This is a genomic window from Secundilactobacillus paracollinoides DSM 15502 = JCM 11969 (assembly GCF_001311135.1).
Classification (GTDB): Bacteria; Bacillota; Bacilli; order Lactobacillales; family Lactobacillaceae; genus Secundilactobacillus; species Secundilactobacillus paracollinoides.
The window spans coordinates 1-56470 of the sequence record NZ_BBAG01000016.1 but is presented as its reverse complement, the minus strand read 5'-3'; the positions used below and the strand labels follow the sequence as shown (position 1 = coordinate 56470).

The following is a 56470-nucleotide window of genomic DNA, read 5'->3' as shown; positions in this document are numbered from 1 at the left end:
CGTTGTTTGAGGAGTGGGGGCCTTAGCGCACTTAAAGCTACTGTATCGGCTTGGGGGACTTGACGCATCGCCGGATGAAAAAGTGATGTTGTGTGACGTCTTCAGGTGGGGGGCAATGTTGGGAGACCTAGGAGATCCTTGAATTTCTGCCAAGACATTCAATAGCTCCCCAGAGCGACCCACTTCAGCCTGCAGGGCCAAACGATGGAACGTAGCGGCATGTCAGCGCTATTTAACCCACCCAACCCAAACAGTCACCAAGCGACCGGTTGGGTTATGCGGGGAGGCAATGTTAGCAGATTTTATGGTGGCGTTAAGTTTGCATTGGTACCGTTGATCTCGATAGATAGCGCGGGATAAAAGGCCACAAAAAAGCCCCGAACCGAAGTCCGAGGCTAATGTTTCGTTCAAATAAATGCGATTTTAGAACAAGTGCATCATTGATGCAAATGGTGGAACCACGATATCAACAACGATTGAAATAACAACAACCGCGATAGAAGCCATGGCACCTTGGACAGAACCTAATTGAACGGCTTTGGCAGAACCAACGGTATGGCCGGCAGTCCCTAAACCTAAACCTGCTCCAACGGGGTCGCTGTTCAAACGGAAGATCTTGATCAAGAAGTCAGCTAAGGCGTAGATCAAGACGGCGTTTAAGATACATGCCATTGCGGTAACGGCTGAGTTCCCACCAACAGCGGCGGAAATCGGCATTGCGACGGCAGTGGTAGCAGCTTGTGGCAACATTGATGAGATCATCGTGTTGTTCAGGCCAGCAGCTTGGCAACGAAGTAGATGACGATCAATGAAATAACCATCCCGACGATTAATGATAGCACAATTTCAAGCCAGAACTTTTTGAAGACATCGTTCCGACGATATAGCGGAATGGCAAACGCGATAGTGGCAGGGTTCAAGAACCAGAATAAGATGTCACCACCGGGCTTGTATGCGGCCATGTAGAATGTTGGCAGTGAAACACCGAACCATTTTGACAACAGCCAGAGAACAAAAATACCAAGAACCATACCAACGAATAAAGGCTGGAATAAGAAGAAACCATTACTAATTTTGAACAACCATTGCCCAATTAAGAAGACAACGAGCGATAGGAAGATACCGAAGAAGGCAATCCCACCGACTTTCGGGTCTAAGGCATTACCGAAAAAGTTAACCCAAGTCATTTAACTCAATCCTTTCTATATTGAGAGCTATCGAAACCTACTGAACGTCAGTACTCTTGTGGAAGACCTTACGGCTGATCCACATGAAGCATGCAGTAGTGTAAGCGATAACGACTAACAAGATGATGGTTGCTAAAATAATAACAACGATCAACATAACCCCAGTCAAAGCACCGTCGTCGGTGAAGACGTTAAGGGAATTAGCCATTTGCACCCCAGATGGGACGAATAAGAAGGCGATTAAACTAATTAAGAAATCAGCCATCTTTTCAACTTGGTAAAGCTTAATCGCGTGTGATGCCAATAAAACGTACATGAGAATCAAACCAATAACCGGTGTTGGCACTGGAAATGACTTTGGGAATAATGGTGAAATTAATGATGACACAAACAGAACGCAGGAAAAAATTGCCATTTGTTGTAAGATCGGTGCTGGTTCATGCTCAGCCTCCGTTGTATTGGCACTTTGTTGATTGCTTGCCATGGAAAAACACTCCTTTCAAAAATATATAAAACACTTTTCACAAACTTGCAAAGCACTTTCACTTCACAAGCCAATTATAATAAGTTTTCGTTAAAAAGTCAAGGAGATAGTCATAAACAGTTGTTGAAGATAGCGATTTCAATTGTGAAAAAGGTTATCACGTCAACATCTTTGCTCAAAAATTAATTAATATTATTTAGTTTTATCTCTCGGAAGATTGTCTTTACTGAAAGCGATTTGTATAATAGGAGACAGTATTTCACAGAAAGGAAGACGCTATGAAGTTCGAAATTATTGTCAGTTTAATTGCAACGATGATCTTTGCGGCAATTTTGACGCCGTTCATCCGCAAGCTGGCATTTCGGGTCGGGGCGGTGGATAATCCCAACGCTCGCCGAGTCAATAAAGTACCCATGCCAACTATGGGGGGCTTAGCCATCTTCCTGGCGTACACGTTTGCAACGGTGTTCTTATTACGCCAACAGATTCCCACCAAACAACTTTGGGGCGTCTTTGGTGGAGAATGTATCATCATCCTGACGGGCATTATTGATGACATTTTTGAATTGAAGCCTCGCCAAAAAGTATTGGGAATTTCGCTTGCAGCTTTGGAAGTTTACTTTGTTGCTGGGGTAAAAATGATTCATATCACGCTGCCATTTATCGGGAGCATTTCCCTTGGATGGCTGAGCTTACCTGTGACGTGGATCTGGATCTTAGCGATTACCAATGCGGTTAACTTGATCGACGGCCTGGATGGGCTGGCTGATGGTGTGGGCATCATCGCACTGTCAACGATGGGGATCACGGGGTTCTTTTTCTTAAATGTCGCTAATACGTTCGTCAGCATCAGTATTTTTGCGCTAGTTTTTGCGATGGTTGGCTTTCTCCCGTACAACTTTTTCCCGGCGCGAATTTATTTAGGAGATACAGGCTCCCTGTTTATCGGGTTTATGATCTCAGTCTTTTCACTGTATGGTCTGAAAAACGTGACGTTTATTTCGGTCATCATCCCAGTGATCATTTTGGGTGTGCCAATTACGGATACCGTGTACGCGATTCTGCGCCGGATGTTGAATCGCCAGCCGATCTCACACGCGGATAAGCACCATTTGCATCATCGACTGATGCAGCTGGGATTGACCCATCGGCAAACGGTGATGGTCATCTACGGCATCGCTTTGATTTTTGCCTTCATCTCATTACTATATCCAATTTCCCCGTTGTGGGGCGCTATCTTCCTAACGATTGCAAGTTTAGTTGGTCTGGAACTCTTCGTTGAAGCAATCGGTCTGGTGGGAAAGAATCGCCAGCCGTTGTTGAATTGGATCAATAAGATGGTTAAGAATACGACGTCGAAGAACTCGCATTAGAGAGTGGAGCAAGGCGGGTTAGGGGCGGTGTGTAACGGACTCTGGCAGAAAATCCCGGGTCTGGATTTTTTTGCCAGAGTCCGTTACACGTTAGCCCCGTGCGGAACTCGTTTCGGCACAGTGGCCGAGAACGACAGCATAAAAAAATAGTCTGGGTCGAGGGGCAGAAAATCCCTGACCTGAATTGTTTGCCAAAGTCCGTTAAACGTCCACCCCGTGCCCTGCAAACCGGTTTTGACAAGGTGGCCAAGAAAGATAAGACGTCTGAGTCTTTTAGGATCATATAAGAAAAACCAAAAAAAGGATGCCAAATCAAAATCCAACCGGATAATGATTTGGCATCCTTTTCTATCCTCTAATTGAGCCGTTATTTAACCGAAACTGAAGCGCGCTTGCCCACAAGTCGCTGCAAAAAACGGCCAACCAACTGGTCAAACACCCAGCCAAGGAACAACGTGCTCACTAAAACAAAGCAGAAGTAGCGTACCGGTTGATGAGCAAGGACGGTGTGACGGCCGAGAATCATTGGCAACCGCTGCAACATGTAAATCGAGAACATTGCTGTGCCGCCAACGTAGCGATAGAACGGCGCTCGAATGGTTGTTTTCATTGCAAGGAAAACGAATAATAGCGGAAAACAGATGGCTGCAAATTGATAACTAATAAAAAATAGCCAACGATAGGGCGTTATTGCACATAAGATATAGAACCCGCAAAAGAGACTAAACGTCCATAAAAACAGGAGCCAGTAATGCCCCCAAGAGGATGTTAATCGTTTTTCAATGGGCTCATGGTATCGTGCAAACAACACGCCGCCTAAATAGCTAAAAATCGTTTCAGCATACCAGGGCGGCAGCTGTTTAACCGCAATGACTAAGTAGCAGCTTGTGCCGATGAACAGCAGTATGATCGCCCGATTTGGCTGACCAGGTGCAAGTTTAAATGCCACGTAGGTCAGCGCATACATGAGCAGAATTGCAAAGATGTACCAGCTACTGTTGCCAATCGTTGCCAACCCCAGATAGGCGAGGACGATTCTGCCAGGCGGAAAGGGAATCGCCATCGCAACCGACAAGACAAGATAAATTGTGACTGCCACAGCAAATTTTAGCCAGGTAAATAAAATCCGTTTAACAGGAAATGTCTCAAGATAGGCAGGACCACGTTTTTGAAGTTGAACCATCACGCCGTATCCTGAAAAGAATAGGAACGTGGTGACAATCAGCTCACCCTTAGTGGGCCATCCAAAGATTCGTGAGTGTTGACCAATGCTGCATCGGCGGCATGTAGGTGACAAGATGGCTGAATAAGACAAGCATCAAAAAGAGACCATTAATACTCGCGGTGGTTGTTCGGTTGAGATAGTCAGGTGAGGGGCCGCGCAGGTTTGGGCGGAGGCTGACGATAAAGACCAGGACAATAAGGAGTAGGATCGCATCCACGGATAAGACTTCCAATCTAGTATCAGTTTAGATTTAATTCTACATAAGTTTGTAAGCTCGTGAAACCTAAAAAACGAAAAAGGTCATTCGGTTCATTAATACTAACGGTCGCTATTGCTCATAAGTCGCACGTCAACCTCGTTATAATGCTCGTCCCCTGCGATAATACGCACGTTGCCAGCAAGGCGATTCGTGATTTCAGTCTGAACGGCATCAATAGCGTCAAGATCCACCGCAATCTTAACGGTGACATCTGTCGCATAAGACGTATCCACAACGGGAATTGATTGCTGGGTGAGAAAATAACTGAGCTTATCAAAATCGGCGTATGACACGGTCATCGTCAGATCTTTTTGCAGCACCTTTTTAACGAGGCCGACTTGTTCGATGGCCCTTGAAGTTGCGTTACTGTAAGCCCGGATGAGGCCACCAGCACCGAGTTTGATACCGCCGAAGTAACGGGTCACAACGGCACAAACATCGTGAAGGTGCATCGTTTTTAACACTTCAAGGATGGGGATGCCAGCTGTTCCAGAGGGTTCGCCGTCGTCACTTTCTCGCTGGAGGTCATCATTTTGACCAGTCATGTAAGCAAAACAATTGTGCGTCGCCTTAGGATTAGCCTCACGCACATCTTGGATGAAGGCGTCTGCCTCTTCTTTAGAAGTCACGCGGCCAACCGTACAAACAAACCGAGACTTTTTGATTTCAATCTCGTTTTGTCCGGAGTGCTTAATTGTTAAATAATCTGAATTCATTCAATCAAATCCTTCTTTTCTATCGTAGTTAAGGGTAATAAGGGAGGTCGTCATGCTTATTCAAGAACTCAATCAACTCTATGGTCGGCAGATGCCTGAATCTGACTTACCAGAATCACTAGCTCAGTTGCCAACGCTGGAACGGCGGCCAGCAATTTTACTGACCGACAAGCACGCCCAATGTCAGCGCTGTGGGCAGCCCATTGATCGTCGTGAAACGCAATTGCCGGACGGCAGCTGTTACTGTGGTAACTGTATCCAGCTAGGACGGATGCGGTCGACTGACAACCTGTGTTCTTTGCCCGAGCCGAATCGTTTCCAGAAATGACCGCACCGTTGACTTGGACCGGTCAGTTAACGCCATTACAAGCTGGGTGCAGCAGCCAGATCCGCCAGTATTTTAAGTCCAGAGAAGATCACCTGATGTGGTCGGTTACTGGTGCTGGCAAGACTGAAATGCTCTTTGAAGGGATCGCCTGGGCGATTGCTAACGGTCTGCGAGTGGCCATTGCGTCACCGCGTGTCGATGTTTGTTTGGAACTCGCACCGCGACTAAAACAGGCCTTTTCAACCACGGACCAAGTGGTGCTTTATGGAGATATGCCAGACGATTATCGCTACTGCCAACTGACGATTTGTACCACCCACCAACTGCTTCGATTCTACCATGCTTTTGATGTTTTAGTGATCGACGAGGTGGACGCCTTTCCGTATGCGGCAGACCCGGGATTGCATTTTGCTGTTCAGCAGGCCAAAAAAACGGCCGGCGCGGCGCTTTATCTCACCGCAACACCAATCGACAACTGCTGCGGCAGGTGAAACGACATGAGCTGCAAGTGAGCTATCTGCCGGTAGGCCAATGGCGTAAGAAATTAGCGCAGCATCAATTGCCAACCGTTGTTGTGCGCCAACTAAAGGCGGCGTTTGTTGCGCACAGGCGCTTTCTATTCTTCGTGCCGCACATTGCTGATCTTGCCCCGATTGCGGCAGCCATTGAAGCCCAATTTGCAAATGAAAAGGCGGTCACAGTCTATTCGGCAGACCCTGAACGACACGTAAAGGTGCAGCAAATGCGCGATGGTCAGATTGACTTTTTATTGACTACGACAATTTTGGAGCGTGGGGTTACTTTTCCCGACATTGACGTGTTTGTTCTGGGGGCGGATGATCGGGTGTTTTCAACAGCGGCCCTTGTTCAAATTGCGGGTCGGGTGGGGCGAAGTGCCCAGGCACCAGAAGGCCTAGTTCAATTTTTTGTCACGGCCAAAACGGGCACGATTCGTCGTGCGCAGCAGCAGATCGAATTCGTGAATCGAAAGGCGAAACGACTGACGACACAGGAGGGGACTTAAATGAGCGCTTGTTTACTATGCGGGACGCCGCTGACTGCACCAATCAGTTTGACAACGCTGCTGTCGTTTCGTCCGCTAAAGGTCCCGGCAACTTGTCAGCGGTGTTGGCGCCGATTTTCGGTCATTGATCTAGTGAACCGGTGTCCTAAGTGCGGCCGCCAACAGGGAGACACCGATGTTTGTGGCGATTGTTTGCGGTGGCCAGCCAGTTCACCCTTTGTCAATCAAGCCTTATTTACTTACAATGATGCGCTGCAGGATTTTATGCTGCAATATAAATTTCGCGGCGATTACAGGCTCAGGCATGTTTTTCAAGAGGCGTTTAAAACGGCCATTAGACGCGCAACTCCTGATCTGGTTGTGCCCATTCCGATTCACCCGACCACGTTAGCGTCGCGCGGGTTTAATCAGGTGGCTGGGTTTCTTGAGGACGTGCAGGTTGCCGAACTGCTCACCACGGCGACTAGTTAAAAGCAACAACCGCAATCGAGTAAGTCCCGCCAAGAGCGATTACGGACACCACAACCGTTTAAATTAAATATTGAGCAAAAAAACAAGTGCGTCAATCAGCGTATTTTACTGGTGGATGACATCTACACAACTGGCACTACGATAAGGTTTGCAGCACATTTGTTAGCCGAAGCAGGGGCGGCTGAAGTGCATGGGTTGACACTTGCTCACGGATAAATTTTTATGCAATTCATTGTTAATTGTAGCGTTTTCATTTATAATAAATATAACAAAACAACATTAAGCTGAGTTAACATACTTGCTTAAATTAGCTTTTGTTTGTGTGGAAGGGAGAGAAGTTCTATGCTCACATTCAATATTCGTGGAGAAAACATCGAGGTTACCCAATCCATTCGCGACTACGTTCAAAAACGGATCAGTAAGCTTGAAAAGTACTTTGAGCAAAGCGTTGATTCGACTGCTCACGTTAATTTAAAGGTTTATCAAAATAAGGATTCAAAGGTGGAAGTTACGATTCCGCTACCTTATTTAACGTTGAGAGCCGAAGAAACTTCACCAGATCTGTATGCTAGTATCGGTTTGGTCACCGACAAACTTGAGCGTCAGATTCGCAAGTACAAGACCAAGGTGAACCGCAAATCTCGTGAAAAAGGCTTTAAGAACTTTGAATTTACACCGAGTGAAGCAGCCGCTGCTGAAACAACGGATGAAGAATCCAAGTTAGAGGTTGTTCGGACAAAGCGGGTCTCTTTGAAACCAATGGATAACGAGGAAGCTATCCTTCAAATGGACATGCTGGGGCACGACTTCTTTATCTATGAAGACGCTGAAACCGATGGCGTCAACATTGTGTACCGTCGTAATGATGGGCGCTACGGCTTGATTGAAGCCGACAATGAATAACAGTGAACGAAAGGCACTCAGGACTGATGTTCTGGGTGTTTTTTTGCGTAGTACGATATACCTGAATCACGCATGGCTGGTATTTCTCTTCTTTATGGGGAGCTAAGCGCTTTCTTCCATCTATTGTGATTAAAATTATCTTACAAACTAATCCAGATGAGTTTTCAATTGTCATTATAAATGTTAAACTTATTGCTAGTATGCAATAAAACTCAAAAACTAGCACAACATAAGTTAAAAACGAGATTAATTTTGGAAGGAACTTAATATGCCAAACGTTTTAAGAAAATGGGTCGAAAGTGATAAGCGCGAACTCCGGCGAATCAGCAAGTGGGCTGATCAAGTGAACAGTCATGCCGAAGAATACGCGGCACTTTCTGACGAAGATCTACAAGCAAAAACCCCTGAATTCCAACAACGCTACCAAGATGGCGAAACGTTGGATGAGTTACTACCAGAAGCTTTCGCCGTTGCCCGTGAAGGGGCTAAGCGGGTCTTAGGCCTCTATCCATTCCACGTTCAGGTCATGGGTGGGATCGTGCTTCATGAAGGTAACATTGCCGAAATGAAGACTGGTGAAGGAAAAACCTTGACCGCTACCATGCCCGTGTACCTGAATGCCATTTCCGGCAAAGGGGTTCACGTTGTTACGGTTAACGAATATCTGTCTTCACGTGATGCCACTGAAATGGGCGAACTCTATTCATGCTTGGTCTGACCGTTGGGTTGAACCTGGCCGAAATGTCACCAGAAGAAAAGCGGGAAGCCTACAACGCCGATATTACGTATTCAACAAACTCAGAAATTGGGTTTGACTACCTGCGTGATAACATGGTCGTTTACAAGGACGACATGGTGCAACGGCCACTGAACTTTGCCATTGTCGATGAAGTTGACTCCATCCTCATTGACGAAGCGCGGACACCGTTGATCATTTCTGGCCAATCTGAAGGCACTTCACAGCTCTATATTCGGACTGACCGGTTTGCAAAGACGCTGCACGAAGACGATGATTTCAAGATCGACTTGGAATCTAAGAGTGTGTCGTTAACTGAACAGGGTATTGCTAAAGCTGAAAAATATTTCAACTTAAACAACCTTTATGATACTGACAACACAGCCCTGACTCACCATATGGACCAAGCGCTGCGGGCCAACTTTATCATGCTGCGCGATAAGGATTACGTGGTTGACGATGGTGAAGTTAAGATCGTTGATTTATTTACCGGTCGTGTTATGGAAGGTCGGCGTTATTCTGATGGCTTGCACCAAGCCATTGAAGCAAGGAAGGCGTGGACATTCAAGAAGAGTCCAAGACCATGGCCAACATCACGTACCAAAACATGTTCCGGATGTATCAAAAACTTGCCGGCATGACTGGTACTGCTCGGACTGAAATTGAAGAATTCCGGGAAATCTACAACATGGAAGTTATTTCGGTGCCAACCAACAAACCGGTTGTTCGGATCGATGAACCAGATGTGTTGTACCCAACCCTGAAGTCGAAGTTCGATGCCGTTGTCGATCGGATTCGTGAGCTAAATGAAAAGGGTCAACCGATCTTAATTGGGACGGTTGCCGTTGAAACGTCCGAATACCTTTCTGATCAACTGGATCAGGCAGGCATTGACCACGTTGTTTTGAACGCGAAGAACCATGCAAAGGAAGCCGACATCATCATGAATGCCGGCCAACGCGGCGCCGTTACCATTGCTACCAACATGGCTGGTCGTGGGACTGATATTAAGCTTGGACCGGGCGTTCGTGAATTGGGCGGACTCGTTGTCCTTGGGACTGAACGACACGAATCACGGCGGATCGATAACCAACTTCGTGGCCGTTCTGGTCGTCAAGGGGATCCTGGTTTGACCCAGTTCTACCTGTCGCTTGAAGATGATCTGATGCGGCGGTTCGGAACTGACCGGGTCAAATCCTTCTTGGAACACATGAACGTTGAAGGTGAAGATGCCGTCATCAAGAGCCGGATGATCAGTCGTCAAGTTGAATCAGCGCAGAAGCGGTTGAAGGGAACAACTATGATTCCCGGAAGAACGTGCTGCAATACGATGACGTGATGCGGGCACAACGTGAAGTCATTTACGGCCAACGGCAACAAGTCATTGACGAGACTGACTCTTTGAAGTGGGTCATCATGCCAATGTTTGAACGGACTATCGACCGGGTCGTTAACCTGCACACACAGGGGGAAGACAAGGATTGGGACTTGAGTACGATCCTCGACTTTGCTATTTCCGCTTTGGTGAGTCCAGATAAGATCAAACTGGATGACCTGAAGGATAAGACTGCTGACGAAATTAAGAAGTTCTTGATGGGGTTGGCAGAAGGTGTCTATGATGAAAAGAAGGAACAACTTTACGACCCAGCCCAAATGCTGGAATTCGAAAAAGTGGTGATCTTACGAGTGGTCGATGCCCATTGGACGGACCACATTGACATCATGGATCAACTGCGGACTTCAATTGGGCTTCGTGGTTATGGTCAATTGAACCCCTTAGTTGAATACCAACAAGATGGGTACCGGATGTTTGAGGAAATGATTGCCGACATCGATTACGATGCCACACGGCTGTTCATGAAGTCAGAAATTCGACAAAACATTACGCGTGAGTAATTTAAAATTAAACCAAGAAGGGGTTGGACAGGTTGTAATGGCCGCCAACCTCTTTTATTGATAACTGGAGTGATTTACATGGAAATCAGCGATATTAAACGCGACTTAAAAGCCATGGCAGACGAGATTGCCGGCTTTGGGAGGTCGCTTTGACTTAGATGCCCTCAACGAGAGTATCTCGATCAATGAATCAAAAATGGCAGAACCTGGATTTTGGGACAACCAGGCGGCTGCCCAAAAGCTGATTGATGAAAATAATCAGCTTAAGGGTAAGGTAGATGCTTATCACGATTTGACAGATCAATTGGAAAACATTCAGGTTGCCATTGAATTATTGGAAGATGAACCCACACCGGATCCTGATATGAAGGCAGAACTGGATGAGAGTTTTAAAAAACTCCAACACGACCAGCAACAGTATCGGCTTGGCCTCCTGTTGAATGGTTCCTATGACCATAACAACGCCATTTTGGAAATTCATCCAGGCGCAGGCGGCACTGAATCGCAGGACTGGGGATCCATGCTTTTGCGGATGTATACACGATGGGCTGAACAGCATGGGTTTAAGGTTGAAACGTTGGACTACCAGGCCGGCGACGTTGCCGGAATTAACAGTGTGACACTCCTGATCTCAGGGCACAATGCCTATGGGTATTTACGGTCGGAGAAGGGCGTTCATCGATTAGTCCGGATCTCACCATTTGATTCAGTTGGTCGGCGTCACACCTCGTTTGCGTCAGTCGATGTCTTGCCGGAACTTGATGATTCGGTCAACATTGACATTAATCCAGCAGACCTGAAAGTTGACGTTTACCGGGCAAGTGGTGCCGGTGGCCAACACGTTAACAAAACGTCATCAGCTGTTCGAATCACACATATCCCAACCGGTATCGTTGTCGCCAGTCAGGCCCAGCGGTCACAGTTGCAAAACCGGCAAACCGCGTTGGGCATGTTGCGGGCTAAGTTGTACGAACGTGAAGAGGAAAAGAAAGCTAAGGAAAAGGCGGCGCTGGAAGGCGACCAAATGGACATTGGCTGGGGCTCACAGATTCGTTCCTATGTCTTCCACCCGTATACGATGGTCAAGGATCACCGAACCAACTACGAAACAGGCAATGGGCAGGCAGTGATGGATGGGGATTTGGATCCATTTATTAATGCTTACTTGCAGTATCGGTTGGAGGGGGAGAATCCGAGATAGAGCGTGAAGCAAGGCGTTTTGAGGGCGGAGCATAAGCCAACTCTGGCAGAAAATCCCGGTCCTGGATTTTTGCCAGAGTTGGCTTATGCTCCGCCCTCAGCCTTGCTGAACGCGTTTCCACTAGATAAAAGCAAAGCACGTCGCAAGTAGCACTCTTATAACAAGAACCACGACCCTGGATTTTTTGCCAGAGTTGGCCTACGCAGTAGCCCCTTGCCCTGCTGAACGCGTTTCCACTAGATAGAAGCAAAGCACGTCGCAAGTAGCACGCTGATAACAAGAACCACAAACTAGGCATTTTAGCCAGAGTCGCTTACCCGATAGCTGACAGCCATGCTGAACAAACCATCACAAAAAGAACTATCCGTAAGTTTCCAACACACGGATAGTTCTTTTTGTGTCAACAACCGTTTCTTCAAATTCAATAAAGTTCCTAAAGCGCTCCCTCTATCATCAACCCGCATTAACTGGTATCATAATAAGGTATGGTATAGGCAGTGATATAAATTATATAAATTGTAGGTGGCAGTGATGAGGATAATTTTGCTAGTCTTGACGTTGGTTGCGCAACCAGTTTGGTGGCTTGGGTTGATTCGGGAGTGGTTTACGGCTGATCGGCGGTTAACTGCTGAGCGTCGGTTCTTTGGGAGCGCTGTGTATCAGGATAAATTTGAAGTGCGTCACTTTGTGTTACTAAGTCTGAGCTACGGTGTTTTAGCGTCGGTCATTTCAGTGCTGTTGGGGATTACGATTCCAATCGGCTGGGCTATTGGGTACATGATTTTGAGTCTGCTGGCCGTTATCATCGGTCCAGCAACGGGGATTCCAATCACAGTACTCACAATTTCGGTGCTGTGTTATCAGGTAGTGGACCCGGTTAAACAAGTGACCGGTGTTGACACTTGGTTGCAAACTACCGGCATTCATCCAAGTGAAACGACCATGATCGGGCTATTAGCGGTCATGGTGGTGACGCTCTTCATTGGCGGTCTGTGGGTGCACCGAATCGGCGGTCGCTTTGAAGCACCGCGAATCTATTCGCAACGGCGAGGTAAGTTGATTGCGGGATACCGTTTCAATGAATTATTAGTGGTGCCGATGCTCGTCATGGTGCCAGGCGATTGGTTTACCAGTCATCTTGCGTTCTGGCCGGTTTTAAACATCAACCACCAATCGGTGACGTTTATCTTCTTACCACTATTGATCGGGCTTCGAATGACGATCTTTAAACAGATGCAACGTGCCGCACTGAAACTGTTTGCAAAGTGGGAACTGATCATTAGCGCGCTCGGGGGACTGCTATTGATTGGGTCATTCTTTTATTCGGCCGTCTTTTTGCCAGCTGTCGTTGGGTTGTATCTGTTTTACTTAATTTTGCTTGTGTGGACACGCTGGCATGACCGTCACCAGTCCTTCTGGTTTTCAAAGGTCGACCGCGGTGTGCGAGTGCTAGGTATCAAGCCTGAAACACCAGCTGCCAAGATGGCAATCAATACCGGCGACATCATTGTGGAATGTAACCACGAACCGGTCAACTCTGAAACTGAATTTTACGAAGCACTGTTACTGAATTCAACATACTGTCACCTGCGGCTGCAAACGCCTCAGGGAGATTTGAAGGTCACGGAAACGGCCATCTTTGCGGGATCACCCCATGAAATCGGAATCGTTGTTTTTCGTGACGCGACCCATTAAAATACAACTGCACCATTAACGTTGCCGCTCTGTTGTTAGGATTTTCGCCTAGGAGGGCCCTATGCAAAAGATTTTAGTTGTTGATGATGAACCAGCAATCGTAACGTTACTGAGTTATAACCTGACCCAGGCGAACTACGATGTCGAGACCGCGATGAACGGCAACGATGCGCTGGCACTTGCGACGAGTCAAACGTTCGATGCCATCTTGCTCGATCTCATGTTACCGGGCATGGATGGCGTGGAAGTGACGCGCAAATTACGCCAGGAACGAATTGCGACCCCAATTATTATGATTACGGCTAAAACGGATGAATTTGATAAAGTATTTGGATTAGAGATCGGCGCGGATGATTACATTACAAAGCCTTTAGTCCCAGAGAAGTCATTGCCAGACTTAAGGCAGCGTTACGGCGCTACCAGAACGTCCCAGAAGACTTCGCCACAAGTTTGACCTCTCAAATGATTCAGATTGGCGACATTGTGATCGATACGGCCAAAGTAACGGTGAGACGCCGCGGCGAGCGGTACAGTTGACACCCAAGGAGTACGAGTTGCTCTTGTACTTAGCGAAACGCCCGCATCAAGTTTTAAAACGCGACCAGTTGCTGGAGGGCGTTTGGGGGTTTGACTATGCCGGTCAAACGCGAATGGTGGACGTGCATATGTCTCATCTGCGCGATAAGTTGGAACCGGACCCTAAGCACCCAATTTACTTAAAGACGGTTCGGGGCTTCGGTTATCGGCTTGAGGCCCCGCTTCATGATTAGACGGGGACTTTCAGCCTATGCGATTTTTCTCGCGAGCGACCTTGTCATTAGCTGGCTGATCATTGGCATGGTGTTGCACGAGACGTTGTCACTGACGCAGTGGGGTCAAATTTTGACCGTTAATTTGGTGATTGCAATTGTGGAGATGCTGGCTGCCGTCAGAGTGTTACGGGTGCGCGAACAAAAAATTGCGGCCATGACGCGTAAAGTCCAGGGGATGTTGCAAAATGAAGAACCAGCGCACATTCTATTGAAGAAGACGGATCCTTATTATGACTTGACGATGACGATTAACCAGCTGCAGACACATCAACAACAATTGTTGCGGGAAAAGGCCCAACAGGGAGAAGAGTTGAAACTGTTGCTGTCCTACCTGCATTGGGGTGATGGTGATCGACAACTACCGAAAAGTTGAATTAGCGAACGCGGCGATGGCTGAGTTGTTGCAGGTGCCGATCAGTCCGCACCGGCACCCGTTTGCCCAAGATATTCAGCAGTACGAACTGGTGGCACTGATCAACAAAGTCTTTGAGGATAAGGAGACTCGGCGGCAAGTGATTACGCTACCGGGGATGCCCACCGAAAAAAAGGTTGAGGCGACGGTGGTGTATACATCCACGAGTGAGGACTTTTTCCAGATTCTGGTGCTGCTCTATGATATTACTGAGATTTTTACCGTTGAGCAGATGCAAATGGACTTCTTAACGAATGCCTCGCATGAATTAAAGACGCCGGTCACGGCGATTAACGGCTTTGCTGAAACTTTGCTGGACGGGGCAAAGGACGATCCAGCAATTCTTGATCAATTTTTGAAGATCATTCAACAAGAGAGTCAGCAGCTATCGGAACTGGTTCAGGATATTTTGTCGCTGTCACGCATTGAGTCTCAGTCGGTGACCCAACACGACCTCACGAGGGTGCACTTGGGCGCCATGATCGATGACCAGTTTAAAGTGTTGCAACAATTGGCAGAGATGAAGCACGTGACCCTGATCAATCAAGTTGCTGATGACGTTCAGGTCGTGACGGATCAGAGTAAGTGTATCGAAGTCCTAAAAAATCTGCTGTCAAATGCAATCAAGTACAATCGTGAAGGGGGCCAGGTCACCGTTCGTTTTGAGCAAACGGCAACAAGTTGGACTCTGCATGTGGCTGACACCGGAATCGGCATCAGCCAAGACGACCAATCCCGGATTTTTCAGCGCTTCTATCGTGCTGACAATTCACGAACCAAACAGGTTGTCAGCGGGACGGGACTCGGACTGGCCATTGTCGCGGAATTGGTTTCAGCGATGAAGGGGACAATTAATGTCCAGAGTCAACGCGGTGTTGGGAGCACGTTTGATGTGATCTTTCAACGACTGCAATTGGACGAGTAAACGTCTGGAATAAGTTTGAGTCACATGGTCAACCTAGAAAATGAGGTGGCATCTGTCATGAAGTCTTAACCGACTTCATGGCAGATGCTATTTGATGGTCCGAAAACTAACGAGAGTTGTTTTAAACGGATGAAGTGTTAACACTCAAAATAAAATTCAAAAATAGGGAAAATACTATTACATCAGCGTTTACAGCAATAGTTTGCTCACTCATTTTCAAAAATCTTTACACAACCTTTACATAGATATGTAGTAGACATTTACAATCGACCGATATACTTAAACCTGAATAAGAGAGGGTGACGGGAATCGGCCAGTTTTCCGAAACTCGTTTCAACATGGTCACTAAGAATTGCGTTTAAAAAGCGTGCTTGGCGAATTGCAGGGAAGCACGGGAGGTTGCGGAGATGAAAAAACGTTGGCTAGCAAGTTTACTGGTGGTCATTGTGATCGTACTTGGAATTGTTGGGTATCAGCATCGTCAAGTGAGTCAGGCGGACATGTCGATTACGGCAGTGGGGTCTACGGCGTTGCAGCCGCTCGTTGAAGCAGCCGGCGAAGACTATAGCGGCAGTCGACTTGGCAGCTTCATTAACGTGCAGGGTGGCGGTTCCGGGACGGGATTGAGTCAGGTCCAGGAAGGTGCAGTGGAAATCGGCAATTCGGATGTTTACGCCGAGGAGCAAAAGGGCATTCGGGCCGCTAATCTCGTTGATCATCGGGTCGCCGTTGTCGGCATTACGCCCATTGTGAATCGACAAAACGGCATCACCAACCTCACCACCAGGCAACTGATCGCGATTTTTACCGGAAAAGTGACGAACTGGCGTGAGGTTGGCGGCCGCAATCAAAAAATTGTGATCATTAATCGGGCGCAGGGGAGCGGTACCCGGGCAACATTTGAAAAATGGGCGCTCAATGGCCGACAAAGTAAACCAGCTCAGGAACAGGATTCATCTGGGATGGTCCGGCAAATTGTGGCAACCACACCGGGGGCCATTAGTTACGTTGGGTTCTCCTACGTGAATAATACGGTGCAAGCCGTCACGCTTAACCACGTCGCGCCAACGGATGCAAACGTTGAGACGAATAAATGGCCGATTTGGTCCTATGAACATATGTATACGCAAAAGCACCCCAATCAGTTAACACAGAGATTTATTGCCTACGTCCGATCCACACATGTGCAACACACGCTGGTACGGCAGTTAGGCTATATCAGTATGGATCAGATGCAGGTGACCCGGTCAGTCAATGGCCAGATTCAGAAAGTCGAGGGAAGTCATGAATAAACAGTTAGGCGAACAACTGCGAAAACGATCCAAGGCCGCCTGGTTAGAGCGAATCGGGAAGACCGTCAGCTTTTCCGCGTTAGCGCTGATCACGATCACCGTATTTGCCATCATCATTTTCGTGGCGTCAAAGGGGCTAGCGACGTTTTTTGATAACCACGTGAGTCTGTGGCAGTTTCTAACGGATAAAAATTGGAATCCAACGATCACCGATAGCAAGGGTCGTCCTGAAGTTGGCGCGTTGCCGATGATTACGGGGTCGTTTATCGTCACTTTCCTATCTGCATTGCTGGCAACCCCGTTTGCAATCGGCACCGCTATTTTCATGACGGAGATCTCGCCAAAACGCGGGGCACGCATTCTGCAGCCAGTTACTGAGCTGCTGGTTGGAATCCCATCCGTCGTTTACGGGTTTATCGGCTTAACTGTCGTGGTGCCAGTCATTCGGACAATCTTTGGCGGAAGCGGGTTTGGGATTCTCTCCGGGACCTTTGTGTTGTTCGTCATGATCCTCCCGACGGTCACATCCATGAGTGTTGACGCGCTGAAGGCGGTGCCGCGATACTACCGTGAAGCCGCGCTGGCATTAGGCGCCACGCGTTGGCAAACGATATATAAGGTCATTTTACGCGCCGCAACGCCTGGTCTTCTCACAGCAATCGTTTTTGGGATGGCGCGAGCGTTTGGCGAAGCGTTAGCTGTTCAAATGGTGATCGGGAACGCCGCTTTGATGCCAAGTAGTTTAGTGTCGCCGTCTTCAACGTTAACGTCGGTCTTAACGACGGGAATCGGCAACACCGTCATGGGATCGTTAGCGAACAACGCGTTGTGGTCGCTTGCGCTGGTCCTGCTGGTGATGTCGTTGATCTTTAACTTGATTGTTCGTTTGATTGGTCGGAAGGGAGCGCTGCGAAAATGAAGCCGAAAACAGCAAATAAGATTGCGACTGGTGTCCTCTACGGGATTGCCGGCACCATCGTTTTAATTTTGGCCGCGTTACTGGGGTACATCATCATTACCGGATTACCGCACATTTCCTGGCACTTTCTCACGACCCCGTCAAAAGGCGTTTACAGCTGGTGGTGGGATCGGGATTCAACTCTTTAACTCGTTTTATTTGTTGATTCTAACGTTACTAATTTCATTTCCCATCGCTCTGGGTGCCGGTATCTACTTAAATGAATACGCCCCAAAAAATGCGATGACAAGTTTAATTCGAACGGCGATCGAGATCTTAAGCTCACTTCCGTCAATTGTTGTCGGGTTGTTTGGTTTCTTGATCTTCGTTGTCCGGTTTGGTTTTGGATTCTCCATCCTATCTGGGGCCTTCGCGCTAACGTTCTTTAACTTACCCCTGCTGACGCGCAGTATTGAAGAGGCGCTGGCTGCTGTGCCAGAGACGCAGCGCGAGGGTGGCCTAGCATTAGGCTGTCACGCTGGGAAACTGTGCTTCATATTATTTTACCCGCGGCATTGCCAACGATTTTGACCGGTGTCATTCTCAGTGCTGGCCGGATTTTTGGTGAAGCAGATGCTCTGATTTTTACGGCGGGACAGAGCGCACCCGCGTTAGACTTTGCAAACTGGAATCCGTTTGATATCAGCAGTCCCTTGAATCCGATGCGCCCGGCAGAAACCTTGGCTGTCCACATTTGGAAAATTAATTCCGAGGGGATCATGCCAGATGCAAAGGCCGTTTCGTCAGGGGCTTCCGCAGTCTTAGTAATTGCGGTCCTACTCTTTAACCTTTCGGCACGCTACATTGGCCGGCGGCTCTTTAAAAAATTGACTGCGGCTGATTAGGGTGACAGTCACCCTTTATTCTTGAAATTGGGGCATTTAAATGTTTATTAATCCAACGAGTCAGCATCAACATAACGACAATACGGCCTGGCTTGATCGCAATATCGTCGCCCCTGAGGCAACGTCCGAGTCTCCAGTCGTGCTGGAAACGAAAAATATGCATGTGTTCTACGGTGAAAATGAGGCACTGTATGAAGGTGACCTGCAGTTTTTAGAACACAAGATCACCGCGCTAATTGGGCCAAGCGGCTCTGGAAAGTCGACCTATCTGCGCTCACTAAATCGGATGAACGATAACGTGGCGAAAGTAACGGGGCAGATCATGTACCGCGGTGTTGACGTGAATCAGCCGGACATTGACGTGTATGAAATGTGGCGGCGAATCGGGATGGTGTTTCAACGCCCGAACCCGTTTGCAAAATCGATCTATGACAACATTGTGTTTGCCCTGCGCCGGCGAGGTATCACCGATAAACACCAGCTGGATGAAATTGTTGAAACAAGCTTGAAACAAGCCGCCATTTGGGATGAAGTCAAGGATAAACTCAATCAAAGTGCGCTGGCACTTTCCGGTGGTCAGCAGCAGCGACTGTGCATTGCACGGGCCATTGCCATTAAACCTGATATCCTGCTGCTAGATGAACCCGCCAGCGCGCTAGATCCCGTTTCCACAAGTCAGTTGGAGAACACGCTGCTGCAGTTGAAAAAACAGTACACCATTATTATTGTGACCCATAACATGCAACAGGCAGCCCGCATCAGTGACTACACGGCTTTTTTTAATCTCGGTCGGGTCCTGGAGTACGATGAAACATCAACTATTTTTACCTCGCCGAAGGTACAGCTGACGAACAATTACGTTGCCGGTGATTTTGGATAGGAGGCGTTACGATGACGGCATTAATTTCAACGCAGGATCTGCACGTTTATTATGGTAATAACGAAGCACTAAAGGGCATCACATTAGATTTTCCAGCGAAGGGCATTACCGCATTGATCGGTCCCTCTGGTTCTAGTAAGTCAACTTACTTGCGCACGTTAAATCGGATGAACGACCTGATTCCTAACGTGACGATCACCGGTAAAGTCACTTTTAAAGGGCAGGACATCTATGCCCCACAAACGGATATGGTCAACCTTCGAAAAGAAATTGGCATGGTGTTTCAACAGCCCAACCCATTTCCCTTTTCAATTTATGATAATGTCGCGTTTGGCGTGAAAATCGCGGGTAAGGTGGCGAAAGAAAAACTGGACGAAATCGTTGAAACGAGTCTGCGTGAAGCCGCAGTTTGGGACGAAGTGAAAGACCACCTGCATGAGAGTGCGTTATCCTTATCGGGCGGTCAGCAGCAGCGGGTCTGCATCGCACGTGTTCTGGCGGTGTCGCCTGAAATTATTTTATTAGACGAGCCGACCAGTGCACTCGACCCAATTTCAAGTAGTCAAATTGAAGCGACTTTGCTAAAATTAAGAACCAACTATACGATCATCACGGTGACCCATAACCTTCAGCAGGCATCCCGGATTGCTGACCGGACCGTTTTCTTTATGGACGGGGAGGTTGTGGAAGCTGATGACACCAAGCGGATCTTTATGAACCCCGCGAAGAAAGCAACCGAAGACTACATTAGCGGCCGATTCGGCTAGCGGAGGAGGCACGTGATGCGACGACTTTTCGATGATGAATTAGATGAACTTGATAACGGGTTTACCGAAATGGGGGTCCTGGTCAGCCACACGGTTCAAAAGGCAGTGGCAGCGTTTATCAACCATGACCGGGAGGCGGCCCAGCAGATCATTGACGAAGACCACCAGATCAATGACCGTGAGATTGAATTGGAGGCCAAGTCCTTTGAAATGATTGCCCTGTACCAGCCAGTCACAACCGATTTACGCGAGGTGGTCACCATTTTAAAGGCGGTGTCTGATTTAGAACGGGCTGGCGACCATGCCCGCAACATCGCTCACGCAACGATTTATGTTAAGGGGCAGCACCGCGCACCAGAGGTTGAGAGTCTCCTGGCCTCGATGGGGGAGCAGACCACTGAAATCGTGAAGCAGGCCATTCAAGCGTATGTCAACAAGGACGACCAGGCGGCGCGCGACCTTGTGACTATCAATAACCACCTGGCAACGATCAACGACCATATTTTACATGAGGTATACACCCAAGCTCAGGCGGACAGCAACGTGATCCTTGCCGTCATGAAGTACAGTGCCGTTGCCGCCGATCTATTGCGCATTGCGGATTACATGATCAACGTTGGCGAGTTGATCGTTTACTTGAAGACTGGTCAGATCGTTGAACTAAAGCTGATGAATAATTCAGAGGATTAGCGTGGGTAGGAATACTTTTCGATAGTCAATTGAATGTTTATTGTATAGGTCTTCTCAACATTAGACGACCGGTTGCGTGCACGAGAAAATCTATCGACCGGCTAAGTGGCCCAATCACTTTAAACAGAGTATGTGCTGATTTCGCCAACAATCGCTGCTAAACTTTATGACAGTAATATTTCGACCGATTGCCAAGTTAGCCTGTAGCATTTATCTTGTGCGGTTCATAGCACTTTTCTAACTTTTCGTAAATAGTGACTATATTTTGCCTTGCAGCGTAGTGGAGCCGTTCGGCATTGCAGGCTCTGTGGTTGTCTGTGGTTGTTAGCGGCCGTCTTTTGGCCGATTACGAACACGGGAGATGTAGGAGATCCTTGAATTTCTGCCAAGACATTCACTAGCTCCCCGGAGCGACCCACTTCAGCCTGCAGGGCCGAACGGTGCAACGAAGCGGTATATGAGCACAACCTGTAACAAAAAATTAAACGATAGTTCAGGGCTGGGGGCTTGCTTTCAGCCCTTTATTTCTCTATTCTGGTAACAGAAAGTTCTCATAGAACTCGTTTAAGAAATGAGGTGGACAAATGAGTCAACATCGACGTTTAACACGGTCGTCCAATAAAATCATTAGCGGAGTCCTTGGCGGCATTGCCGAGTACTTTGGTTTTAGTGCGACTATCCTACGAGTCGTTTTCGTGATTTTGACGATTTACCCGGGACACATTTTATTTGGGCTGCTGGTTTATCTGCTTTTAATGACGGTGATCCCACGGGATACGAGTCATCATGATTCCAATCAACCCCACAATCCGTTCAGCGGATTTGGTGGGTTTGGCGGCGGTTCTGGGAAACAACCGCGTAAGACACTGCATGATGTTTCCGAAGATGATTCTGATGAAAGATGAGTGAAGTAGATGAAATTTTGGGGTCGCATATTAGTGAACGCGGTGTTGTTCATCGCGCTCGCTGGTTTTTTCCACAGTAGTTTTTACGTGGCCAGTATTTGGATCGCGCTGCTTGCCAGTGTGGTGCTCGCCATTCTCAACGCGGCAGTCAAGCCCTTTTTGATCCTGTTGTCGTTGCCGATAAACGTTGTGACCTTAGGCTTGTTTAGTATTGTCATTAATGGATTTCTCCTACAGTTGACCGCCTTTTTTGTGGGCAATAACTTTCGCTTTTCTTCCTTTGGCATGTCCATGCTGATTGCCGTACTGATGTCGCTTTGTAATGCGATTATTTCAAGCTTCATTGGTGGCCGGTCACGGGATTGATGTAAGAGCTATCATTAGAGGGGCGAAAAGTGATACACTAAACTTTAATAGTGTGACAAGGAGGGATTCAAATGGCAGATAGCGTGACGGTTGCTGACTTAGTTGATAATATTCGACTAGACGTGCTGTACGGCGAAGATTTGCTAGCCGACCGCAAGATAACGACCAGCGACATTTCACGGCCCGGCTTGGAACTGACGGGGTACTTTAACTATTATCCAGCCAAACGGGTCCAGTTACTCGGAATTACCGAAACGTCCTTTGCGAAGGGCATGACAAGTGATGATCTATTGCAGGTCATGCGTCAGATGTGTCAACCAGAGACACCGGCGCTTGTGATCTCAACACAACTTGAACCGCCGGAGGAGTTGCTTCAGGCGGCGCAAGAATCTAAAATTCCAGTTTTAGGGACAAAGATGACAACGTCACGAGTCCTCAGTAACATGACCAACTATCTTGAAGGCAAATTGGCTGAACGCCAGTCGCTTCATGGCGTGCTGGTTGACATCTACGGTGTTGGGGTCCTGATTACCGGTGACTCTGGCGTTGGTAAGAGTGAAACCGCGTTGGAACTCGTTAAACGTGGTCACCGCCTAATTGCGGATGATCGGGTAGAAGTCTACCAACAAGATGAGCAGACGTTAGTGGGGCAAGCCCCCGCAATCTTAGCGCATCTGCTGGAAATTCGGGGGATCGGCATCATCGATGTCATGAACCTGTTTGGGGCCGGTGCCGTTCGAAGTGAGACCGATATTGATCTCATTGTGCACCTAGAATCCTGGTCGCCCGACAAGAAATTTGATCGGCTGGGTAACGGTGATGAAACGCAAAAGATCTTTGATGTGATCGTGCCGAAGATTTCGATCCCAGTTAAGACTGGGCGAAATATAGCCATCATCATTGAAGCGGCCTCCATGAACTTTAGAGCGCGCTCCATGGGGTACGATGCAACGAAGGTCTTTGATGATAACCTTAACCGGCTTATCAAACAAAATTCAAAAAATAATAAGTGAGGGGTGGCACCTTGAGAGGAATGTTAGCCGCATTAAATCCAATTGCCTTTCATTTGGGGCCGATCCAGGTTCACTGGTACGGCATTTTTATTGCGAGTGCAGTTGTGATTGCAGTCACCCTGGCTGTGCGAGAAGGTAAGCGTCGCGGGATCGACCCCGACGATATTTATGACATGATCCTGTGGGCGTTGCCCGCAGCCATCATCGCAGCCCGGCTGTACTACGTTGGGTTTGAATGGTCCTACTACTCGCAGCATTTAAACCAGATCATTGCGGTCTGGGACGGCGGGATCGCCGTTTATGGGTCACTGATCGGGGCGGGCCTCGTGGTCTACTTCTTCTGCCGATCACGGTTCATCCCGGTCTGGCTCATGCTAGACGTTGCGGCACCGACCGTCATTATGGCACAGGGAATCGGCCGCTGGGGCAACTTCATGAATCAGGAAGCCTTTGGTCAAGTGACCAGTCTGAGCTTCCTGCAAGGGTTGCACTTACCACACTGGCTGATTGCCCAAATGTTCATTAACGGGGCGTATCGCCAGCCAACGTTTTTATTCGAATCAACTTGGGATATTTTAGGGTTTATTTTCCTGATGTCCCTGAGACATCAAAAAGGGTGGTTCAAGCAGGGTGAGATCTTCTTGGGCTACGTCATGTGGTATTCGTTTGGCCGCTTCTTTATTGAAGGCATGCGGACAGATAGCTTGATGCTGTTCGCTGACATCCGGGTATCCCAGTTGTTATCAGTCATTTTGTTTATTGGTGCAATCATCATTGTGATCTACCGGCGACGTTTGGGGAACCAAATTCCCATGTATCTTGATGGTGATCCATTTCGCAAAAAAGCCCAAGTGGCAAAAAATAAGGAGTAATTACTATGTCTGAAAAAATTGCAGTTTTAGGTGCGGGTTCCTGGGGCAGTATTTTAGCAAACTTACTCGATGAGAACGGCAACCAGGTGTCGCTTTGGTCCTACAATTCTAAGCAAGTCGAAGAATTGAACACCAAGCACACAAACACCCACTACATCAAGGACTTTACCTATTCAGAAACCTTAATTGCTTATGTGGATCTAAAGGAAGCACTGACTGATGCAACCACGATCCTGTTTGTTGTGCCAACCAAGGCGGTGCGTGATGTGGCCAGCCAAGTCAAAACGATTTTGGCTGAGACTCACGCAAAACCAGCCTTGATTCACGCCAGCAAGGGAATCGAGCAAAAGACTTACAAGCGCGTTTCAGAAATTTTGGCGGAAGAGATTCCGGCTGAAAATCGCAGTTCAATTACAGTCCTTTCTGGGCCAAGCCACGCTGAGGACGTTGCTAAACGCGATATTACGTTGATTACGGCGGCCAGCACTGACCTGGATGCTGCTAAACATGTGCAGAACCTGTTTATGAACCACTACTTCCGGGTCTACACGAATAGTGATGTTATCGGGGTGGAGATTGCTGCCGCGCTGAAGAACATTATTGCTCTGGGTACTGGTGCGTTACGTGGCCTCGGTTATGGCGATAATGCCAAGGCGGCTTTGATGACCCGGGGTTTGGCTGAAGTTTCTCGGTTAGGCGGCTCGTTTGGTGCTAACCCGCAAACCTTTATGGGGTTGGCAGGTGTCGGTGACATCATTGTGACCGGGACCAGCTCAAATTCTAGAAACTGGCGTGCTGGTGACCAGCTCGGTCAGGGCAAATCTCTGAATGAAGTCATCAACAACATGGGCATGGTGATCGAAGGCGTTGCTACCACAAAGGCAGCCTATGAACTCGCTAAACAACGCGGCGTTGATATGCCGATCACTGAAGCCATTTACCAAGTGCTTTATGAAGGTAAGGAAATTCGGCAAGCCATTTCCGACCTAATGCAACGGGAAGGCCGCTCCGAATTTTAGGGATAGAAACAAACTACTAGACATCTTTACTGATTTATAGTAAGTTAATCACCGTATTTAACTGTCAGAATAACTGGCTAAGAGAGAAGGAAAACAGATGGCAAAACAATATGATGTAATCGTTATTGGTGCGGGACCTGGTGGCATGGCCAGTGCGTTATACGCGTCACGGGCAAACCTTTCAGTACTCCTACTTGACCGCGGCATTTATGGTGGCCAAATGAACAACACGGCGGCCATCGAAAACTACCCTGGGTTTTCATCAGTTCTCGGCCCAGACTTAGCCAAGGACATGTACGACGGCGCCACTCAGTTTGGTGCTGAATATGCTTACGGCAATGTTCAGGGTATCGAAGATCAGGCGCGGTTAAGATCGTCACCACCGATACTGAAACTTACGAAGCAAAGGCGGTTGTCTTAGCAACGGGTTCTGAATACCGTAAGTTGGGTGTTCCCGGCGAAGAAGAATATGGTGGCCGAGGTGTGTCTTACTGCGCAGTCTGCGACGGTGCGTTCTTTAAGAACCGCGAAGTTATCGTCGTCGGTGGCGGTGATTCCGCTATTGAAGAGGGTCTTTATCTGACTCAGTTGGCTTCAAAGGTGACCGTCATTCACCGTCGTGACCAATTACGCGCACAAAAAATCATTCAGGACCGGGCATTTGCTAACGACAAGATGAACTTCGTTTGGAACAGCAATGTGACCGAGGTTTTGGGTGATGACCAAAAAGTAACCGGCGTTAAAGTGGTCAACAACCAAACGAACGAAGAGACTGTTATCGATGCTAGCGGCGTCTTCATCTATGTTGCATCTTACCTAAGACGGAAGAAATTGCCAGCTTAGGCGTGACCAACGAAGACGGCTGGATCGAAACGAACGGTCAAATGGAAACCAAGGTACCTGGCGTTTTCGCCATTGGCGATGTTCGCGCTAAGGACCTTCGTCAGATCACCACTGCAGTTGGTGATGGCGGTGTTGCCGGCCAACAAGTTTTCAAGTACATTGAATCCTTGAATGACACTGGCGTTAAAGCTTAATATGAAGAATTTTAAAGAAGCCTACAGTGGATACTGTGGGCTTTTTTTGACTGGTTTTTTCCATTATTAGGTGATAGTTTGTTGTATTCCACTAATGTTGAGCTGCTTTTCAGATAAGTTAAGCATCACATTGTCTTTAGATCAAGGTCGAAGAGAATCCGCCCTCGACTGCTTATCAGAGGGTCGACAGCAAGGCTTCTTCCGATGTGCTAGTTGACAGTCATGAGTAACTAGCCAGACCATTTGCTCGCCCAAGCGACAGGCACTATAATATGTAAGAAAGATAAAACGAAATGAGGCGTTCTAATGGCAGCTCAGTTAGCAGAAACATTGAATCAACAGGTGGTCTACCAGGTTCGGGAATTGACCCACGAAAACGACGCGCAGATCTACGCGTTGCAAAAAGCAAATCAAGCGTTCTTTAGTTTGTTTATGGACCATCATTTGACCCACCAGGAAGCAGTTGCTGATTTGGATAGCGTGGCGACTCAGGCGAAGGCGAATCAAAAATACTATCTGGGCTTCTTTGACCACGATAAGCTGGTGGCCAGTTTAGATTTGATGATCGATTACCCGGGACCCAAAATTGTTTGGATAGGCCAATATCTCACCGACCCTCAGACAGTGAGCGATGCACAAAAGACAACGTTACTGGCACAAGTCTTAAAAACGCTACGTCAGCTGGCAACTCAAACGGTCCAGCTGATCTTGCCAAAACGAGATGTGACTGATCAGAAATTTTACGAGGCTTTAAAGTTTGAAGCTGTTTCTGAGACCAAGCACCGCTGGCCGGCAGTAGTGTTGACGTTGTCATTTATCAACGTCAATTATCGTAAACGTCATTGGTGGCGAAACTATGTTCGGTATGTTAGAATAGACAAGCATTGCGTAGGAAGGCAGTTGCTTTCCTACTTTTGAGTGTTTAAAAAAGGGGGATTTAGGATATGATTGAACGTCAAGAAGATCGAAGTTCGACCTGGTATCAGAATACCAGCCAACTGGTGATCAGCCGCACGCCATTGATGAATTGACCAAGGGCGTTGAAGCCGGCAAAAAGGCTCAGATCCTTTTAGGTGCCACTGGGACTGGGAAGACTTTTACGATCTCAAACGTGATCAAAAATGTCAATAAGCCGACCCTGATCCTGTCACACAACAAAACGTTGGTGGGTCAACTTTACGGCGAATTTAAGGAATTCTTACCGAACAACGCGGTGGAGTATTTCGTGAGTTACTATGATTATTACCAACCGGAAGCCTACGTGCCCTCAAGTGATACCTACATTGAAAAGGATTCTTCAGTCAACGATGAGATCGATAAGTTGCGACATTCAGCCACGAGTTCCTTGCTGGAGCGTAATGATGTGATCGTGGTGGCTTCTGTGTCTTCGATCTTTGGGTTAGGGGATCCAAGCGAGTACAAGAACCACACCGTTTCATTGCGTGTGGGTCAAGAAATTGAACGTAATGATCTGATGCGTAAGCTGGTTGACATTCAATTTGAACGGAACGATATTGATTTTCAACGGGGCCGGTTCCGTGTCCATGGTGACGTTGTTGAAATCTTCCCAGCATCACGGGATGAACGTGCGCTGCGGGTCGAATTCTTCGGTGACGAAATTGATCGGATTCGAGAAGTGGATGCTTACGGGAGAGATCATTGGTGACCGCGACCACGTGGCCATTTTCCCCGCGACCCACTTTATGACGAATGATGATATTATGGACCACGCCATTCAAGGCATTTCAGACGAACTGGATGACCGGTTGGGTGTTCTGGAAGGCGATGGTAAGTTACTGGAGGCGCAACGTCTCAAGCAACGGACGACCTACGACATTGAAATGCTGCGGGAAATGGGGTACACCAACGGCATTGAAAACTATTCGCGCTTTATGGATGGTCGTAAACCTGGTGAGCCGCCGTTTACGCTGCTCGACTTCTTCCCAAAGGACTTTTTGCTGATCGTGGACGAATCACACGTGACGATGCCGCAGGTCCGTGGGATGTATAAGGGTGACCGGTCACGGAAACAACAGCTGGTCGATTATGGTTTCCGGTTGCCAAGCGCATTGGATAACCGACCGTTAAAATTAAATGAATTCGAGAAGCACGTCAACCAAGTGATCTATATGTCCGCGACTCCTGGTGATTACGAAATGGATCAGACGAAGGATGTTGTTGAACAGATCATTCGGCCAACTGGCTTACTCGATCCAACGGTTGAAGTCCGGCCAATTATGGGTCAGATGGATGATCTGGTTGGTGAGATCAATAAGCGGATCGATGCTAACGAGCGGACATTTGTGACAACACTGACCAAGAAGATGGCTGAAGATCTGACCGATTACCTGAAAGATCTCGGTATCAAGGTCGCGTATCTGCACAGTGATATCAAGACACTTGAACGGACGCAAATCTTGCGTGATCTTCGGTTAGGTAAGTATGACGTTTTGGTGGGGATCAACCTGTTACGTGAAGGAATCGATGTGCCCGAAGTGTCACTTGTCGCCATTCTTGATGCAGATAAGGAAGGTTTCCTGCGTAACGAACGGTCACTGATCCAAACTATGGGTCGCGCTGCCCGTAACGTGCATGGGTCCGTTATTATGTATGCAGACGCGATTACCGATTCCATGCAAAAAGCGATGGATGAAACGGCCCGTCGGCGTGAAATTCAACAGAAATATAATGAAGAACATGGGATCACACCACAGACGATCAAGAAGGAAATTCGTGATTTGATCAGTGTGACGAAGACGGATGAACACAGCGGTGAAAAGGACGACTTTGTTGAAAGTGACTTTGATGCGATGAGCAGCAAGGACCAAAAGGCAATGATTGCCCGACTAGAAGATGAAATGCGGTCGGCAGCCAAGAAGTTGGACTTCGAACACGCAGCAACATTGCGTGATACCGTACTAGAATTAAAAGCAGAAATGGATGCTTAGTGAGACATTCAGGTGACTATTGATGCCGGAGGAGGATTCGCCATTTGGCAAACGATTATATTGAGATTCATGGTGCCCGAGCGCACAATTTGAAAAACATTGATGTTAAAATTCCCAAAAACAAACTAGTCGTTGTGACGGGACTATCAGGGTCAGGCAAGAGTTCCTTGGCCTTTGATACGTTGTATGCCGAGGGACAGCGCCGGTATGTCCAATCATTGTCTGCCTATGCGCGGCAATTCTTGGGTCAAATGGATAAGCCTGATGTTGACTCGATCGACGGGTTGTCACCGGCGATTTCTATTGACCAAAAAACAACGTCAAAGAACCCCCGGTCAACCGTGGGAACGGTGACTGAAATCAATGACTATTTGCGGTTGCTGTGGGCTCGGGTCGGGACCCCAATTTGTCCAAACGACGGGACCGAAATTACGAGTCAGACAGTGGAACAGATGGTCGATAAAGTTCTCTCGTTGCCTGAACGGACAAAGTTGCAGATTCTGTCACCCATCGTGCGTGAAAAGAAGGGTCAGCACAAGAAAGTCTTCGATAAGATCAAGCGTGAAGGGTTTGTACGCGTTCGAATCGATGGTGAAGTCCATGATGTTGATGAGGAGCTTGACCTGAATAAGAATCAGATGCATTCAATTGATATCGTGGTTGACCGGATCGTTGTTAAGGACGGTATTCGGTCACGACTTTTCGATTCCTTTGAAGCAGCATTACGATTAAGCGGCGGATACGCTGTCGCTGATTTAATCGATGGCGAGCCCATTTTATTTTCAGAACACTACGCTTGTCCAATTTGCGGCTTTACTGTTGGTGAATTGGAACCGCGCCTGTTCTCGTTTAACGCGCCATTTGGTGCCTGCCCAGACTGTGATGGGCTGGGGATGAAACTTGAAATCGATCCTGACCTGATTATTCCAGACGATACGAAGACGTTGAGTGAAGGGGCCGTTGCGCCTTGGAACCCATCCAGCTCTAAGTATTATCCTGATATGTTAGCTCAGGCGTGTGCCCAAGCTGATATCGACATGGATACGCCATGGAAGGACTTGTCCAAGGATGACCAGCACTTTGTGTTATACGGCTCATCAAAGGTCATGCATTTTGAATTGAACAGTGATTTCGGTGGTGTTCGGGAGACCGATACCCCGTTTGAAGGTGTCATTAACAACGTCGACCGTCGTTACCACAATGGAACCGACTTCACTCAAGGACAGATGCAGCAATATTTCCGTGAGTTAACCTGTCAAACGTGTCACGGCTACCGGTTAAACCGGAAGGCGCTGGCGGTTAAAATTGGCGGCAAGCACATTGGTGAAGTTTCTGACTTTGCCATTGGAGAAGAACTGCCATTCTTTGACCAACTGCAGTTTAGTGATCAGGATCAGACCATCGCACAACCGATCTTGAAAGAAATTCGTGACCGGTTAACCTTCTTGGAAAACGTTGGGTTGGATTATTTGACGTTGAGTCGGGCAGCGCGAACGCTGTCTGGTGGTGAGGCGCAACGAATTCGGTTGGCCACTCAAATCGGGTCAAACCTTTCTGGGGTGCTCTACATTCTGGATGAACCGTCGATTGGGTTACATCAACGTGATAATGACCGATTGATTGCTTCATTGAAGAAGATGCGTGACCTTGGCAATACCCTAATTGTCGTTGAACATGATGAAGACACCATGAAGCCGCCGATTATCTGATCGACATTGGCCCTGGCGCCGGTGAGCACGGTGGTGAAGTGATGGCTGCTGGCACGCCTAAACAGGTGATTCGAACTAAGAAATCACTTACTGGTCAATATTTATCCGGAAAGAAATTTATTCCGGTTCCGGAGACCCGGGGCAAAGGCAACGGTAAGAAGATCACGATCAAGGGCGCAGCGGAAAATAACCTCAAAGACATTGACGTTGATTTTCCACTGGGTGAATTTGTGGTGGTCACCGGGGTTTCAGGCTCTGGTAAGTCAACGCTGGTGAACACCATTCTAAAACGGGTGCTGGCACAAAAAATCAATCGTAACTCCGAGAAACCGGGGAAGTATAAGTCGGTTTCTGGGATCAAGAATATTGAAAAAGTGATTAACATTGACCAAAGTCCAATTGGTCGGACACCACGCAGTAACCCAGCCACTTACACGGGTGTGTTTAACGACATTCGCGGACTGTTTGCGCAAACGAGCGAGGCCAAGCTACGTGGCTATCAGCAAGGCCGGTTCAGTTTTAACATCAAGGGTGGCCGTTGTGAAGCCTGTCATGGCGATGGTATCTTGAAAATCGAAATGAACTTCTTGCCTGACGTGTACGTGCCGTGTGAAGTTTGTCATGGTAAACGCTATAATTCTGAAACCCTAGAAGTGGAATATAAGGGTAAGAACATTGCCGAAGTCCTTGATATGACAGTGGATCAAGCATTGGAGTTCTTTAGTGCAATCCCAAAGATCACTCGGAAGTTGCAGACGATTCATGATGTTGGGTTAGGCTATGTGTCACTCGGTCAATCAGCGACAACGTTGTCTGGTGGTGAAGCGCAACGGATGAAGCTGGCGTCTGAATTGCAGAAGAAGGCCAATGGCCAAAACTTCTACATTCTAGATGAACCAACCACTGGTCTGCACGTGGATGATATCAAACGCTTGTTGGATGTCTTGCATCGCTTAGTCGATAACGGGAACACGGTGTTGATCATCGAACATAACCTCGACGTCATCAAGACGGCTGATCACCTGATCGACCTTGGACCAGAGGGCGGCGATGGTGGCGGCCAAGTGGTCGCAACGGGAACCCCAGAAGAGATTGCAGCAGCTCCGGGAAGTTATACGGGGCAGTATCTTGGACCGATTTTGGAAAGGGATAAGGAAAGGGCAAAGAGCGTGAAGCAGGGCGCTTAAGGGGCGGAGTGTAACGGACTCTGAGCTAAAAGTCTGGTTTTGACTTTTGGCTCAGAGTCCGTTACACAGTAGCCCCTTGCCCTGCTGAACGCGTTTCAGCAGAGTGGCCAAGAAAGCAGTTGCCAGAAACTCTCTGAAGCATAAAAGCTGAGTCTAAGCTGTGGAATCACCGCCAGAGTTTGCTAAGGTGGGGGTCCCCATCTGTCTAGCGCACTGCATGCTTGTTGTATAACGCAAAATAAAAAACAAAAAGTCTGAGCAATAACGCACCTCGTTATCGTCTCAGACTTTTTTATTACAAGAGAACAGAAATCAAAACAACCGCACTCACAACCTGAACAATCAAAACGCCGCCACCAAAGTAGGCGAGTTTCCGTCCAGCCTTGATAAATGCCGCAAAATTCAATCGCAACCCAATCGCTGCTAGTGCGGTGATTTCGCACCAACTGCTCAACGAATGGGCACCACTTGAGATGATTGGCGCAAACGTCAACCAAGAATTAAGCGCACAGAGGACGATAAAACCGACCACGTACCAGGGTAATGCCCGTTTTGCGCTATCCACCATACTGACCGACTGTTGGTCAGCGGGCTGGTGATGCCGGTGAATTTGACTGAAAATCAGAACAACGGCGATCAACATGATGATTCGCAAAATCTTAAACAGTGTTGCAAAGGTCGTTGTTTCCTGATTGACCATTGTGGCGCTGGCAATCACTTGACCAACGGATTGCACGGTACCACCAATTAGGGCGCCACGGAGAAAATTACTGTGGTGAAAGGCTAACAGGCTGATAAGGGGCAGGGTGAGCATTAGCACAGTCCCCATGAGATTAACAAGGGTGATGGCGAGTCGTTTATCATCGTCTTTGGCCTCGATGGTTGGGGCAATAGCAGCAATGGCTGATGAGCCGCAAACGGCGTTGCCACCTGCCATCATTAGGGTCATCCCTTCAGAAAAATGGAGTCGTTTACCCAAAATGAGTGCGAAGCCGATCGTAATCGTCATCTGTAATAAAATAAACGCGATCCCGCCTAATTTTAATTGCTGAATCGTTTGAAATGTAATGGTGGCACCCAGCAGCATCACGGAATATTCTAAAAGGCGTTTTTCCGACCAGGCAGTTCCACTGTACCACATCGGCTGACGAATAACTGTGTTGCCAAGCAGGACACCAATCAGCAACGCCACGGTTGGCGCACCAATCCCCTTAATGAGGTCAGCGTTGACCCACTGACTAATAGTTGCAATTAAAAAACTTAATCCAAAACCCGGTAGTACGGCACGTACAGGCTTCATATCAATCTCTCCCTCAATAGTAAGTTCTCTCTAAGACACTTCGTTAGTATACCGGGATTGTTGTGATTAATGAAATACTGATTTATAATATAAACTATTAAGAACTTTAATAGAAAGGCGAGCGTGTATGGAGCGAGACGTGCAAACATTTATGACCGTGTATGAGACGCGAAATTTTTCCGTGGCCGCAAAACAGTTATTTATTTCTCAGCCCAGCGTTTCGGTGCAGATCAATCGATTGGAACAGACCTTAGACATGACGCTATTTGTCCGTAATGGGCGGCGACAGGTTCAACCCACACCAGCTGCGGATCAGCTTTACCTGCCTATAAGCGGCTCGATGAAGAGTGGCAACAGACTTTCATGGCAATCAAACAACTGAGTGAACATCCTCAGATGCCAGCACCGATCGGGTTTTCACAAACGACGGCCGTGACCGTGATGCCGATGCTGATGCAGCAACTTTTACCGCATAGTGAATATCAATTTGAGGTGCGAACGATGAATTCAGAGGCCGTTCTAAACGGGATTGTTTCCCATGAACTCGCTTATGGTTTGATTGAAAAGCCCATGCTCGCAGATGCTGTTCGTCAGACCGAGTTGCCTGGCGATCAACTGGTGTTGGCGGGCGACCCCACGACAGATTTGTGGTTGTTGCGTGAGGCGGGTTCCGGAGTTCGGCACTATACGGATGCTTATCTGCGTGAACAGGGCATTACACCGACCCATACACTGGTAGTTGATACCAACCAGAGTATTATGGGGCTGTTGCAGGCGGGGATCGGGGAAACGATATTTGCTAAAGCGTTAGTGCCAGCTGGGGTGCCATCTGCAGAAATTGGGGCGAAATATCACCGGCACTTTTATCTGATTGGCCTTGAACAACAGCCTAACACAACGTTGCGTCGCCTGAGAGACCTGATCGAGGCCACACTTAAATCACCAGATTCTAACTGATTGTTGGTTTATTAAAAATTCATCGCAATGCTTGCAACATCGCTTGTGTTAGCGCTTTTAAATCGGTATGATGGATTTAGAATAGGGAAGAAAACGAGGTGAGTGTCATGTTTAGTATGCGTCCTAAATGGGGTTTTGACTGGCATGAATTAATTACGGGTATCTTATTCATTCTGGCGGCCCTGGTCCTAGTATTCGAACCAAATATTGGCATTACGGCATTGGCCGTTGTCTTTGGCTTTGTTGCCATTATTAGTGGGTTAACCACGATCTCAGGTTTTTCGAAGTTGCGAGAGTTAGTTGGTAACGTCGCAATCTTTGCACTGGTCATTGGTATTATTGACCTTCTGATCGGACTATTATTTATCATCAAGCCAACCAGCGGCATTATGACCATTGGCTATCTGTTTACGTTCTGGTTCATCTAGATTCGATTGAACGGTTGTTGGTGATCGGTCATCTACGCCAGTTTGGTACCGGCTATTACTGGGTGTCCATGCTTTTGGATATCCTATCGTTGCTCGTCGGAATCTTGCTGTTGGTAAATCCAATTGTGGCGGCGTTCTCGTTGACCTGGATGATTGCGTTCTACCTGGTTATTTTTGGGATCAACGCTGTTGTATTAGCTTTTGCACGGCGATAATTTCAGTTAAATGAATTAGGTCTCACTACCAGGAACTCGCTTCCGCAGTGTTGACTAGAAAAAGAATCTCTATGATATTAGTCTCTTAATATCGTAGGGATTCTTTTTTGATTTCAGATTAAGGCTCGGTCAAAAATCGTTTTCTTGAATTTGCTAGTTTTTTTAGTTGTATGCTTCCTGGTATTTACGGTGACCGTGTTGTGTAGGGGAGATAGGTGTTTAATAAGCGACTCTGGTTAAAAAGTCAGGCCACAATAGAACTCACTTTTGCTTACGCAGTAGCCCTCAAAACGCCTTGCTCCACACTCTTCGCACACCCGGCCCCCCATTGTAAATGACACACCAGGTATGTTACACTGTAAGTCTTAGTGTAGACAGACAAATGATGGGAGAATGCCATGACTGATAATGAAAAAATTCAACTCGTCATTATTTCAGGGATGAGCGGTGCCGGCAAAACCGTCGCCATGCAAGCTTTTGAAGATTTAGGGTACTTTTGTATCGATAACATGCCGCCGTCGTTAATGACGAAGTTCTGGGAACTCGTTCAAGAATCCGGTAACATCAAAAAAGTTGCAGTAGTGATCGATCTGCGGTCACGGGCCTTTTACGATGAAATCATGCAAATGACGAAGGATATTGCCGACCTGACGCTATCTGATTTAGGCCAGGTCGTTTTCCTTGAAGCTGACGACGAGACCCTGGTTTCGCGCTACAAGGAGACCCGGCGCTCCCATCCGCTGGCCCGCAATGGTCGGGTGGTCGATGGTATCAAGGCGGAGCGGAAACTGCTGGCGCCATTAAAGCAGGCTGCGCAGCTTGTGTTAAATACATCCAAGTTGACGCCGCGTAATTTACGGGAAGAGATTTTCCATAGTTTTGAGACGGGAGACACGGAGACCTTTCATATTGAACTCATGTCGTTTGGCTTTAAATACGGATTGCCGATCGATGCCGATATTGTGATGGACGTCCGGTTCCTGCCAAACCCGTACTACCTGCCAGAATTGCGGCCGCAAACAGGGAAGGATAAACCGGTCTACGATTACGTCATGGAACAACCAGAGACTGAGCAGTTCTATCAGCAATTTTTAGGACTGTTGCAGACCACCCTTCCCGGATACAAACGTGAAGGTAAAACGAATTTAACTGTTGCCATCGGCTGTACAGGTGGTCAGCACCGTTCTGTGGCGTTAGCAGAACGACTGGGCAATGATCTCGGGGAACAATATCCCGTTCATGTGACCCACCGTGATATTGAAAAACGAAAGGACTCACACTAAATGAGAAATGAGGAACGTCGTCGGCCCAAGATCGTTGTTATGGGTGGTGGGACAGGCTTGCCCGTCATCTTACGCAACCTTAAGGACCAGGATGTCGACATTACCGCGGTCGTCACTGTCGCGGATGATGGCGGCTCATCCGGAATTATTCGCAACTACGTAAACGTGGTGCCGCCTGGCGATATTCGAAACGTCATCGTGGCACTATCGGGGTTACCAAAATTGGAACTAGATCTGTTCCAATATCGGTTTGATAGCAAGGACCAATTCTTTGCGGGTCATGCCATCGGTAACCTGATCATTGCAGCTTTGTCAGAAATGCGCAGCGGTATCTTTGGTGCGGTCCAGGAATTATCCGCAATCATGAAGGTCGACGGCCATATTTATCCAGCCGCCAACGAGCCGCTTGAACTCAACGCAGAGTTTTCTGACGGGACTACGCTGACGGGAGAGTCTGAAATAACGGCCGCCCATAAACTGATCAAACACGTCTGGGTCACGCCCAGTAATAAGGACGGTGAGGAGCCGGAAGCTGTTCAAGAGGTTATCGATGCCATCATGACGGCCGACCAGATCGTCCTTGGCCCTGGGAGCCTATTCACCAGTATTTTGCCGAACTTAATGATCGGTAACGTGGGGGATGCCCTTCGGCGGACACCTGCAGAGGTCATTTATATCTGCAACATCATGACGCAAAAGGGTGAAACTGAGAAGTTTACGGATGCGGATCACGTCCGGGTACTCAACGACCATTTGCAGCAGAACGTCATCAACACGGTGCTGGTCAACACGCAAAAAGTGCCCGATGAGTATATTGATTACCAGCGCTGGAACGAAATGTCGCGCCAGGTCAATCACGATTTTAAAGGGTTACGTGAACAGGGGTGCCGAGTCGTTTCCGCCGACTTTTTGGAGTTGCGGGACAACGGGGCCTTTCATAACGGCGAATTGGTCGTTAACGAACTCATGAATTTATTGGGGCAGGTTGATTCACGAAATGCCGAGGGGAGGTAACGCCATTGTCATATGCCAGTGATGTCAAAAAAGAATTGACAACGTTAGAAGTCCACCGGGAGAATGCGAAGGCTGAGCTGATTGCGCTGATTCGGATGAACGGCGCAATGTCACTTGCCAACCACCATTTTGTTTTAAATATTCAAACGGAAAATCCCGCTATTGCGCGGCGCATTTACCAGCTATTAAAACAGTTTTATGATCTGGAAAGCGAACTGCTGGTTCGGCGGAAAATGAAACTAAAGAAAAACAATCTGTACATCGTGCGGGTCAATGCCGGCTCTGAAATGGTGCTGAAAGATCTTGGCATCTTTAAGGATGGCCAATTGATTGAAGAAGTCCCAGCCAGTTTATTTGAAAACGACGGCCAGGTTCGCTCCTATTTACGAGGGGCCTTTCTCGCAGGCGGGTCGGTTAACAATCCCGAAACGTCCCGGTACCATCTCGAGATATACTCTCTGTATGAGGGGCACAACGAGATGATTGCGAACATGATCAACAAGTACGATCTAAACGCGCGCACAACAGCTCGTCGCGGTGGGTTTATCACCTATCTAAAAGAGGGGGAGCGTATCGCAGACTTTCTGTCCCTGATTGGGGCCACAAGCGCCATGCTGAAGTTCGAAGACGTTCGGATCATGCGTGACATGCGTAACTCGGTCAACCGGTTAGTCAACTGCGAGAACGCCAACCTTGATAAGGTCGCAAATGCGTCAAGTAAGCAGATTGAAAACATCAAGTTTATTGATGAGATGGTTGGTCTCGGTCAGTTGCCACCGAAGTTACGCGAAGTGGCAGAGGTTCGGTTAGCCAACAAGGAAGTCAGCCTTAAGGAACTCAGCACAATGATTCCAAGCGGTGCCATTTCGAAATCTGGTATCAATCATCGGTTACGTAAAATCAATGAGTATGCGGATAATTTGCGCGGGGCGGAAGCTATCTAGAACGTGGAGAAGGACGGCGTTACCATAATAGGGAATCGCATCCGCGCTGCACCAGCTGATACAAGCCAGCAACCTTAGAAATTATTAACCAGTAAAAAGATGACCCAGCAAGGCGCTGGATCATCTTTTTTTGAATTCAGATTAAAAATCGCACAAAAAAACGAACCAGACAAATGTCTGATTCGCAAAGGTGCGTTTACTTACGGTCTTTTGAGCTGGTCATGATGGCATCGATCAGACCATAATCCACAGATTCTTGTGCGGATAAGTAGTGGTCACGTTCAGTGTCAGCGTTGATTCGTTCAATTGGTTGACCGGAGTTGTCAGCTAAGATCTTGTTGATCAATTTACGAGTCTTCAAGATTTCAGTAGCTGCAATTTCAATTTCAGTTTGTTGGCCTTGAGCACCACCAGATGGTTGGTGAATCAAGACTTGTGAGTGAGGCAAAGCAAACCGCTTGCCCTTGGTACCTGAAGATGCCAAGACACTGGCCATTGAAGCAGCCATGCCCATAACGATCGTTTGAACATCAGATTGGATGAAGTTCATCGTATCGTAAATGGCCATCCCAGAGGTAACCACACCACCAGGAGAGTTAATGTAAAGGTAAATATCTTTCGTTGAATCTTGCGCGTCCAAGAACAAAAGTTGGGCGATGATGGCGTTGGCCATGTCGTCTTCAATTGCACCGGAGAGCATGATAATTCTGTCCTTTAATAGGCGAGAGTAGATGTCGTAAGCACGTTCGCCACGGCTGGACTGCTCAATAACTGTTGGGACTAAGTTCATAGCTTTGCAGCCTCCTTATTTCGCTGTATTGTTAGTTTAATCTTGCTAACTGATTTGTAGTTTAACCCAATGGTCAAAAAAGGTCAAACAAAAAGGCCTCACTTTTGTGACCGTTAGTTAGCAGAATGAAACCAGCTGCATCTAGAATACCATAAAACGAGGCGAGACGGGCATTGGATTACTTAGTGGCCTGACCAGTTTTGGTCAGGCTACTGTGTGAGCTCGCCAGCTAATCAGACAAATAAGTGAAATTCATTGGATAACTGTCGAGATCGACAAGGTGGGCAGATAAATTAAAAAATAATTAGTGAAAACAATAGCAATCTCTTGACTTAACGTTTAAAATCAGTTATTATTACCACATCGTAAGGATAATCAATTTATGTTTTATATGTTGATTGCATTGCTATAACACACTTTTCTGAAAGAAAGCCTGCCGCTCACAGACTTCTTTTTTTATTACTTCCATTTGTGATTATATTAACTTGACGACTCAACCTAATTAAAACCTAAGGGAATATTCAACTGGAAGACTGCTAGTAAATTGAATAATAAATAAGCTTGAGACTGTAAATCTGCCTTTGACGAGGGAGGCAACTGGCGAAACCCAACGCAAAAAATAGGAAGCTAACCAGCTGGTTAGCTTCCTTGCACCGCTTTGTTCTCTTATGCGCCCGGAGGAATCGAACCCCCATTTCAAGAACCGGAATCTTACGTGCGATCCATTACACTACGGGCGCAACACGTTCATGTCCTTTCGAACACTAAATTACTATAACTGAAATTGGATAAAAATACAAGGGTAAAACCTAAATATTCTGAAAATTGCGTGTCAAACAACTTTACCAATATTTTACCGGCATACCGATTGCAATGAGACAGGGTGCCTGTTATAATGCACTTGTGGGTGAGAACCCATTGTTTTTTGACCTTAATGGGTCACAATAAGCATCGCTGGGACAATTGCTGTCCCAGCAACATAAGAGAGTTGGTTAGAAGATGAACATCGAGTGGAGATGGGTTAATGCGGTCGTACCAAAAATGACCCAGGAACTAATCGACCGTTACTCGTTGTTACGAACCATTCATTTGATGCAGCCGGTTGGTCGCCGGCTCCTCGCTGAAAAACTGGGTGTCTCCGAACGGAATGTTCGGACTGACCTCGAGGCGTTGGAGAGCAGTCAATTGGTGGCCATGCAATCTAAGGGTGTTGTGTTAACGCCCGATGGTGAGCGTGCCGCTGACCAGTTGCTGCCGCTGATTCAAAATCTCACTGGCATTCATAAGAAGGAAAAAGCACTTCAGACCCGACTTGGTTGGAGGGCTGCCGGATCGTGAGTGGGGATTCTAATGATCAGCCGGAGATCAAAACAGCTATGGGACAGCTTACCAATACGTTAATGCAGCACCACATGCCACTGGGACCAAGTATCGTCGCTGTCATGGGCGGTACGACGATGGCGGCCGTGGCGTCAACGTTAACGCAGGAGCTTTCGGAACAACGCCAGTTAACGTTTGTTCCGGCTCGCGGCGGCATGGGAGAGTCGCCTGATATTCAGGCGAATACCATTTGTGCCAAAATGGCTGCACGAACGGATAGTACGTTTCAGGCACTGTACTTGCCAGAACTGGCATCAGGATCCACGTACGCAACGCTGCGGTCCGAACCAATGATTGCTAAAACGTTAGCAACCATTGATCAGGCGAACGTGGCGCTCCACTGTGTGGGCGATGCGATGGCGATGGCAAAACGGCGCCAAATGCCAGCTGACGTGATTGCAACGTTACAGGAGCGACACGCCGTTGGTGAAGCGTTTGGTGACTTTTTTGACCAGAGTGGTCAAATTGTGTACCAGGTACCCAAACTCGGGCTTTCCATGTCAGATCTTGAGAGAATGGATCTGGTGGTGGCAGTTGCCGGTGGTCACACCAAGGCAGCCGCTATTGAGGCCTATTTCAAACTCCCGCCAGCACCAACTTTTTTGGTCACTGACGAGGGAACTGCTGACACGATTTTAAAGAAGTGATACTATGTTATCTGGTATTACTGCTTAAAATATATTTTTTTATTTCCTAAAGGAGGAAATCACAGTATGACTGTAAAAATTGGTATTAATGGTTTCGGACGCATTGGTCGTTTAGCGTTCAAGCGGATCCATGAACTACATTCTGACGACATTGAAGTCGCTGCTATCAACGATTTAACTACCCCTTCAATGTTAGCTTACCTTTTGAAGTATGATTCAACCCATGGTCGTTTCCCTGGTGAAGTTTCAGCTACTGAAAAGGGTATCGTCGTTGACGGTAAGGAAATCCCTGTATATGCAGAACCAAAGGCACAAAACATTCCTTGGGTTAAGAACGACGGCGTTGACTTCGTTCTTGAATGTACTGGTTTTTACACTTCAGAAGAAAAGTCACAAGCTCATTTGGACGCTGGCGTAAAGCGTGTCCTTGTTTCAGCTCCAGCTGGTGATGTCCGGACTGTTGTTCCTGGTGTTAACTTGGATACCTTACAAGCTAGCGACAAGATCGTTTCTGCCGGTTCATGTACCACTAACTGTTTAGCGCCTATGGCTTACTTCTTGAATGAAGAATTTGGCATCAAGGCCGGTACTATGACTACCATCCACGCCTTCACTGCTACTCAACAAATTCTTGATGGCCCTCGCGGCAAGAAGATGCGTAACAACCGTACTGCAAGCATCAACACTATTCCTCACTCAACTGGTGCCGCTAAGGCTATCGGCTTAGTTATCCCAGAATTGAACGGTAAGTTACAAGGCCATGCACAACGGGTTGCTGTTGTTGATGGTTCATTAACTGAATTAGTTTCAGTTCTTGACAAGAAGGTCTCAGCTGACGAAATCAATGCTGCTATCAAGAAGCACACTGAAAACAACGAAGCATTCGGTTACAACGATGACGAAATCGTTTCAACTGATATCATTGATGACCCTCATGGTTCAGTATTCGATCCTACCCAAACTGAAGTTACTACTAATGGCGACACACAATTAGTTAAGACTGTTGCTTGGTACGACAACGAATGGGGCTTCACTTGCAACATGGTACGGACATTGTTGCACTTCGCTTCACTTTAAGATTAACCTTAAACGTTAATAATTGAACCAAATAAAAGGCGGAGGGAGGATACTTCTTCCGCCTTTTATCCATTTTTTGTAATGAAGGCTAAAAACTAAGTGTTATCGTTTTGAGACGTAACACTACTCGTAACCAGGAGGGATTTAGAATTGGCTAAATTAACTGTTTCTGATTTAGACTTAGATGGTAAAAAAGTCCTCATGCGTGTCGACTTTAACGTCCCGATCAAGGACGGCGTTATTGGTAACGACAACCGGATCGTGGCTGCATTACCAACAATCAAATACGTGATCGAACATGGTGGCAAGGCCATCCTGCTTTCTCACTTAGGCCGGATCAAGAAGGAAGAAGACAAGTCTGCCTTGTCAATGCGTCCAGTTGCTGAACGTCTTTCTAACTTGTTGAACAAGCCGGTGACCTTCGTTCCTGTAACTGAAGGCGAACAACTTGAAACCGCCATCGATAAGATGAACAACGGTGACGTTCTTGTCATGGAAAACACCCGTTACGAAGATGTTAAAGATGGCGAAAACGTGAAGCGCGAATCAGGTAACGATCCTGAATTAGGCAAGTACTGGGCATCACTTGGTGACGTCTTTGTTAACGATGCTTCGGGACTGCTCACCGGTCACATGCTTCAAACGTTGGGATTGCTTCAAACATGCCACAAACCGCTGCCGGTTTCTTGATGGAAAAGGAAATCAAGTTTATCGGTGGTGCCGTTTCAAACCCAGAACACCCATTTGTTGCCATCTTAGGTGGTGCCAAGGTTTCTGATAAGATCGGTGTCATTGACAACCTGTTGGACAAAGCCGATAAAGTCATCATCGGTGGTGGGATGACCTACACCTTCTACGCTGCAAAGGGTATGAAGATCGGGAACTCACTCGTTGAAACTGACAAGATCGACTTGGCCAAGGAAATCATGGACAAGGCTGGCGACAAGCTGGTATTGCCTGTTGATTCCGTAGTTGCTGCTAAGTTTGACAACGATGCTGACCACAAGACTGTCGAAGGTGACATTCCTGATGTACATGGCCTTAGATATCGGACCAAAGTCTGTTGCTGAATTCAAGGATGTCTTGAAGGACGCTAAGTTAGTCGTTTGGAACGGTCCAATGGGTGTGTTCGAAATGCCTAACTACGCCGAAGGAACCCTTGAAATTGGTAAGTTCCTTGGTACTTTGAGCAACGCGACGACCATCGTTGGTGGTGGTGACTCAACTGCTGCCGTTCAACAATTAGGTGTTGGCGATCAATTGACCCACATCTCAACCGGTGGTGGTGCTTCCCTCGAATACCTCGAAGGTAAGACATTACCAGGTATCGCAGCCATTAGCGACAAGTAAATCTTTTTTGAAGCTGGGACCAGTGTGTCCTGGCTTCTTTACTATCAGTTTCATCAGCGTGACAAGATTTGAAAATGGTGTTTACTAGTAAAACCGGTTTCATTTCGCTAGAATAGGTCATGTGAAATTGATTTGAAAAAGGAGCGTTCGACTGTGCGAATACCACTAATTGCGGGTAACTGGAAAATGAACAAGACGATTGATGAGGCCAAGGCCTTCATGCAGGCGGTCTCAGAACAGGTGACGGATCCAGCCGACGTTGAAACGGCGATTGCGGCGCCAGCGCTGCTGTTGTCGACAATGTTAGCCAACAATCCTGGGCAAAAACTGCGGATTGCAGCGAGGACTGTTACTGGGAAGATGCTGGTGCCTTTACGGGCGAAACGAGTCCCCAGGCACTAGCTGCCATGAAGATCACGTACGTTATCGTGGGCCATTCAGAACGACGCGCCTACTTTAACGAAACGGATGATACCATCAATCGGAAGGTGCACGCCGTATATCGTAACCAGATGACACCGATCTTGTGCTGTGACGAAACGATGGGCCGTTTGGAGGCTGGCGAAAAGATCCACTGGTCGTTAGTCAGGTGACAGGCGCCTTAAAGGGCATCACAGAAGAGCAGGCACGCCAGTTGATCATTGCCTATGAACCTAGTTGGGCAATCGGCAGCGGCAAGTCTGCATCGGCTGAACAAGTTGAAGAGGGCTGCTACCTTATTCGCCAGACCGTTGCTGATTTATACAGCGATGATGTGGCCAATGAGATGCGGGTGTTATACGGCGGCAGTGTGAATCCTGAAAACATCGATTCAATTATGGCGAAGCCAAATATTGACGGTGTGTTAGCTGGTGGCGCCAGTTTGAACGCTGAAACTTATTTGCAATTGGTGCACTACCAAAAATAAGTGAAATAGTAATTGCAAGTTCAAGAGTAAACTTATAAAATAGACACGGGGAAAATTGTTTCCCGCTAGGTTAAACTTTCATAAGGAGAGAATACAATGTCAATTATTTCTGATATTTACGGACGTGAAGTCTTAGACTCACGTGGTAACCCAACTGTTGAAGTCGAAGTCTACACTGAGGCCGGTGCAGTTGGTCGCGGTATCGTTCCTTCAGGTGCCTCAACTGGTGAACACGAAGCTGTTGAATTACGTGACGGCGACAAGGATCGTTTTGGCGGCAAGGGTGTTACTAAAGCTGTTGACAACGTTAACAACATCATCGCTAAGGAAATCGTTGGCTACGACGTCACTGACCAAGTGGCTATCGACAAAGCTATGATTGCCTTAGACGGTACCCCTAACAAGGGTAAGTTGGGCGCCAACGCTATTTTGGGTGTTTCATTAGCTGCTGCCCGTGCTGCTGCTGATGAATTGGAAGTTCCTTTATACAACTACCTTGGCGGCTTTAACGGCCACGTATTGCCAACCCCTATGATGAACGTTATCAATGGTGGGAAGCATGCCAACAACAAGGTTGACTTCCAAGAATTCATGATTATGCCTGTCGGTGCACCTTCTGTTAAGGAAGCTATCCGGATGGGTGCTGAAACTTTCCACGCCTTGAAGTCGATCTTAAACGACCGCGGTTACTCAACTGCTGTTGGTGACGAAGGTGGTTTCGCTCCTGACTTGAAGAACAACGAAGAACCATTCGAAATCTTAGTTGAAGCGATCAAGAAGGCTGGTTACAAGCCAGGCAAGGACATCGCTATTGCCTTTGACTGTGCCGCATCAGAATTCTACAACACTGAAACTAAGACCTACGACTTAGTTGGTGATGGCAAGTCATACACTGCTGACGAATTCGTTAGCTTGCTTGAAGGCATCGTCGACAAGTACCCAGTTGTGTCAATCGAAGACCCATTAGACGAAAACGAATGGGAAGACTGGCAGATGGCTACTGAACGCTTGGCAAGAAGGTTCAGATCGTCGGTGATGACTTGTTCGTTACCAACACTGACTACTTGTCAAAGGGTATCAAGATGGGCGTTGCCAATGCTATCTTGATCAAGTTGAACCAAATCGGGACCTTGACTGAAACGGTTGAAGCCGTTGAAATGGCCAAGGAAGCAGGTTACACTGCTATCATCTCACACCGTTCTGGTGAAACTGAAGATACGACTATCGCTGACTTGGTTGTCGCTTTGAACGCCGGCCAAATCAAGACTGGTTCAATGAGCCGTGGCGAACGTATCGCTAAGTACAACCAATTAATGCGGATCGAAGACCAACTCGGTTCAGTTGCAGATTACAAGGGCATCAAGTCCTTCTACAACTTGAGCGAACAAGCTCGTGACGCAATCCAAGCTAAATAATAATCGACATTAATCTCGATTTATTGAACCGTCTAGCACAGTGCTGGGCGGTTTTTTTAGAGCGTGAAGCAAGGCGGGTTAGGGGCGGTGTGTAACGGACTCTGGCGGAAATGCCCGAACTTGGCATTTTTGCAGAGTCCGTTACACGTTAGCCCCGTGCCTTGCTGAACGCGTTTCCACTAGGTAGCCTACAAAGTAGTAAGTAGTCTTGTCCGTTACATTCCGCAATTTGGCACGGCACCGAAGTGGCTCGCGATGAAGCTAATTCGACTGTCGCGGTGCGCCATTCGAATGGATCTTCATCGTCTCACACATCAGTAACCGACCACAATACGGTCGCTAACTGATGTCGACACCACAGCTCCGTGCCAAATTGCTGCATTCCACTAACGTTGAACTATATTTTTCCACTGGTTAAGCATCGCACTGGCGTTAACCCAAGTTTGCGGAGAATCCGTCCTCGACTGCTAATAAGCTTATAGACAGTAATGCTTCTTATAATGTTCCAGTTGCCAGTAACGACTAATTAACTAGATTCATGACAACTTTGACAGATTTCGTATCTATGCAGACTATCGCGTGCATTGTAGCGTAGCGGCGCGATCGGCATTGCAGGCAGTAGTATCGGTATTAGTTAGCGACCGTACTTGGGTCGGTTACGAACACGGGAGGCGTAGGAGATCCTTGAATTTCTGTCAAGACATTCAATAGCTCCGGAGCGACCCACTAATGCCTGCAGGGCCGAACGGCGTAACGAAGTGAGATGTCAGCACGCTGTCGAACTGCAAAAGCTCATTTTTCACAAGGCACCGATTATGCTAAACTAAATCATAGGATTTCACGGAAAAAGAGGTTATGTAATGGATGCAAAGAAGGGAAAAGAGCGGGACTATTCGCGGTTGACGGCGGTTGGTCGCGGGTTGGTGATCGGTCTGTTTGTTGGGGTCGTCATTAGCTTGTTTCGACTCTTGATTATGAAGGGTCTGTTGTTTGTGCAATGGTTCTTCGGTCAAGCACACCAGCATGTTTGGTTGCTTGGCGTCTGGATTCTGATCAGTTTAGTGCTCACGATAGTTGTCGGAAGACTCATCAAACAAACACCTGAGATCAAAGGATCCGGGATTCCCCAAGTTGAAGGGCAGCTCATGGGCGAGTTGGACTATCACTGGTGGCCAGTCCTTTGGAAAAAATTTGTGGGTGGCGTTTTATCCATTGGGTCTGGGCTGTTTCTTGGTCGTGAAGGCCCATCGATTCAGTTGGGTGCGACAGTGGGGCAGGGCGTTGCTGCAGTGACGCATAATACGGGTAGCCAACGCCGGCTGATGATTGCCAGCGGGGCGTCTGCAGGACTGTCAGCAGCCTTTAACGCGCCGATAGCCAGTACGTTATTTATTCTGGAAGAAGTCTATCATAATTTTTCCACACTCATTTGGTTATCGGCGTTAGCCAGTGCGTTGACGGCCAACTTTGTTTCCACTGCCGTTTTTGGATTAACACCGGTGCTACATATTAATTACTTTGCATCACTGCCACTGAGCCAGTATGGGCTGTTGCTCATTCTTGGTCTCGTTCTTGGCCTGCTTGGTCGGTTGTATCAGAGTGTTGTGCTGCGGGTCGGGGATTGGTATCACAAACTGACCTGGTTACCTGATCAGTATTACAGCATCATTGCGTTACTTTTGCTGATGCCGGTTGCTTGGTATTTACCAAGTGTTCTTGGCGGCGGCAACGGGTTGATCGTTTCACTTGGCATGCATACCCCAAGCGCACTGATCCTTTTAGGCCTCTTTGTGTTGCGATTTGCGTATTCAATGATTGCGTATGGCACGGGTCTGCCAGGTGGCATTTTTTTACCTATCTTAACGTTAGGCGCTGTTTTCGGCGCGTTTTTTGGTAAACTCATGGTGCTGTGGCAGCTGACAAGACCGGCATATGTGCCGATCTTTATCATAGCGGCGATGGCGGGGTATTTCGCTGGGATTAGTAAAGCACCATTTACGGCAATTCTCCTGATTACAGAAATGGTCGGGTCGTTGCACCATCTGATGCCGCTGGCGGTGGTGTCCCTTATTGCCTACGTGACGGTCGATCTGTTAAACGGGGCACCGGTCTATGCTGCCATGTTGGAGAAGATGCAAACGCCCGCCCAACGGCATCTTACGGATGAAGTGGGGCACATGGAGATTCCCGTAATGGCGAACTCGGTCTTAGACGGCAAGCAGGTGCGTGAGGTCACTTGGCCACAGGGAGCCTTGCTGACTGAGATTCACCGAGGTGAACGCCACATTGTGCCGCGGGGTGACACGCTGATCCGGGTCGGTGACCTGTTGATCGTTCACAGCCCGTTAGATCAGAATGAAAGCGTACGTCAAGAACTGTTAAAAATGAACGGGAGTTAAATCTTCTGCACGCACGGGTGGTAATTGACGGCGTTTTATGATAAACTGTATAAAGGTATTGTCGGAGAAACGAGTAATATAGGAGGCAATTTCTTGTATAATTTACTGTTAACAGGACTGATGATTGATAGTGTCCTTATCGTTATCGCTGTGTTGATGCAACCTTCTAAGCAAGATGACGCGATGTCCGCTCTTAGTGGTGGCTCACCGGATCTATTTCAACAACAAAAAGCACGTGGATTTGAAGCCTTTATGCAACGGGTGACCGTTGTGCTGGGTGTTATTTTCTTCGTTTTAGCGTTGGCATTAGCTACTTATCATCACACTAGCAATTGGATCCTCCTGTGAATTCGCAGGAGGATTTTTGTGAAATTCTTGAACCTTTGGCGTAGTTGTTAATTGGAGGTGTGAACACCATGATTCAAATGCCAAAACCATTTTTCTTTGAAAACGACGGGCCGAAAGCCATTGTTTTGTTGCACGCGTATGCGAGCAGCAGTAACGATGTACGGATGTTAGGCCGGCACTTACAAGGAGAAGGGTACACCGTGTTAGCCCCAATGTTTACGGGGCACGCAACGGGCGAACCAAAGGATATTTTGACTGCCGGTTCACCAACTGCTTGGTGGCAGGACACCCAACAGGCCATCCAGCAATTACGCGACAAAGGTTGCCAGGAAATTAGTGTGTTCGGGTTGTCGCTGGGCGGTATTTTCGCCATGAAGGCGCTCGAAACTGATCCTAATTTAATTGGCGGCGGATCGTTTAGTTCACCAGTCGTCCGGTCCCGCGGGTCTAACTTGATTCCTGAATTTATAAAGTTGGCCGCAGCAACCTATCACTATACCGATTTAAGCCAGGCCCAGGTCGATGAGAACCTTGCCTGGTTAAAGGCCAATGTGACGACGCAACTGGCGCAAATCGATACGTTTGCGCAAACGGTCACGGATGAGCTACCAACCATTCATAAGGCCGTTTTTGTGGCGCAGGGCGGCGCTGATGAACTGATCGACGCTAATTGTGCTTACGACCTAAAAAACGCACTCACCAACGCTCAGGTTGATTTTCACTACTATGACCAAGCCGGCCATGTGATCACGGTCAACAGTGCCCGTCATGAACTCATGGCTGATTTAGATACCTACTTAACGACAATCTATAATTAAATAAATGAGGAATAAATTTTGGAAGATAACAACTTAAAGCAACAAATCGAGGATCTGCTCCGCGCAAATCCTACCAAAAAATTTCGCGTTGAAGATATTTCAGACGCACTGCACTATCACGGCTCAGCCGCATTCAAACTGATCGTGCAGGAACTTGCACGCCTTGAACGTGAAAAGGTGGCTGCTGTCACCGGTGAATCAGAATTTCAATTAGACCCGAGGCCCGCGTTTTGACCGGGATCTTCCATAGTAACGATAAGGGCTTTGGTTTCGTGGCCTACGACGATGATCTGCCAGATGCCTACATTGCGCCAGATAACACGATGTCAGCACTGAACGGCGATGAAGTTGAAATGGAAATCGTTCGGCCAGCTGATCCACGCTCTGACCGCGGTCCTGAAGGAAAAGTCACGGGGATTGCGACCCATAACTACACTCAAGTCGTTGGTGAATTTATGCAGACCGATGATGATAAGGGCTACTATGGTCAAGTCCGGTTAACCGACAAAAAGTTGAAGCGGTACAGCTTTTACGTTGTTGGGACTGGGTTAAAACCAACGCCAGGTGAAGTTGTGACGGCGGAAATCACGGGATTTCCATCGTCAGAACACCCCTTAGCGATGGTCGGCATTGCTAAAAAAATCATTGGGAGTGTTGATGATCCCGGCATTGATATTTTGTCGATCGTTTATGCACACGATATTCCATCTGAATTCCCAGAAGATGTTTTGGAAGAAGCCGATGCTATTCCAGATCACGTGACTGAAGAAGAAATGAAGGGTCGCGAAGATGTCACCGACCAGAACCTGGTGACGATTGATGGCGAATCTTCAAAGGACTTGGATGATGCCGTTACCGTTTGGAAAATGGATAATGGCAATTACCACCTTGGGGTTCACATTGCCGATGTGTCCCACTACGTTAAAGAGGGTACCCTGCTTGATCAGGAAGCCTATAAGCGTGGGACCAGTGTCTACTTAACCGACCGGGTGATTCCAATGTTGCCACGGCGGTTATCAAACGGGATCTGTTCATTAAACGAGGGCGTGCTGCGGCTTTGCATGTCCTGTGAAATGGAAATTGATCCGGAAGGTAACGTGGTCAACCACCGCATTCACCCAAGCGTGATGAAGTCAAAAGCACGGATGACTTACACCAACGTGAATAAGATCATTGAGGCGCACGATGAAGCTACCCGTGACCGATACGGCGAGTTGACCCCAATGTTTGATGAAATGGCTGAACTGCATAAGATTCTTTACAAGTCTCGGAAGCGTCGCGGTGCCATTGATTTTGACGACACTGAAGCTGAGATCATCGTTGACGACAAGGGTCACGCCATTGACATTAAATTGCGGGTTCGTGGCGTCGCTGAACGGATGATCGAATCCTTCATGCTGGCTGCCAACGAAACCGTTGCTGAACACTACAACAAGGCGAAAGCACCATTTATTTACCGGGTGCACGAAACACCAGATGGCGAACGGGTCAAGAGTTTCTTCGAATTCTTGACTGCCTTTGGCATCAACGTTAAGGGTGATCCAGATCACTTGCGGCCAAAGATGTTGCAGAACGTTTTAAAGGGTGTTGCCGGTAAGCCAGAAGAAGCCGTCGTTTCAGTCATGATGCTGCGGAGTTTGAAACAGGCTAAGTATACCGACCAATCCCTAGGTCACTTTGGGTTGGCTGCGAAGTACTATACCCATTTCACATCCCCAATTCGACGTTATCCAGATACCATGGTGCACCGTTTGATCCACTTCTACGAAAAGAACGGCATCAATGCTGAATCCAAGGCACGCTATGCTAACTTGCTAGAAGAGGTCGGTGTCCACAGTTCTGAAATGGAACGTCGGGCAATCGATGCTGAACGTGATACAGATGCTATGAAGAAAGCTGAATACATGGCAGACCACATTGGCGAAGAATTTGATGCCACGGTTAGTTCTGTCATGAAGTTTGGGATGTTCATTGAACTGCCAAACACGGTTGAAGGGCTGATCCACATTAGCCGGATGCAGGATGACTACTACGAATACGTCGAGAAGTTCCTGGCCTTGGTTGGTCGGACAACGAAGCGGACTTACCGGATCGGGCAACCCGTTCGTGTTAAGGTTGTCAACGTGGACAAGGAACAAAGTCAGATCGACTTTGACCTTGTGAACCCGGAAGCTGCGCCAACCTCTGATCTGCTGCCAAAGCGCGAATCACGCAGTCGCGGTGGTCGTAACGGCGGGTCATTCGGTCATGGGAATAACCGTAATAGCAACAACAATAATCGCAATCACGGTAATGGTAACCGTGGGAGCAACACTCGTGGCGGCAACAACCACGGTGGTAACCGCAATGGGAATGGTGGCAATAACGGCAACCAAAACCACAGTAATGGCGGCAACCACAGCAACAATAATCGTAACCAGCCACGAAAACACAACTAAACTGAACGATAAGTCAGGTGAGGATTGATGGCTAAAAAGAAAAAGACGCCGAACGATAAAAACGTGATGGCGCAAAATAAAAAAGCCCGGCACGACTATGCCATCCTCGACACATACGAAGCCGGCATGGTGCTGACGGGTACTGAGATCAAATCGATTCGAGCAAGACGCATTACATTGCAAGATGGCTTCGCTCAGATTCGCAATGGCGAGGCGTGGTTAATGAACGTCCACATTGACGAGTATGCCGAAGGAAACCGATTTAACCACGACCCATTGAGAAACCGGAAACTGTTGCTGCATAAAAAAGAGATCAAAAAACTCCAAGATGCAGTCTCTGATAAGGGTATCACCCTGATTCCACTCCGTATTTATCTCAAAAACGGTGTGGCGAAGGTGTTGATCGGTGTTGCCAAAGGGAAGCACGAGTATGATAAGCGTGAGACCTTGAAGCGCAGAGATCAGCAGCGGCAGATTGATCGGGTGATGAAACGATATTAGAGCGTGGAGCAAGGCAGAGCGTGGAGCAAGGCGGTTAAGGGGCGGAGTGTAACGGACTCTGGCAGAAAAGTCCGGGTCTGACTTTTTTGCCAGAGTCCGTTACACAGTAGCCCCTTGCCTTGCGGAACGCGTTTCCACTAGAGAAGGGGCAAGCACGTCGCCATTAGCACTTAGGAGTCTAAAATACCTTTCTGTTAGGGCTTTGGCTATCCTCTACTTTTAAATTAATCAGAATGTTGCACAGCGTTTAAAAAACAGCTAATCTCATAAAAGTGAGATTAGCTGTTTTTTGGTGCATTTCTTATACAGTCCAGTTCCGACAACGGCTTTCTAGGCCGCCACGCCGAAACGTGTTCCGGAAGGGCAAAGGGTTGCACCTAAGGGACTTCGAACGTAAAAGCCAAGCCCAGGCTTTTACGCTCAAAGTCCCTTAGGCTCCACCCTTTAAGCGCCCTTCCTCCACACTCTGTCGAAACGTGTTCCAGAAAGCTGAGGGCTACTGCATAAGCAACTTCCAATTCGAAAACCAAACCCGGGTTTTCAAACCGACAGTTACTTATGCTCCGCCCTCAAACCGCTTTCTTCCACACTCTTATCTGCATAGTGCCAAGCCCTATTCCCATGCATATCATTTGGCACATTAAACGAGACATGCCAAGCCTGACCTGGGAGTTTGAATTTTGTTCGGCGGTTAGCCCAGTGATCTAGAGTCGCAGCGATGCACAGGCAGACCGGTTCGTACGATTTTTGTGAGCAGGTGATGTGCATCTGATCATCGTCTGCATCGGCCGTCATGATTGTTTTGGTGCCGTGGTAAATCTTATAGTGACCAGTTAAAAAATTACCCACTACGATCCAGCGGAGGTTCGTAATGTAGATGAATTCGTTGAAGAAGCCAAAGCGTTTTGCGATTCGGCCGACTTTTTGGTTATGGTAATAAATGTCAAATTGGGGCAGTAAACCGAGGTTTGTTTGCCGCAGTTCAGCCAGTAGGGTACCGCTGATCTGGTAGAGTGAAAGCGTGTCTGGTCGCCGGCCCCAGCGCCCAATCAAGAGGTAGATGGACCGGTGATCTTCGTCGCGCACAACGGTAGCTCCCTTAGCTGATAGACTGTCTTTTCTAACGTACAGTGTTCGCATGGAAGCCCCCCATTCGTAAGGTTCAATATCACCTTACATAATAACATGAAACGAATCAATTTTCTGCAATGTTAATTTTCACATGAATATGCTAGAATAAATGTTGAGGTGTTGGGAATGAAACCGTTTATTCATAATGATTGGTGGGCTGAATTAGAGCCTGAGTTTGAAAAATCGTATTATCAAGACTTACATGCCTTTTTAATTCACGAGTATGAAACGCAGCTGATTCACCCCGATATGTATCACATTTATGAGGCCTTTGAATGGACACCGTTCAGTCAAGTGAAGGTGGTCATCCTGGGTCAGGATCCGTACCATGAACCGAATCAGGCGCATGGGCTCAGTTTCTCTGTGTTACCCGGGGTTCGCATTCCACCGAGTCTACAGAATATCTACAAGGAACTGCAGTCGGATCTCGGTATTCAACCCGTGAACCATGGTTATTTGGAAAAATGGGCAAAGCAGGGTGTCTTACTGTTGAACTCTGTGCTGACGGTTCGTAACGGCCAGGCCTTTTCTCACAAGGGGAAGGGTTGGGAACAGTTAACGGACGCTGCCATTCATAAGTTGTCAGAACGATCAACGCCGGTGGTGTTTATCCTCTGGGGACGGGCAGCCCAAAACAAGATCAATTTGATCGATACGGATGCCAACATCGTGATTCAATCAGCACATCCAAGCCCATTATCTGCTCATCGTGGTTTCTTTGGCTCAAAGCCGTTTTCAAAGACTAACACCGCACTTGAAGCACTGGGAGAAACGCCAATTGATTGGCAACTGCCAGAACACGCTGAGTTGATGACGACAACCATCAGCGTGCGTAACACCGCATAATAAGAGGATTGACTAGTCGGAAATTCAAACATCTGGAGGTCTGGAAAGTGGAACTTTTTGATAGTTTAAAGCAAAAGATTAGTGGTAAGAACAAGGTCATCGTTTTCCCAGAAGGAAACGACATCCGAATCATTGGTGCTGCCAGTCGGCTGTCACACGATGGCTTGGTGAAGCCCATTTTATTGGGTGACCCAGACGAGATCAACAAGCTGGCTTCAGAAAAGGGCTTTGATCTAACAGGCATCAAGATCACCAACCCGGCCGATGCACCCGAAGCAGAAAAGAAAGAGCTGCAGGATGCGTTGGTTGAACGCCGGAAGGGGAAGAACACCCCAGAACAAGTTGCTGAAATGCTGAAGGATCCAAACTACTGGGGCACCATGCTCGTGTACTTGGATCAAGCAGATGGCATGGTTTCTGGTGCCGTTCACGCAACCGGTGATACGGTGCGGCCAGCTTTGCAGATCATCAAGACAAAGCCAGGCACTAAGCGGATCATCGGGGCCTTCATCATGCAAAAGGATGAAGAACGTTACGTCTTTGCTGACTGTGGCATCAACATCAACCTGATGAAGAAGGGTTGGCTGAAATCGCCGTTGAAAGCGCAAAGTTAGCCAAACTGTTCGACATTGATCCTAAGATTGCGCTGTTGAGCTTCTCCACTAAGGGTTCCGCAAAGGACGACGTCGTTACCAAGGTTGCGAACGCCACTAAGTTAGCTCAGGAAAAGGCACCGGATCTGCCAATTGATGGTGAATTACAATTCGATGCTGCGTTCGTGCCAGAAGTCGGCGAGCGTAAGGCACCAGGGTCGAAGGTTGCCGGGCATGCGAACGTGTTCATCTTCCCTAACTTGGAAGCTGGGAACATTGCGTACAAGATTGCTCAACGTTTAGGTGGCTTTGAAGCCTATGGGCCAATTTTGCAAGGCCTGAACAAGCCAGTTTCAGACCTGTCACGTGGTGCAAACGAGCAGGATGTTTACCAAATTGCGATCATTACCGTAATTCAATCATTAGCAAATGAATCTAAATAATGCTCACAAGCGTTTGTGAATAAGAATCAAAAAGAGTCCAAGGCAAGCGATTGTCCGGGGCTCTTTTCAATCTAAGGGAGACGCATCATGATCGATAGAATTGTAACAAGTCCAGAAGAAACGATGGCAATTGGCCAACAATTAGCACCGTTTCTGCAACCGAAGGATATCATCCTGTTAGACGGTGATCTAGGTGCCGGCAAAACAACATTTACGAAGGGGCTGGCCCTTGGGCTTGGCATCAAACGAAACGTCAAGAGTCCGACATTTACCATCATCCGCGAGTATCAGGAAGGGCGCATACCGCTCTACCATATGGACGTTTACCGCTTAGAAGAAGGCGGCGGTGACGAGCTTGGTTTGGATGAATACTTCAATGGCGATGGTGTGAGTGTCGTTGAGTGGTCACAGTTTGTTGCTTCAGAGTTACCAGACGACTATTTGCGAATTGCGTTTCACCGCGAGGACGATGCTGGCGAAGCACAGCGTCGAATCACGTTTATGCCTAAAGGAAACCGGTTTGAAAAAATCGTTGATGAGTTGGAGGCACAGCTTAATGACAAGTGAAGACCTGGACTATAGACGTGTCCAGCCAGCGGATGCGCAAGCACTCTTAGCGTTACTACAGCAGTTGAGTCAAGAGACGACCACGTTTACCGTGCCGACGCCGTTGCCGAGTGTGTCGCAAGAGGTCAAGGAAATCGAACAGATCAACGCGGGCAAGGACCATGTTGTGATTGTTGCGGCTACTGGTGAACAGCTGGTCGGCGTTGTGACGGTCATGCCAACGGACGAGCAAGCAGCTGGAGAGATCGGTGTCGCAGTCTTGAAGAAGTACTGGCGGCAGGGTATCGGCTATGAGCTGATGCTGTCGGGATTGGACTGGGGGGCTCTAGAATCCAGCTATTCAGAGATTTCTTTAACCGTTCAGAAACAAAATACTGGCGCCATCGCCATGTATGAGAAAATCGGCTTTGCGACGTTGTCGACCAGTCACGTGGAAAATAGTGCGGGCGAGAGGGTTGAGGCGTTTGAGATGGCAATCGGGGTCTGAGCGTGGAGCAAGGCGGTTAAGGGGCTACTGTGTAACGGACGCTGGTCTAAAAGTCCG

The 56470-nt window shown here is 47.7% G+C and carries 42 protein-coding genes, 1 tRNA gene and 14 pseudogenes; 49 read left to right on the top strand and 8 right to left on the bottom strand.

The annotated features are described in order from the left end of the window. Positions 1 to 423: 423 nt before the first annotated feature. Both lrgB and JCM11969_RS07295 read right to left on the bottom strand, forming a co-directional pair. Positions 424 to 1187, bottom strand: a pseudogene (lrgB, locus tag JCM11969_RS07300) (antiholin-like protein LrgB). Positions 1188 to 1224: 37 nt separating this feature from the next. Continuing rightward, the gene (locus JCM11969_RS07295; protein WP_054709926.1) at positions 1225 to 1671 is read right to left on the bottom strand and encodes a CidA/LrgA family protein; all 447 of its coding nucleotides are present in this window, start codon (positions 1669 to 1671) and stop codon (positions 1225 to 1227) included. 278 nt (positions 1672 to 1949) lie between these two features. Here JCM11969_RS07295 and JCM11969_RS07290 point away from each other — a divergent pair, with 278 nt between their 5' ends. Beyond that, on the top strand, positions 1950 to 3044 hold the full coding sequence (locus JCM11969_RS07290) for a glycosyltransferase family 4 protein (protein ID WP_054709923.1): 1095 nt from the start codon (positions 1950 to 1952) through the stop codon (positions 3042 to 3044). A 367-nt stretch (positions 3045 to 3411) separates the two neighbouring features. Here JCM11969_RS07290 and JCM11969_RS07280 read toward each other — a convergent pair whose 3' ends face one another. Beyond that, positions 3412 to 4341 carry an acyltransferase family protein gene (locus JCM11969_RS07280; protein WP_338100919.1) on the bottom strand — a complete coding sequence of 310 codons (930 nt, stop codon included), beginning with the start codon at positions 4339 to 4341 and terminating at the stop codon, positions 3412 to 3414. A gap of 246 nt (positions 4342 to 4587) precedes the next feature. Beyond that, positions 4588 to 5244 (bottom strand): YigZ family protein, encoded by a 657-nt coding sequence (locus tag JCM11969_RS07270; protein WP_054709911.1) that lies wholly within the window; start codon positions 5242 to 5244, stop codon positions 4588 to 4590. Between the two features lie 52 nt (positions 5245 to 5296). On the opposite strand from JCM11969_RS07270, the pseudogene JCM11969_RS20690 reads away from it, so the two are divergent. The 26 genes and pseudogenes from JCM11969_RS20690 (at position 5297) to uvrA (ending at position 32135) form a co-directional block, all read left to right on the top strand. Then, positions 5297 to 6596 (top strand): annotated as a pseudogene (locus JCM11969_RS20690) (ATP-dependent helicase ComFA). Beyond that, on the top strand, positions 6597 to 7067 hold the full coding sequence (locus tag JCM11969_RS07260; protein ID WP_225353176.1) for a hypothetical protein: 471 nt from the start codon (positions 6597 to 6599) through the stop codon (positions 7065 to 7067). A 69-nt stretch (positions 7068 to 7136) separates the two neighbouring features. After that, complete coding sequence (locus JCM11969_RS18845; RefSeq protein ID WP_225353177.1) at positions 7137 to 7283, top strand: ComF family protein; 147 nt, start codon at positions 7137 to 7139, stop codon at positions 7281 to 7283. A gap of 126 nt (positions 7284 to 7409) precedes the next feature. Continuing rightward, positions 7410 to 7970 carry a ribosome hibernation-promoting factor, HPF/YfiA family gene (hpf, locus tag JCM11969_RS07255; protein WP_054709906.1) on the top strand — a complete coding sequence of 187 codons (561 nt, stop codon included), beginning with the start codon at positions 7410 to 7412 and terminating at the stop codon, positions 7968 to 7970. Between the two features lie 268 nt (positions 7971 to 8238). Then, positions 8239 to 10602 (top strand): annotated as a pseudogene (gene secA, locus JCM11969_RS07250) (preprotein translocase subunit SecA). 78 nt (positions 10603 to 10680) lie between these two features. Further along, positions 10681 to 11803, top strand: a protein-coding gene (gene prfB, locus JCM11969_RS07245) for a peptide chain release factor 2 (protein ID WP_156319289.1) whose coding sequence is annotated in 2 segments (ribosomal slippage) — positions 10681 to 10752 and positions 10754 to 11803 — 1122 coding nt in all. Because the reading frame shifts where the segments join, the coding sequence is not laid out codon by codon here. 531 nt (positions 11804 to 12334) lie between these two features. After that, entirely contained in the window at positions 12335 to 13498 is a 1164-nt protein-coding gene (locus tag JCM11969_RS07240) for a PDZ domain-containing protein (protein ID WP_156652797.1), read from the top strand. A gap of 61 nt (positions 13499 to 13559) precedes the next feature. Continuing rightward, positions 13560 to 14268: pseudogene (locus JCM11969_RS07235) on the top strand (response regulator). Further along, positions 14261 to 14683 (top strand): hypothetical protein, encoded by a 423-nt coding sequence (locus JCM11969_RS07230; protein ID WP_054709896.1) that lies wholly within the window; start codon positions 14261 to 14263, stop codon positions 14681 to 14683. Before JCM11969_RS07235 ends, JCM11969_RS07230 begins: the two are co-directional and overlap by 8 nt. Next, the gene (locus JCM11969_RS07225) at positions 14655 to 15647 is read left to right on the top strand and encodes a sensor histidine kinase (RefSeq protein WP_054709893.1); all 993 of its coding nucleotides are present in this window, start codon (positions 14655 to 14657) and stop codon (positions 15645 to 15647) included. The genes JCM11969_RS07230 and JCM11969_RS07225 overlap by 29 nt, the downstream gene beginning before the upstream one ends. A 407-nt stretch (positions 15648 to 16054) precedes the next feature. Then, a complete protein-coding gene (locus tag JCM11969_RS07220; RefSeq protein WP_054709889.1) occupies positions 16055 to 16939 on the top strand; it encodes a phosphate ABC transporter substrate-binding protein PstS family protein in 885 nt (294 codons plus the stop codon). Then, entirely contained in the window at positions 16932 to 17858 is a 927-nt protein-coding gene (pstC, locus tag JCM11969_RS07215) for a phosphate ABC transporter permease subunit PstC (RefSeq protein ID WP_054709886.1), read from the top strand. The genes JCM11969_RS07220 and pstC overlap by 8 nt, the downstream gene beginning before the upstream one ends. Beyond that, the gene (locus JCM11969_RS20365) at positions 17855 to 18046 is read left to right on the top strand and encodes a hypothetical protein (RefSeq protein WP_369523210.1); all 192 of its coding nucleotides are present in this window, start codon (positions 17855 to 17857) and stop codon (positions 18044 to 18046) included. Before pstC ends, JCM11969_RS20365 begins: the two co-directional genes overlap by 4 nt. A 94-nt stretch (positions 18047 to 18140) precedes the next feature. Further along, positions 18141 to 18742, top strand: a pseudogene (locus JCM11969_RS07210) (PstA family ABC transporter permease). Positions 18743 to 18782: 40 nt separating this feature from the next. Beyond that, the gene (gene pstB / locus JCM11969_RS07205; RefSeq protein WP_054709883.1) at positions 18783 to 19622 is read left to right on the top strand and encodes a phosphate ABC transporter ATP-binding protein PstB; all 840 of its coding nucleotides are present in this window, start codon (positions 18783 to 18785) and stop codon (positions 19620 to 19622) included. Positions 19623 to 19633: 11 nt separating this feature from the next. Then, positions 19634 to 20389, top strand: a complete 756-nt coding sequence (gene pstB / locus JCM11969_RS07200; RefSeq protein WP_054709880.1) for a phosphate ABC transporter ATP-binding protein PstB — start codon at positions 19634 to 19636, stop codon at positions 20387 to 20389. Positions 20390 to 20404: 15 nt separating this feature from the next. After that, positions 20405 to 21079 carry a phosphate signaling complex protein PhoU gene (gene phoU / locus JCM11969_RS07195; protein ID WP_054709878.1) on the top strand — a complete coding sequence of 225 codons (675 nt, stop codon included), beginning with the start codon at positions 20405 to 20407 and terminating at the stop codon, positions 21077 to 21079. A 584-nt stretch (positions 21080 to 21663) separates the two neighbouring features. Continuing rightward, positions 21664 to 21984 carry a PspC domain-containing protein gene (locus tag JCM11969_RS07190; RefSeq protein WP_054709875.1) on the top strand — a complete coding sequence of 107 codons (321 nt, stop codon included), beginning with the start codon at positions 21664 to 21666 and terminating at the stop codon, positions 21982 to 21984. Positions 21985 to 21993: 9 nt separating this feature from the next. Continuing rightward, positions 21994 to 22350, top strand: a complete 357-nt coding sequence (locus JCM11969_RS07185; RefSeq protein ID WP_054709872.1) for a phage holin family protein — start codon at positions 21994 to 21996, stop codon at positions 22348 to 22350. Positions 22351 to 22421: 71 nt separating this feature from the next. Further along, the gene (hprK, locus tag JCM11969_RS07180) at positions 22422 to 23363 is read left to right on the top strand and encodes an HPr(Ser) kinase/phosphatase (RefSeq protein WP_054709869.1); all 942 of its coding nucleotides are present in this window, start codon (positions 22422 to 22424) and stop codon (positions 23361 to 23363) included. A 20-nt stretch (positions 23364 to 23383) separates the two neighbouring features. After that, a complete protein-coding gene (lgt, locus tag JCM11969_RS07175) occupies positions 23384 to 24235 on the top strand; it encodes a prolipoprotein diacylglyceryl transferase (RefSeq protein ID WP_054709866.1) in 852 nt (283 codons plus the stop codon). A gap of 5 nt (positions 24236 to 24240) precedes the next feature. Beyond that, entirely contained in the window at positions 24241 to 25254 is a 1014-nt protein-coding gene (locus JCM11969_RS07170) for an NAD(P)H-dependent glycerol-3-phosphate dehydrogenase (RefSeq protein WP_054709863.1), read from the top strand. Positions 25255 to 25351: 97 nt separating this feature from the next. Continuing rightward, positions 25352 to 26291: pseudogene (gene trxB, locus JCM11969_RS07165) on the top strand (thioredoxin-disulfide reductase). 306 nt (positions 26292 to 26597) lie between these two features. Continuing rightward, on the top strand, positions 26598 to 27209 hold the full coding sequence (locus JCM11969_RS07160; protein WP_054709860.1) for a hypothetical protein: 612 nt from the start codon (positions 26598 to 26600) through the stop codon (positions 27207 to 27209). 26 nt (positions 27210 to 27235) lie between these two features. Then, positions 27236 to 29239, top strand: a pseudogene (uvrB, locus tag JCM11969_RS07155) (excinuclease ABC subunit UvrB). Between the two features lie 44 nt (positions 29240 to 29283). Next, positions 29284 to 32135 (top strand): annotated as a pseudogene (gene uvrA / locus JCM11969_RS07150) (excinuclease ABC subunit UvrA). A gap of 295 nt (positions 32136 to 32430) precedes the next feature. Here uvrA and JCM11969_RS07145 read toward each other — a convergent pair. Beyond that, positions 32431 to 33435 (bottom strand): YeiH family protein, encoded by a 1005-nt coding sequence (locus tag JCM11969_RS07145; RefSeq protein WP_054709857.1) that lies wholly within the window; start codon positions 33433 to 33435, stop codon positions 32431 to 32433. Between the two features lie 139 nt (positions 33436 to 33574). Between JCM11969_RS07145 and JCM11969_RS07140 the strand changes: the two genes are divergently transcribed. The 7 genes from JCM11969_RS07140 (at position 33575) to whiA (ending at position 38276) form a co-directional block, all read left to right on the top strand. Further along, positions 33575 to 33817: a LysR family transcriptional regulator gene (locus tag JCM11969_RS07140; RefSeq protein WP_162231459.1), complete on the top strand. Its 243-nt coding sequence runs from the start codon at positions 33575 to 33577 to the stop codon at positions 33815 to 33817. Next, positions 33799 to 34392, top strand: a complete 594-nt coding sequence (locus tag JCM11969_RS07135) for a LysR substrate-binding domain-containing protein (protein ID WP_054709850.1) — start codon at positions 33799 to 33801, stop codon at positions 34390 to 34392. The genes JCM11969_RS07140 and JCM11969_RS07135 overlap by 19 nt, the downstream gene beginning before the upstream one ends. A 107-nt stretch (positions 34393 to 34499) precedes the next feature. Continuing rightward, positions 34500 to 34820, top strand: a complete 321-nt coding sequence (locus JCM11969_RS18840) for a DUF308 domain-containing protein (RefSeq protein WP_225353175.1) — start codon at positions 34500 to 34502, stop codon at positions 34818 to 34820. A 20-nt stretch (positions 34821 to 34840) separates the two neighbouring features. Beyond that, positions 34841 to 35035 (top strand): DUF308 domain-containing protein, encoded by a 195-nt coding sequence (locus JCM11969_RS18835; RefSeq protein ID WP_225353174.1) that lies wholly within the window; start codon positions 34841 to 34843, stop codon positions 35033 to 35035. Between the two features lie 398 nt (positions 35036 to 35433). After that, the gene (gene rapZ, locus JCM11969_RS07125) at positions 35434 to 36318 is read left to right on the top strand and encodes an RNase adapter RapZ (protein WP_054709847.1); all 885 of its coding nucleotides are present in this window, start codon (positions 35434 to 35436) and stop codon (positions 36316 to 36318) included. After that, entirely contained in the window at positions 36319 to 37332 is a 1014-nt protein-coding gene (gene mgfK / locus JCM11969_RS07120) for a gluconeogenesis morphogenetic factor MgfK (protein WP_054709844.1), read from the top strand. It begins immediately after the preceding gene. Positions 37333 to 37337: 5 nt separating this feature from the next. Continuing rightward, complete coding sequence (whiA, locus tag JCM11969_RS07115) at positions 37338 to 38276, top strand: DNA-binding protein WhiA (RefSeq protein ID WP_054709840.1); 939 nt, start codon at positions 37338 to 37340, stop codon at positions 38274 to 38276. A gap of 196 nt (positions 38277 to 38472) precedes the next feature. Here whiA and clpP read toward each other — a convergent pair whose 3' ends face one another. Next, entirely contained in the window at positions 38473 to 39066 is a 594-nt protein-coding gene (gene clpP, locus JCM11969_RS07110) for an ATP-dependent Clp endopeptidase proteolytic subunit ClpP (protein WP_054709838.1), read from the bottom strand. 669 nt (positions 39067 to 39735) lie between these two features. Continuing rightward, positions 39736 to 39806, bottom strand: a tRNA-Arg gene (locus JCM11969_RS07105). A 301-nt stretch (positions 39807 to 40107) separates the two neighbouring features. Between JCM11969_RS07105 and JCM11969_RS07100 the strand changes: the two genes are divergently transcribed. From JCM11969_RS07100 to smpB, 11 genes and pseudogenes are all read left to right on the top strand, one after another. Next, complete coding sequence (locus JCM11969_RS07100; RefSeq protein WP_054709835.1) at positions 40108 to 40404, top strand: HVO_A0114 family putative DNA-binding protein; 297 nt, start codon at positions 40108 to 40110, stop codon at positions 40402 to 40404. Beyond that, on the top strand, positions 40401 to 41093 hold the full coding sequence (locus tag JCM11969_RS07095; RefSeq protein WP_054709832.1) for a sugar-binding transcriptional regulator: 693 nt from the start codon (positions 40401 to 40403) through the stop codon (positions 41091 to 41093). Before JCM11969_RS07100 ends, JCM11969_RS07095 begins: the two co-directional genes overlap by 4 nt. A 66-nt stretch (positions 41094 to 41159) precedes the next feature. Continuing rightward, positions 41160 to 42170 (top strand): type I glyceraldehyde-3-phosphate dehydrogenase, encoded by a 1011-nt coding sequence (gap, locus tag JCM11969_RS07090; RefSeq protein ID WP_054709829.1) that lies wholly within the window; start codon positions 41160 to 41162, stop codon positions 42168 to 42170. A 150-nt stretch (positions 42171 to 42320) separates the two neighbouring features. Continuing rightward, positions 42321 to 43520, top strand: a pseudogene (locus tag JCM11969_RS07085) (phosphoglycerate kinase). Between the two features lie 186 nt (positions 43521 to 43706). Beyond that, positions 43707 to 44427 (top strand): annotated as a pseudogene (gene tpiA, locus JCM11969_RS07080) (triose-phosphate isomerase). A 96-nt stretch (positions 44428 to 44523) separates the two neighbouring features. Further along, positions 44524 to 45842 (top strand): annotated as a pseudogene (gene eno, locus JCM11969_RS07075) (phosphopyruvate hydratase). A gap of 860 nt (positions 45843 to 46702) precedes the next feature. Then, on the top strand, positions 46703 to 48241 hold the full coding sequence (locus JCM11969_RS07070; protein ID WP_054709827.1) for a ClC family H(+)/Cl(-) exchange transporter: 1539 nt from the start codon (positions 46703 to 46705) through the stop codon (positions 48239 to 48241). 93 nt (positions 48242 to 48334) lie between these two features. Continuing rightward, positions 48335 to 48570: pseudogene (gene secG / locus JCM11969_RS07065) on the top strand (preprotein translocase subunit SecG). A gap of 87 nt (positions 48571 to 48657) precedes the next feature. Then, positions 48658 to 49407 carry an alpha/beta hydrolase gene (locus JCM11969_RS07060; RefSeq protein ID WP_054709822.1) on the top strand — a complete coding sequence of 250 codons (750 nt, stop codon included), beginning with the start codon at positions 48658 to 48660 and terminating at the stop codon, positions 49405 to 49407. Between the two features lie 18 nt (positions 49408 to 49425). Beyond that, positions 49426 to 51845: pseudogene (rnr, locus tag JCM11969_RS07055) on the top strand (ribonuclease R). 27 nt (positions 51846 to 51872) lie between these two features. Continuing rightward, positions 51873 to 52346, top strand: coding sequence for an SsrA-binding protein SmpB (gene smpB / locus JCM11969_RS07050; protein WP_054709820.1), 474 nt, complete (start codon positions 51873 to 51875; stop codon positions 52344 to 52346). A 552-nt stretch (positions 52347 to 52898) separates the two neighbouring features. Here the strand turns inward: smpB and JCM11969_RS07045 are convergent. Next, positions 52899 to 53486 (bottom strand): LURP-one-related/scramblase family protein, encoded by a 588-nt coding sequence (locus tag JCM11969_RS07045; protein ID WP_054709817.1) that lies wholly within the window; start codon positions 53484 to 53486, stop codon positions 52899 to 52901. A gap of 117 nt (positions 53487 to 53603) precedes the next feature. On the opposite strand from JCM11969_RS07045, the gene JCM11969_RS07040 reads away from it, so the two are divergent. The 4 genes and pseudogenes from JCM11969_RS07040 (at position 53604) to JCM11969_RS07025 (ending at position 56413) form a co-directional block, all read left to right on the top strand. After that, complete coding sequence (locus JCM11969_RS07040; protein WP_054709814.1) at positions 53604 to 54323, top strand: uracil-DNA glycosylase; 720 nt, start codon at positions 53604 to 53606, stop codon at positions 54321 to 54323. Positions 54324 to 54370: 47 nt separating this feature from the next. Next, positions 54371 to 55359 (top strand): annotated as a pseudogene (pta, locus tag JCM11969_RS07035) (phosphate acetyltransferase). 87 nt (positions 55360 to 55446) lie between these two features. After that, on the top strand, positions 55447 to 55926 hold the full coding sequence (gene tsaE, locus JCM11969_RS07030) for a tRNA (adenosine(37)-N6)-threonylcarbamoyltransferase complex ATPase subunit type 1 TsaE (protein ID WP_054709811.1): 480 nt from the start codon (positions 55447 to 55449) through the stop codon (positions 55924 to 55926). Next, positions 55916 to 56413 (top strand): GNAT family N-acetyltransferase, encoded by a 498-nt coding sequence (locus JCM11969_RS07025; RefSeq protein ID WP_054709808.1) that lies wholly within the window; start codon positions 55916 to 55918, stop codon positions 56411 to 56413. The genes tsaE and JCM11969_RS07025 overlap by 11 nt, the downstream gene beginning before the upstream one ends. The last annotated feature ends 57 nt before the right edge of the window (positions 56414 to 56470 follow it).

Excerpts from the sequence above, each read along its gene's own strand:
- tsaE (WP_054709811.1), top strand. The coding sequence starts at position 55,447 with ATGATCGATAGAATTGTAACAAGTCCAGAAGAAACGATGGCAATTGGC.
- pstC (WP_054709886.1), top strand. The coding sequence starts at position 16,932 with ATGAATAAACAGTTAGGCGAACAACTGCGAAAACGATCCAAGGCCGCC.
- hpf (WP_054709906.1), top strand. The coding sequence starts at position 7,410 with ATGCTCACATTCAATATTCGTGGAGAAAACATCGAGGTTACCCAATCC.
- JCM11969_RS07135 (WP_054709850.1), top strand. The coding sequence starts at position 33,799 with ATGGCAATCAAACAACTGAGTGAACATCCTCAGATGCCAGCACCGATC.
- JCM11969_RS07160 (WP_054709860.1), top strand. The coding sequence starts at position 26,598 with ATGGCAGCTCAGTTAGCAGAAACATTGAATCAACAGGTGGTCTACCAG.
- JCM11969_RS07040 (WP_054709814.1), top strand. The coding sequence starts at position 53,604 with ATGAAACCGTTTATTCATAATGATTGGTGGGCTGAATTAGAGCCTGAG.
- JCM11969_RS07220 (WP_054709889.1), top strand. The coding sequence starts at position 16,055 with ATGAAAAAACGTTGGCTAGCAAGTTTACTGGTGGTCATTGTGATCGTA.
- JCM11969_RS07045 (WP_054709817.1), bottom strand. The coding sequence starts at position 53,486 with ATGCGAACACTGTACGTTAGAAAAGACAGTCTATCAGCTAAGGGAGCT.
- JCM11969_RS07260 (WP_225353176.1), top strand. The coding sequence starts at position 6,597 with ATGAGCGCTTGTTTACTATGCGGGACGCCGCTGACTGCACCAATCAGT.
- pstB (WP_054709880.1), top strand. The coding sequence starts at position 19,634 with ATGACGGCATTAATTTCAACGCAGGATCTGCACGTTTATTATGGTAAT.
- JCM11969_RS07145 (WP_054709857.1), bottom strand. The coding sequence starts at position 33,435 with ATGAAGCCTGTACGTGCCGTACTACCGGGTTTTGGATTAAGTTTTTTA.
- JCM11969_RS07025 (WP_054709808.1), top strand. The coding sequence starts at position 55,916 with ATGACAAGTGAAGACCTGGACTATAGACGTGTCCAGCCAGCGGATGCG.
- JCM11969_RS07070 (WP_054709827.1), top strand. The coding sequence starts at position 46,703 with ATGGATGCAAAGAAGGGAAAAGAGCGGGACTATTCGCGGTTGACGGCG.
- gap (WP_054709829.1), top strand. The coding sequence starts at position 41,160 with ATGACTGTAAAAATTGGTATTAATGGTTTCGGACGCATTGGTCGTTTA.
- pstB (WP_054709883.1), top strand. The coding sequence starts at position 18,783 with ATGTTTATTAATCCAACGAGTCAGCATCAACATAACGACAATACGGCC.
- JCM11969_RS20365 (WP_369523210.1), top strand. The coding sequence starts at position 17,855 with ATGAAGCCGAAAACAGCAAATAAGATTGCGACTGGTGTCCTCTACGGG.
- JCM11969_RS07290 (WP_054709923.1), top strand. The coding sequence starts at position 1,950 with ATGAAGTTCGAAATTATTGTCAGTTTAATTGCAACGATGATCTTTGCG.
- JCM11969_RS07170 (WP_054709863.1), top strand. The coding sequence starts at position 24,241 with ATGTCTGAAAAAATTGCAGTTTTAGGTGCGGGTTCCTGGGGCAGTATT.
- clpP (WP_054709838.1), bottom strand. The coding sequence starts at position 39,066 with ATGAACTTAGTCCCAACAGTTATTGAGCAGTCCAGCCGTGGCGAACGT.
- JCM11969_RS07060 (WP_054709822.1), top strand. The coding sequence starts at position 48,658 with ATGATTCAAATGCCAAAACCATTTTTCTTTGAAAACGACGGGCCGAAA.
- hprK (WP_054709869.1), top strand. The coding sequence starts at position 22,422 with ATGGCAGATAGCGTGACGGTTGCTGACTTAGTTGATAATATTCGACTA.
- JCM11969_RS07270 (WP_054709911.1), bottom strand. The coding sequence starts at position 5,244 with ATGAATTCAGATTATTTAACAATTAAGCACTCCGGACAAAACGAGATT.
- lgt (WP_054709866.1), top strand. The coding sequence starts at position 23,384 with ATGTTAGCCGCATTAAATCCAATTGCCTTTCATTTGGGGCCGATCCAG.
- JCM11969_RS07190 (WP_054709875.1), top strand. The coding sequence starts at position 21,664 with ATGAGTCAACATCGACGTTTAACACGGTCGTCCAATAAAATCATTAGC.
- rapZ (WP_054709847.1), top strand. The coding sequence starts at position 35,434 with ATGACTGATAATGAAAAAATTCAACTCGTCATTATTTCAGGGATGAGC.
- JCM11969_RS07225 (WP_054709893.1), top strand. The coding sequence starts at position 14,655 with ATGGTGATCGACAACTACCGAAAAGTTGAATTAGCGAACGCGGCGATG.
- JCM11969_RS07240 (WP_156652797.1), top strand. The coding sequence starts at position 12,335 with ATGAGGATAATTTTGCTAGTCTTGACGTTGGTTGCGCAACCAGTTTGG.
- JCM11969_RS18840 (WP_225353175.1), top strand. The coding sequence starts at position 34,500 with ATGTTTAGTATGCGTCCTAAATGGGGTTTTGACTGGCATGAATTAATT.
- mgfK (WP_054709844.1), top strand. The coding sequence starts at position 36,319 with ATGAGAAATGAGGAACGTCGTCGGCCCAAGATCGTTGTTATGGGTGGT.
- phoU (WP_054709878.1), top strand. The coding sequence starts at position 20,405 with ATGCGACGACTTTTCGATGATGAATTAGATGAACTTGATAACGGGTTT.
- JCM11969_RS07185 (WP_054709872.1), top strand. The coding sequence starts at position 21,994 with ATGAAATTTTGGGGTCGCATATTAGTGAACGCGGTGTTGTTCATCGCG.
- JCM11969_RS07230 (WP_054709896.1), top strand. The coding sequence starts at position 14,261 with ATGATTAGACGGGGACTTTCAGCCTATGCGATTTTTCTCGCGAGCGAC.
- JCM11969_RS07295 (WP_054709926.1), bottom strand. The coding sequence starts at position 1,671 with ATGGCAAGCAATCAACAAAGTGCCAATACAACGGAGGCTGAGCATGAA.
- smpB (WP_054709820.1), top strand. The coding sequence starts at position 51,873 with ATGGCTAAAAAGAAAAAGACGCCGAACGATAAAAACGTGATGGCGCAA.
- JCM11969_RS07100 (WP_054709835.1), top strand. The coding sequence starts at position 40,108 with ATGACCCAGGAACTAATCGACCGTTACTCGTTGTTACGAACCATTCAT.